This window comes from Halopseudomonas oceani (assembly GCF_002903165.1).
Lineage (GTDB): Bacteria > Pseudomonadota > Gammaproteobacteria > Pseudomonadales > Pseudomonadaceae > Halopseudomonas > Halopseudomonas oceani.
The window spans coordinates 284,183-331,482 of the sequence record NZ_PPSK01000004.1 but is presented as its reverse complement, the minus strand read 5'-3'; the positions used below and the strand labels follow the sequence as shown (position 1 = coordinate 331,482).

The 47,300-nt window shown below is 60.0% G+C and carries 40 protein-coding genes (1 of these 40 cut by a window edge); 16 read left to right on the top strand and 24 right to left on the bottom strand.

Going from position 1 to position 47,300, the window contains the following annotated elements; all coding sequences use genetic code 11:
• Both C1949_RS19400 and C1949_RS07110 read left to right on the top strand, forming a co-directional pair.
• On the top strand, window positions 1-326 hold a 326-nt coding region (locus C1949_RS19400), incomplete at its 5' end, for a hypothetical protein (protein ID WP_170063017.1).
• Window positions 327-401: 75 nt separating this feature from the next.
• A complete protein-coding gene (locus tag C1949_RS07110; protein WP_104737771.1) occupies window positions 402-677 on the top strand; it encodes a hypothetical protein in 276 nt (91 codons plus the stop codon).
• A gap of 255 nt (window positions 678-932) precedes the next feature.
• Here the strand turns inward: C1949_RS07110 and C1949_RS07105 are convergent, their stop codons facing one another.
• Window positions 933-1,841, bottom strand: coding sequence for a LysR family transcriptional regulator (locus C1949_RS07105; protein WP_104737770.1), 909 nt, complete (start codon window positions 1,839-1,841; stop codon window positions 933-935).
• A gap of 116 nt (window positions 1,842-1,957) precedes the next feature.
• Between C1949_RS07105 and C1949_RS07100 the strand changes: the two genes are divergently transcribed.
• Both C1949_RS07100 and dapA read left to right on the top strand, forming a co-directional pair.
• Entirely contained in the window at window positions 1,958-2,287 is a 330-nt protein-coding gene (locus C1949_RS07100; protein ID WP_104737769.1) for a nuclear transport factor 2 family protein, read from the top strand.
• 322 nt (window positions 2,288-2,609) lie between these two features.
• Entirely contained in the window at window positions 2,610-3,518 is a 909-nt protein-coding gene (gene dapA, locus C1949_RS07095) for a 4-hydroxy-tetrahydrodipicolinate synthase (protein WP_104737768.1), read from the top strand.
• A 22-nt stretch (window positions 3,519-3,540) separates the two neighbouring features.
• Here the strand turns inward: dapA and alkB are convergent, their stop codons facing one another.
• The 12 genes from alkB to arsS form a co-directional block, all read right to left on the bottom strand.
• Window positions 3,541-4,194, bottom strand: a complete 654-nt coding sequence (gene alkB / locus C1949_RS07090) for a DNA oxidative demethylase AlkB (RefSeq protein ID WP_211287096.1) — start codon at window positions 4,192-4,194, stop codon at window positions 3,541-3,543.
• Between the two features lie 143 nt (window positions 4,195-4,337).
• Window positions 4,338-5,126 carry an SDR family NAD(P)-dependent oxidoreductase gene (locus C1949_RS07085; protein ID WP_104737767.1) on the bottom strand — a complete coding sequence of 263 codons (789 nt, stop codon included), beginning with the start codon at window positions 5,124-5,126 and terminating at the stop codon, window positions 4,338-4,340.
• A 171-nt stretch (window positions 5,127-5,297) separates the two neighbouring features.
• Window positions 5,298-6,134, bottom strand: coding sequence for a 5'/3'-nucleotidase SurE (surE, locus tag C1949_RS07080; protein WP_104737766.1), 837 nt, complete (start codon window positions 6,132-6,134; stop codon window positions 5,298-5,300).
• Between the two features lie 73 nt (window positions 6,135-6,207).
• Window positions 6,208-7,254 carry a phosphotransferase gene (locus tag C1949_RS07075; protein ID WP_088273703.1) on the bottom strand — a complete coding sequence of 349 codons (1,047 nt, stop codon included), beginning with the start codon at window positions 7,252-7,254 and terminating at the stop codon, window positions 6,208-6,210.
• A 94-nt stretch (window positions 7,255-7,348) separates the two neighbouring features.
• A complete protein-coding gene (locus C1949_RS07070) occupies window positions 7,349-8,113 on the bottom strand; it encodes an SDR family NAD(P)-dependent oxidoreductase (protein WP_104737765.1) in 765 nt (254 codons plus the stop codon).
• Between the two features lie 96 nt (window positions 8,114-8,209).
• Window positions 8,210-9,406, bottom strand: coding sequence for an acyl-CoA dehydrogenase family protein (locus C1949_RS07065; RefSeq protein WP_104737764.1), 1,197 nt, complete (start codon window positions 9,404-9,406; stop codon window positions 8,210-8,212).
• Window positions 9,407-9,567: 161 nt separating this feature from the next.
• The gene (locus C1949_RS07060; RefSeq protein WP_104737763.1) at window positions 9,568-10,197 is read right to left on the bottom strand and encodes a TIGR04282 family arsenosugar biosynthesis glycosyltransferase; all 630 of its coding nucleotides are present in this window, start codon (window positions 10,195-10,197) and stop codon (window positions 9,568-9,570) included.
• Window positions 10,198-10,374: 177 nt separating this feature from the next.
• Window positions 10,375-11,085 carry a TIGR04283 family arsenosugar biosynthesis glycosyltransferase gene (locus C1949_RS07055; RefSeq protein WP_104737762.1) on the bottom strand — a complete coding sequence of 237 codons (711 nt, stop codon included), beginning with the start codon at window positions 11,083-11,085 and terminating at the stop codon, window positions 10,375-10,377.
• Entirely contained in the window at window positions 11,049-13,190 is a 2,142-nt protein-coding gene (locus C1949_RS07050; protein WP_104737761.1) for an FAD-dependent oxidoreductase, read from the bottom strand. The genes C1949_RS07055 and C1949_RS07050 overlap by 37 nt, the downstream gene beginning before the upstream one ends.
• Window positions 13,187-14,146: a metallophosphoesterase family protein gene (locus tag C1949_RS07045; RefSeq protein ID WP_104737760.1), complete on the bottom strand. Its 960-nt coding sequence runs from the start codon at window positions 14,144-14,146 to the stop codon at window positions 13,187-13,189. The genes C1949_RS07050 and C1949_RS07045 overlap by 4 nt, the downstream gene beginning before the upstream one ends.
• On the bottom strand, window positions 14,143-15,525 hold the full coding sequence (locus tag C1949_RS07040; protein WP_104737759.1) for an SLC5/6 family protein: 1,383 nt from the start codon (window positions 15,523-15,525) through the stop codon (window positions 14,143-14,145). Before C1949_RS07040 ends, C1949_RS07045 begins: the two co-directional genes overlap by 4 nt.
• Window positions 15,526-15,546: 21 nt before the next feature.
• Window positions 15,547-16,515 (bottom strand): arsenosugar biosynthesis radical SAM (seleno)protein ArsS, encoded by a 969-nt coding sequence (gene arsS / locus C1949_RS07035; RefSeq protein ID WP_104737758.1) that lies wholly within the window; start codon window positions 16,513-16,515, stop codon window positions 15,547-15,549.
• A 144-nt stretch (window positions 16,516-16,659) separates the two neighbouring features.
• Here arsS and C1949_RS07030 point away from each other — a divergent pair, with 144 nt between their 5' ends.
• Window positions 16,660-17,505: a class I SAM-dependent methyltransferase gene (locus C1949_RS07030; protein WP_104737757.1), complete on the top strand. Its 846-nt coding sequence runs from the start codon at window positions 16,660-16,662 to the stop codon at window positions 17,503-17,505.
• On the opposite strand, the gene C1949_RS07025 is transcribed toward C1949_RS07030, so the two are convergent.
• On the bottom strand, window positions 17,506-18,531 hold the full coding sequence (locus C1949_RS07025) for a helix-turn-helix transcriptional regulator (protein ID WP_104737756.1): 1,026 nt from the start codon (window positions 18,529-18,531) through the stop codon (window positions 17,506-17,508). It abuts the gene before it with no gap.
• 476 nt (window positions 18,532-19,007) lie between these two features.
• Here C1949_RS07025 and C1949_RS07020 point away from each other — a divergent pair, with 476 nt between their 5' ends.
• On the top strand, window positions 19,008-20,831 hold the full coding sequence (locus tag C1949_RS07020) for a DUF1302 domain-containing protein (protein ID WP_104737755.1): 1,824 nt from the start codon (window positions 19,008-19,010) through the stop codon (window positions 20,829-20,831).
• 25 nt (window positions 20,832-20,856) lie between these two features.
• The gene (locus C1949_RS07015) at window positions 20,857-22,227 is read left to right on the top strand and encodes a DUF1329 domain-containing protein (RefSeq protein WP_104737754.1); all 1,371 of its coding nucleotides are present in this window, start codon (window positions 20,857-20,859) and stop codon (window positions 22,225-22,227) included.
• Between the two features lie 248 nt (window positions 22,228-22,475).
• On the opposite strand, the gene C1949_RS07010 is transcribed toward C1949_RS07015, so the two are convergent.
• Window positions 22,476-23,519: an AraC family transcriptional regulator gene (locus C1949_RS07010; protein ID WP_104737753.1), complete on the bottom strand. Its 1,044-nt coding sequence runs from the start codon at window positions 23,517-23,519 to the stop codon at window positions 22,476-22,478.
• Between the two features lie 262 nt (window positions 23,520-23,781).
• On the opposite strand from C1949_RS07010, the gene C1949_RS07005 reads away from it, so the two are divergent.
• From C1949_RS07005 to C1949_RS06990, 4 genes are all read left to right on the top strand, one after another.
• Complete coding sequence (locus C1949_RS07005) at window positions 23,782-25,611, top strand: DUF1302 domain-containing protein (protein ID WP_104737752.1); 1,830 nt, start codon at window positions 23,782-23,784, stop codon at window positions 25,609-25,611.
• 35 nt (window positions 25,612-25,646) lie between these two features.
• Window positions 25,647-27,011, top strand: a complete 1,365-nt coding sequence (locus C1949_RS07000; protein WP_104737792.1) for a DUF1329 domain-containing protein — start codon at window positions 25,647-25,649, stop codon at window positions 27,009-27,011.
• Between the two features lie 148 nt (window positions 27,012-27,159).
• Window positions 27,160-28,482: a DEAD/DEAH box helicase gene (locus tag C1949_RS06995; protein WP_229744355.1), complete on the top strand. Its 1,323-nt coding sequence runs from the start codon at window positions 27,160-27,162 to the stop codon at window positions 28,480-28,482.
• Between the two features lie 431 nt (window positions 28,483-28,913).
• Window positions 28,914-29,981 (top strand): 3-deoxy-7-phosphoheptulonate synthase, encoded by a 1,068-nt coding sequence (locus C1949_RS06990; RefSeq protein WP_104737750.1) that lies wholly within the window; start codon window positions 28,914-28,916, stop codon window positions 29,979-29,981.
• A gap of 93 nt (window positions 29,982-30,074) precedes the next feature.
• Here C1949_RS06990 and C1949_RS06985 read toward each other — a convergent pair whose 3' ends face one another.
• The 3 genes from C1949_RS06985 to C1949_RS06975 form a co-directional block, all read right to left on the bottom strand.
• On the bottom strand, window positions 30,075-31,259 hold the full coding sequence (locus C1949_RS06985; protein ID WP_104737749.1) for a multidrug effflux MFS transporter: 1,185 nt from the start codon (window positions 31,257-31,259) through the stop codon (window positions 30,075-30,077).
• A complete protein-coding gene (locus tag C1949_RS06980) occupies window positions 31,256-32,074 on the bottom strand; it encodes an alpha/beta hydrolase (protein ID WP_104737748.1) in 819 nt (272 codons plus the stop codon). The genes C1949_RS06985 and C1949_RS06980 overlap by 4 nt, the downstream gene beginning before the upstream one ends.
• A 93-nt stretch (window positions 32,075-32,167) precedes the next feature.
• Entirely contained in the window at window positions 32,168-33,097 is a 930-nt protein-coding gene (locus C1949_RS06975; protein WP_104737747.1) for a LysR family transcriptional regulator, read from the bottom strand.
• Window positions 33,098-33,225: 128 nt separating this feature from the next.
• On the opposite strand from C1949_RS06975, the gene aptA reads away from it, so the two are divergent.
• The 3 genes from aptA to C1949_RS06960 all read left to right on the top strand — a co-directional run bounded on the left by aptA (window position 33,226) and on the right by C1949_RS06960 (window position 37,405).
• Window positions 33,226-34,566, top strand: a complete 1,341-nt coding sequence (gene aptA / locus C1949_RS06970; protein ID WP_104737746.1) for an omega-aminotransferase AptA — start codon at window positions 33,226-33,228, stop codon at window positions 34,564-34,566.
• A 54-nt stretch (window positions 34,567-34,620) separates the two neighbouring features.
• Window positions 34,621-36,117: a CoA-acylating methylmalonate-semialdehyde dehydrogenase gene (locus tag C1949_RS06965; RefSeq protein ID WP_104737745.1), complete on the top strand. Its 1,497-nt coding sequence runs from the start codon at window positions 34,621-34,623 to the stop codon at window positions 36,115-36,117.
• 199 nt (window positions 36,118-36,316) lie between these two features.
• Complete coding sequence (locus C1949_RS06960) at window positions 36,317-37,405, top strand: GGDEF domain-containing protein (protein WP_104737744.1); 1,089 nt, start codon at window positions 36,317-36,319, stop codon at window positions 37,403-37,405.
• Window positions 37,406-37,409: 4 nt separating this feature from the next.
• Here the strand turns inward: C1949_RS06960 and C1949_RS06955 are convergent, their stop codons facing one another.
• Together C1949_RS06955 and C1949_RS06950 are read right to left on the bottom strand one after the other, a co-directional pair.
• A complete protein-coding gene (locus tag C1949_RS06955) occupies window positions 37,410-38,225 on the bottom strand; it encodes an inositol monophosphatase family protein (RefSeq protein WP_104737743.1) in 816 nt (271 codons plus the stop codon).
• 36 nt (window positions 38,226-38,261) lie between these two features.
• Entirely contained in the window at window positions 38,262-38,471 is a 210-nt protein-coding gene (locus C1949_RS06950) for a YjiS-like domain-containing protein (protein ID WP_104737742.1), read from the bottom strand.
• 165 nt (window positions 38,472-38,636) lie between these two features.
• On the opposite strand from C1949_RS06950, the gene C1949_RS06945 reads away from it, so the two are divergent.
• Complete coding sequence (locus C1949_RS06945) at window positions 38,637-40,061, top strand: aminotransferase-like domain-containing protein (protein ID WP_104737741.1); 1,425 nt, start codon at window positions 38,637-38,639, stop codon at window positions 40,059-40,061.
• Window positions 40,062-40,078: 17 nt separating this feature from the next.
• On the opposite strand, the gene rloA3 is transcribed toward C1949_RS06945, so the two are convergent.
• The 4 genes from rloA3 to C1949_RS06925 all read right to left on the bottom strand — a co-directional run bounded on the left by rloA3 (window position 40,079) and on the right by C1949_RS06925 (window position 45,196).
• Complete coding sequence (gene rloA3 / locus C1949_RS06940; RefSeq protein WP_104737740.1) at window positions 40,079-40,603, bottom strand: retropepsin-like aspartic peptidase RloA3; 525 nt, start codon at window positions 40,601-40,603, stop codon at window positions 40,079-40,081.
• Window positions 40,604-40,750: 147 nt separating this feature from the next.
• Window positions 40,751-42,367, bottom strand: coding sequence for an NHL repeat-containing protein (locus C1949_RS06935; protein ID WP_104737739.1), 1,617 nt, complete (start codon window positions 42,365-42,367; stop codon window positions 40,751-40,753).
• 148 nt (window positions 42,368-42,515) lie between these two features.
• Window positions 42,516-44,369, bottom strand: coding sequence for an ABC transporter ATP-binding protein (locus C1949_RS06930; protein ID WP_104737738.1), 1,854 nt, complete (start codon window positions 44,367-44,369; stop codon window positions 42,516-42,518).
• Window positions 44,370-44,530: 161 nt separating this feature from the next.
• The gene (locus tag C1949_RS06925; RefSeq protein ID WP_170063016.1) at window positions 44,531-45,196 is read right to left on the bottom strand and encodes an SGNH/GDSL hydrolase family protein; all 666 of its coding nucleotides are present in this window, start codon (window positions 45,194-45,196) and stop codon (window positions 44,531-44,533) included.
• Window positions 45,197-45,692: 496 nt separating this feature from the next.
• Here C1949_RS06925 and nirB point away from each other — a divergent pair, with 496 nt between their 5' ends.
• On the top strand, window positions 45,693-47,300 hold the 5' portion of the coding sequence (gene nirB, locus C1949_RS06920) for a nitrite reductase large subunit NirB (RefSeq protein WP_104737736.1). It continues 954 nt past the right edge of the window; the window shows 1,608 of its 2,562 coding nt (coding positions 1-1,608); its start codon is at window positions 45,693-45,695; the stop codon falls past the right edge of the window.

Here is a 47,300-nt window from a genome sequence, read left to right as displayed (position 1 = left end):
ACAGCACCGGACGCCACTGGCGTGGCGCCGGTGTGCTCAGTGTTATCCATATAGGAGAAATTATGAGAGAAATCGGCGAAGTTTTAGGTGTTTTGGGGATGATTTTGATCGGTGTGTCCTATATTTGGTCGTTTATCATCGGTTATCGGAAAAGTGTTGGTTGGCTTATTGGGTTATTGGTCATTTGGGTGTTTTTTTATCCCCCTCTTGTATTCGTCAATTGGGAGAGGACTAAGAATAATTTCTTTGTGTTTTTAATCGGAGTGGTTATTACGGTAATAAGTTTTTTTATGCTGGTTGCTACAAATCCAAATAAAATGGCATAAATAGTTAACAAGCAAAATCAGCTGGCCGCATAAGTGCGCCGCCGCTTTGGTTGTTAGCACTAATGGGGATCATATATGAAAGCTTGGATCTTGGTTGGTTTGGCTTTATTTAGTGCTCCAGTATTGGCTGGGAAAGAAGCAGGGAAGCCATTTTTGGAGCAGATTTTTGTTGCCGCTTTTCCGCTTGTTATATTTCTAGTTGTCTTTTGGTTGATTATGCGGGCAATGACTTTTAAAAATGGAAAAAATATCAACACCCAATTGCTGGAAAGCAACTTGGAGATTGCGAAAGAGTTAAAAAGAATTGCAGATTACGTGGAGACTTTAAAAACCAAAGACAAAGATGATTAGCGCTATTCGTGTCACGGCGCTAACAAGTGACTGTGGTGTAAACGCCCAACATCAAGCTGTTTTTTCACGCCACGGTTTCTGGTTCTTGAGCGCAGTATTAAGCATCTCAATCGTTTTGCGTATGCAGGCAATCAGGGTGACTTTGGGTGGTTTTCCTTGGGCTTTCAGGCGTTCATATAGCTGCTTGAATACCGTATCAGCACACTCTGAGGCTGGTTTGCAGTTGGTGCCGGGACGGGCGACCTTCCGCGCCTGTTACTGCTCACCGCGCGCGTGCTCCCGTGCCAAGTCGATAAATGCCTTCAGCGTCGCTGAAGGGTTGCGGCGGTTGGGGTAGTAGAGGCAGAGCTCTTGGCGGGGTGGTGTCCAGTCTTGCAACACGCGTTCTAGCTGTCTGGCGTCCAGCTCCTCCTGGACGTCCTGTTCCATCAGTAGTCCGAGGCCTGCGCCTGCCTTGAGGGCTGCTTTGACCACGCTGGCGTCGTCCAGGGTGAGTTGTCCGTTGACCTCCAGCTTGATGTGCTCACCGTCCTTTTCCAAGTGCCAGGGGTAGATGCCTCCGTTGGGCAGGCGGATGCGGATGCACGGGTGATTTAGCAGGTCTGCTGGCGAGGCTGGACGGCCATGGGTGTTCAGGTACGCGGGGCTGGCGACGATGGCGTAGCGCTGGGCCTGCCCCAGTGGTAGCACGATCATGTCGGCGGGCACGAGATTGCGCGCGCGCAGGCCGAGGTCGAAGCCGTCGGCGACGATGTCGACTAGGCGGCCTTCGGTCACCAGATCAATGTGTACCTTGGGGTAGCGCTGCAGGAAGTCGAGCATCAGCGGCAGCAGGGCCGAACGCGCGGCGCTGGCGAAGGCATTGATACGCAGCACGCCGGCTGGCTCGGCGTGACGGGTGCGCACCTCGCCCAGTGCGGCGCGCATGTTTTCCAGTGCCGGGCCCACCTGTTGCAGGTACAGGATGCCGGCCTCGGTCAGCGATACGCTGCGGGTAGTGCGGTTGAACAGGCGTGTGTCGATGGCGGCTTCCAGCTTGGCGATGGTGGTGCTCAGGGCGCTGGTCGAGACGTTGAGCTCAATAGCGGCCTGGCGGAAGGAGCCGCGCCGGGCGACTGCTAGGGCGGCTTCCAGTTCATTGAGTCCGATACGCGAAATCGCCATTGGATTATCCTGCTTTTTGGGATAGGTCGTTATTTTAATCCCAGTTGAGCAAATTAAGAATGGCCCGGCAAGATGACTGCTGTTCCCGCACTGTTTGCGGAAGAGGAGAGCACATCATGAGTATTGCATTGCCGGATGTCGTACAGACCTATTTTGAAGTCAGCAATGGGCAGGGCATGACGCGGCTTGCCGAGTGTTTTTGCGACGACGCTACGGTACGCGATGAAAACCAGACCCATCAGGGTTTGGCGGCCATTGTCGAGTGGCAGTTTGCTGCCCGACAGGCGTACAGCTATGTAGCGGTGCCGCTACAATCCTGGCAGGACGGTGAGGCGCTGGTGGTCATCGCGCGGCTGACGGGCAACTTCCCGGGTAGCCCGGTGGAGCTGCAGCACCACTTTGCCTTTGACGGCGGGCGCATCAAGTTGCTTGAGATTGGCAGCTGAGCCGGGGCGGGCGAGCCGTTAGCTGGCACTGCGGCGTTGACAGCTCCGCCTGCTGCTTCGTACTATCGGGCTGGATTTTACGCAACGGGCATTACATGTTCCCTTCCTTTGACCATTCGCTGCTATCACCTGGGCTTCTCGCCTCGGTCGGCGTGTGCGTCTCCGTTGCCAAGAAATCCAAGAAACAGTCGCTCATTTGACCGGGGCGTGCTGTCCCGTCAGATGGGCTGACAGGACAACATGCGCTAGGTTACACCTCCCTCACGTTTGATCCCCACGCCTCCTGACGGTGACTTGACGGTCTGCCACAAGGAGTTTTTGCATGTCTGATTTTCGTGGGATCTGGGTGGCGCTGGTTACACCATTCCGTGAGGGAGAGGTGGATTTTATTGCGCTGCAGGGGCTGGTGGAGCGCTTGCTGTCCGATGGCGTGTCGGGGCTGGTGGTCTGCGGCTCGACCGGCGAGGCGGCGGCGTTGAGTCAGGGCGAGCAGCTTGCGGTGCTGGATGCGGTGCTGCAGTGGGCGCCTCCGCAGCAGGTGGTTATGGGGTTGAGCGGCAACAACCTGCGTGAACTGCTGGCGTTTCAGCATGAGGTCCAGCAGCGTTCTCTGGCCGGGCTGCTGGTGCCTGCGCCTTGCTATATTCGCCCTTCTCAGCAGGGGTTGGAACGCTTCTTTCAAACGGTTGCCGATGCGGCGACGGTGCCGGTGGTGCTCTATGACATTCCCTATCGCACCGGGGTGCGGATTGAGCGCGAGACCCTGAGACGCATCGTGCGTCACCCGCGCATCGTCGCGGTCAAAGATTGCGGTGGGGATGCGGAGACGACCATGGCGCTGGTTGTCGACGGCAATGTCAACGTGCTCGCTGGTGAGGATGTGCAGATGTTTGCCAGTCAGTGCCTGGGCGCTGTCGGTGCCATATCGGCGGCCGCGCATATCCGTACCGACCTGTTTGTGCAGATGCACCGGCTGCTGGAGCGGGGCGACCTGCTTGCCGCGCGCCGCACTTTCTTTCGTTTGCAGCCCTGGATACAGATCGCCTTCGCTGAGCCCAACCCTGCTGTCATCAAATACGCGCTGGCGCTGCAGGGGATGGTGGCCAATGAACTACGGGAGCCGATGCAGCCGACCGCGGCTGCGACAGCTCAGTTGCTTCATCGGGTGCTGCAGATGCTGGGGGAGGAGCCCTGCGCGCCGCTGCCTGGCGAGCTGCAGTGCGTTGGATGACCGGGCGGAGTACCCGCTGCGTTCAGCGTACTTTCCTGAAGGTCAGGTTGTAACGCACCGCGCCGGTAGTGGGATGGCTGGCCTTTTTGCCCAGCGGGCTGACACCATGAAAATACAGCCGGCTGACGCCGCCCCAGACCACCACGTCGCCATGTTCCAGCAGCCAGCGGCTGGTTGGGTCGCTGCGGTTGGGACCACCAAACAGGAAGGTGATGGGTGCGCCGAGGGAGATCGAGACGATGGGGGCGGTGAAGTCCTGCTCGTCCTTGTCTTGATGCAGGCCCATGCGCGCGCCGGTGGTGTAGCGGTTGATCAGGCAGGCTTCCGGCGCAAAGTGCGCAAAACCGGCGCTATGCGCGGCGCGCTCGGCCAGCTCTGCGAACAGCGCGGGGATGGCGGGCCAGGGCTGGTTGCTTTGCGGGTCTTGCGGGCTGTAGCGATAGCCGTGTCGATCCGTCACCCAGCCGTAGGCGCCGCAGCTGCTCATGGCCGCGGACATCGTGTAGCCGCCGGGGGTGACCTGATGACGAAAGGGCGCCTGCGCGGCGATCTGCTCGATGGCGGCCAGCAGGGCGTCGGCATCGCTCAGGGCAAAGCCTTTCAGCAGCCAGGCGTCCGGGCCGATCTGCTGCTTTGTCGCTGGCTCGGGCGCGCCAAGGTCAAGCAGGCCTTGCATGGCGGGTATCCGGGATCAGGTGTGGCAGGGTGAGGTACAGCATGGGGCGGCCGGTGGTTGAGTGCGTCCGGCCATGATGGCGCAAGGGAAGGGCAGGCTCAAGCCGCCCCCGTTGGGTGACGGGGGCGACAGACCTCTGGGCATTAGAACTTCATGCCGGGCAGGTTGAGTGACGCGGTGTTGCCGCCGTCAACCGCCAGGGCCTGGCCGGTAACGTAGCTGGCATCTTCACTGGCGAGGAAGGCAATGGCACCGGCGATCTCTTCAGGACGGCCATAGCGGCGCAGCTCGCAGCGGGTGCCGAGCTTCTCTTCCTTGTTGTTCTCGCGGGCGTACTTGAACACTGGGGCGGTCATGCCGGTTTCGATCAGGCCGGGGCAGACGGCGTTGACGCGAATGTTGAACTGGCCTAGGTCGCAGGCGGCGGTCATGGTGAAGTTGATCACGCCAGCCTTGGAGGCGCTGTAGGCGTTACCGCCAGCGCCGGAGCGAATACCTGCCACCGAGGCGGTGTTGACGATAGCGCCGCCGTTCTGGTCGCGCATCTGACGCGAGGCGTACTTGGTGAACAGCATGACGCCGAACAGGTTGACGTTGATGATCTTCTGCCAGGTTTCCAGGCTCTGATCGGTGGCGATGCTGTAGTCACCACCGGCGATACCGGCGTTGTTGCAGAGCACGTCCAGGCGGCCGTAGTGGGCCACGGTGTCGGCGACGCATTGCTCAACGGCTGCTTCGTCACTGACGTCCAGTGCGCGGTGCAGCACCTCGGCGCCGGCCGGTAGTTCCTTGATGGTCTGTTCCAGACCTTCGGCGTTGCGGTCCACCAGCATCAGGCGCGCGCCTTCGCTGGCCAGACGTTTGGCGGTGGCACGGCCGATGCCGCTGCCGGCACCGGTGATCAGGGCGATTCTGTTCTCGAAGCGTTGCATTTCAAACTCCTTTGGGGCGAAAGCGGCAAGCCACAAGCGACAAGCTGCAAGCAAAGCTGGCGCGGTGTTGACCTGCGCGGGTTGTCTCAAAGTCCAGCAGGGGCGTTACAGGCCGTGAAAACAATTGACTGGCCTGTCGCACTGCGCACCCTGTTGCAGCTTGCAGCTGCGTTAATGACTAATACTCGGATCATCCGCTACAGCGACGTTGTCGCCGTTCGGATCAATACCCAACTGGTTGGCCATGTCGCTGGTGTCGACTTTCCAGCTGCTGGCGATGTCGCGTTCGAAGCGTACCGGGGACAGGGCGATCAGGCCGTCGCGCAGGGCGCCGACGTCGGTCTGGCGGCCGGTGATGCGGTCGGTCTGGCGCTGGAAGCCGAGCCAGTAGTAGGGCACGCCGCGGGTGTCTTCCCGGCGCTCGATGTTCACGCCGCCGATGCTGCCGCGTTGCGGGCGGCAGATGGCGACGCCACGGACGTCTTCTGGTGCACGTGCCGGGAAGTTGATGTTCATGGCACAGTCTTCCGGCCAGCCGGCGTCCAGCAGTTGGCGAACCAGGTTGGCACCGTACTGGCGGGAGGTTTCCCAATGTACGTCGTTGCCGGGGATGTAGGCCTGGCTGAGGGCGATGGACGGAATGCCAAGCAGGGTGCCGGTAAGGGCGCCGCCGATGGTGCCGGAGTAGGCGACCGAGTCGCTGATGTTGGCGCCGTTGTTGACGCCGGATAGCACCAGATCGGGTTTGACCGGCAGCAGTTCGGCAACGCCGAGCAGGACGCAGTCACTGGGAGTGCCACTGACGCTGAACCGGTGTTCTTCAAACTGGTGAACGCGCAGCGGGTGGTGGACGGAGATGGACATGGACACGCCGCTTTGGTCCAGATCGGGCGAGACGATCCACACTTCCTCGGCGATCTCGTTGGCAATCTCTTCGAGCACTTGCAGGCCCGGGCCGCGCCAGCCGTCGTCGTTGGTCAGCAGTACGCGCTTGACGGGTTTGCTCATTGGCAATCCTCATTGTTGGAAACGGGTGGGGCTTGAATGTGCAACGGGGCAGCTGACGCGGCCCCGTTTGGTCTTACTTCTGGGCGATTTCCCAGCCGCGCTCAGCCAGCAGGCTGGCGCGTTTGCCGACTTCCAGGGCGTCGGCGTTGCTGGCGTTGCCTTGCAGTGCGCGGTGGTAAACACCTTGCACAATGGCGGCCAGACGGAACAACGAGAAGGCGATGTAGTAGTTCCAGTTCGGCACACCGCTGCGGCCGGTGTATTCGCAGTACCAATCCAGCAGTTGTTGCTCTTCCGGCAGACCGAGGGATTTCAGATCGGCACCGACCATGCCCTTGGCGCCGTCGACGTTGACCGGCATGTGGTACGGCAGGCAGCAGTAGGCCAGATCCGACAGCGGGTGGCCGAGGGTTGCCAGCTCCCAGTCGAGGATGGATACGACCTTGGACTCGGTCGGGTGCAGCATCAGGTTGCCGATTCGGAAGTCGCCATGGGCGATGGTGGTGCTTTCATCAGCCGGGATGTTCTCCGGCAGCCACTTCATCAGGGCGTCCATAGCGGGCATGTCGTGGGTGCGGCTGGCTTCAAACTGGCCACCCCAGCGTTTGACCTGACGGGCGATGTAGTTGTCGGGCTTGCCGTAGCCTTCCAGGCCGATGGCCTTCCAGTCGGCGTTGTGCATCTTGGCCATGGTTTCGATCATGGACTGGTAGATCGGCATGCGCTCTTCCTGCGCTACCTCGCTCAGCAGCGGCTGGGAGTAGACGCGGCCTTCGACGTAATCCATAACGTAGAACGCGGTGCCGATGATCTCTGGGTCTTCACACAGCAGGCGTGCGGTTGGTACCGGCACGTCGGTCTTGCCCAGGGCGTTGATGACCTGGAACTCGCGCTCGACCATGTGGGCTGACGGCAGCAGTTTTCCCGGCGGCTTCTTGCGCAGTACGTAGCGCTTGCCGGCGATTTCCAGCAGGAATGTCGGGTTGGACTGGCCACCCTGAAATTGCTGCACCTTGATGCCCTGGTTGGCTCCCGGAAGGTAGTCCTGCAGGTAGTTGGCGAGCTTTGCCTCGTCGAACTTGTGGGCAGGCAATACGTCAATCAGGGTCGCTCCGCTCATCTTTGAAGATCCTGTTGTTGATGGGTCAAGTAGGCAAAAATAACACGCCAGGGCGAACCCTGGCGCGTTGAACAGCGAGGTGAATCAGGCGTTATCAGGCAATGGTATCGCCGCCGTCGGCGACGATGGTCTGCCCGGTAACGTACGCCGAAGCGCTGGAAGCCAGGAACAGCGCCACCCCGGCGATGTCCACCGGCTCGCCTACGCGGCGCAGTGGCAGCTTCTCTTCCACCTTGCGCAGGCGGTCCGGATCTTCCAGCAGGGCCTGGGCAAAATCGGTACGGATCAGGCCGGGGGCGATGCTGTTGACGCGGATGCCCTGCGGGCCCCACTCCAGCGACAGGTTGCGGGCCAGGCCGGCTTCAGCCGCCTTGGACATGCCGTAGACGCCGATATTGGCGCTGGCACGCAGCCCCGCAATGCTTGACAGCAGGACGATGGAACCACCACCTTGCTCGACCATGTGCGGGATGACCATGTTGCACAGCCAGAAGGTGCCCTTGACGTTGGTGCCCATGATCTTGTCGAAGGCCTCGTCGCTGACTTTGTGGGTCGGGCCATAGACCGGGTTGGTGGCAGCGTTACAGACCAGCACGTCGATGCGGCCAAAGGCTTCGAGGGTGCGATCAACCAGGTTCTGTAGCTGGGCCTTGTCGCCCACATGGCAGGCAACCGGCAGCGCATCGAAGCCCTGACTGCGCAGCTCGTCCGCAACCTGCTGACAAACGTCGGCCTTGCGGCTGGAAATCACAACCTTGGCGCCAGCCTTGGCGTATTCCTCGGCAATCGACTTGCCGATGCCCTTGGTCGAACCGGTGATGATGGCGACCTTGCCGGTCAGATCAAACAGCTTGCTCATAGAACCTCGCTTTGCTCGAGCCACAAGCTTCAAACCTCAGGCTAAAACCAGTGCACGGTCAGCTTTAGGCTTGGAGCTTGCGGCTTGACGCTGCCCTTACAGGTATTGGCTCATTTCCATTTTGGCGATGGCGTTCAGATGCACCTCGTCCGGGCCGTCGGCCAGACGCAGGGTACGGGCCTTGGCGTAGGCGGAGGCGAGGAAGGTGTCCTGGCACACGCCCTTGGCGCCGAAGATCTGAATGGCGCGGTCGATGACGTTGCAGGCCATGGTCGGGGCAACAGCTTTGATCATGGCGATCTGCTGACGGGCAACCTTGTTGCCGAACTTGTCCATGCTGCGGGCGGCATGCAGGGTCAGCAGGCGGGCCTGGTCGATCTCGCAACGGGAGCGGGCGATCATTTCTGGCACGCTGCCCAGCTTGTACATCGGCTTGCCAAAGGCAACGCGCTCGCCAGCACGGCGGCACATGGCTTCCAGTGCGCGTTCGGCGATGCCGATGCTGCGCATGCAGTGATGGATGCGGCCCGGGCCAAGGCGACCTTGGGCGATCTCGAAGCCGCGACCCTCACCCAGCAGGATGTTGGAAACCGGGACGCGCACATTGTTGTATTCGATTTCGGCATGGCCGTGCGGGGCGTGGTCGTAACCGAATACATGCAGGTCACGAACGATCTTCACGCCGGGGGTGTCCAGCGGCACCAGAATCATGCTCTGTTGCAGGTGCTTCGGCGCGTTGGCGTCGGTCTTGCCCATGACGATGGCGATCTTGCAGTGCTCGTTCATCGCCCCGGAGGACCACCACTTGGTGCCGTTGATGACGTACTCGTCACCTTCGCGGCGGATTTCGCACTGGATGTTGGTGGCATCGGAGGAGGCTACGTCCGGTTCGGTCATGGAGAAGCAGGAGCGGATTTCACCCGCCAGCAGCGGCTTGAGCCATTGCTCTTTTTGCTCTTCATTGCCGTAGCGCTCGATGGTTTCCATGTTGCCGGTGTCCGGCGCGTTGCAGTTGAAGACTTCACCGGCGAAGGAAACGCGGCCCATGATTTCACACAGGTGGGCGTACTCTTCGTTGGTGAGGCCGGCGCCACGCTCGGATTCGGGCAGGAACAGGTTCCACAGACCCTGCGCACGGGCCTTTTCCTTGAGTTCTTCAAGGATTGCCGGGTGGCCCCACTTATTCTGTTTTACCTGCTCGTAGAACACGGCTTCGTTGGGGTAGATGTGCTCATCCATAAAACCCTGAAGCTTGGTTTTCAGGTCCTGTACGCGGGGGCTGAGGTCAAACATGTTGAATCCTTTGGCAATGGTTCGTTGGGGGGCGTGCGATGCTGCTGACCATATAGTCACCCGCGCCAAAGGAGAACGATGTAGCGTCAGTGGCAATAGGTATGCATAAGTCAACCTAATAACATGGGGTATGCATTATTAGTGCGGGCGAGACAAATTCCTCACACTGCATTCTGCAGCGTTGTGTCTCGCAGCTCGCCGTGCAAACGGGCTAGGTCCTCGGGCGTGTCCAGATCCCAGAGCGCTGGGCCTACCCACAGGCTTAGGCCAGCGGCTTCAAGGCGCTGGCGGGTATCGCTCAGGACCTGCTCGTGGCTCCAGTCCATATTTTGAAAGGGGGCCGGGTTGGCTTCACGCTGGCCGATCAGCACGTAGCCGCCGTCTTCACTGGGAATGATCGCGGTGTCGTGCCGATTTAGTGCACGGCAGGCGGCGAGCACGTGTGTGCTGTCCATGTTGGGGCAGTCGCTGCCAATCAGCAGGGCGCCATCGGGATGCTCGGCAATGGCATTGGCCATGCGTTCGCCGAGGTCCTCACCGCACTGTTGCCGCAGCTTAAGACCATGTTCGCTGGCCAATGCGCGCAGTACTGGGTGCTCTGGATTGGTGGCGTACAGGAAGCGTTGCCCCGGCCAGTCGAAGGTCTGGGTCAGGGTGCGTTGCAGCAGTTTGAGGTAGAGATCGCGGGCGCCGCCGGCGCCGAGAGCGGGAATCAGTCTGGTTTTCACCTGGCCCGGCTCCGGTGCCTTGGCGAAGATCAGTAGGGGCAGGAAGGCGGATTCAAATTGCATGGCTGTTTCTCGCTTGCGGGGCACTTAGGTGCTGTGACCTAGACTCCTGCAAAATGTTCGCCAGCCCGGCGGGTATGCTCGGGCAATGGCGCTTTTTTGTGACGCAGGTCGTCGTTCCGTGTTTCAGCATAGATTCTTCGCTGGCAGGCTGCTGCGTCCGCCGGCTGCTGGTCATGTTTAATTGCGTCGACCACTGTATTGCCGGGCCAGTTCGCTTGGATCTGCCCCTAGCCAGTAGCGCAGCCGCAGCTGCCACATCAGCGCGATGGTGCGCAGGGTGCCGTTCTGCTGCCAGCGTCGGCTGGAGGTGGTGAGGCGCTCGGACAGGCACAGCGGCCTGCTTTGGCGGCGCAGCCGTTTGCTCAGCTCGATGTCTTCCATCAGGGCGATAGGCGCATAGCCGCCAAACTGGTCGAACAGGCGGCGCTCGACAAAGATGGCCTGATCGCCAGTGCAGACCGCAGTCAGCCGTGAGCGCAGGTTCATCATCCACGCGACCACCGCCAGCAGCGGCGAGGAGGGGCTGAGCCGGACGTCAAAACGGCCCCAGCGATGCGGGCTGCCTGGCTCCGGCAGCAGGCCGATGAAGCCGTTGGGCAGGCAGGTGTCGGCGTGCAGAAACAGCAGCCAATCGCCGTGGGCCAGCGCCGCTCCAGCGTTCATCTGGGTTGCCCGGCCCGGCTCTGATTGAATCAGTTGATCGACCAGCGGCGCAGCGAGGGCGAGGGTCTCGTCGATGCTGCCGCCATCGACCAGAATGAGTTCCAGCTCGCCGCGCAGTGGTTGCAGCGGCGTAAGGGCGGCAACGATGCCGGCAGCTTCGTTGCGCACCGGCATGATGATCGACAGCTTCAACCGCGCCTCCAGGCGTGAAAGCGTGCTACCCATTGCAGCAGGCGTTCCGGCTGATGGGCACGTTTCCATTGGCCAGCGGCGTACTTGTTGGCTTCGCTCAGGGTTGGGTAGCTGTGTACGGTGCCGAGGATCTTGTTCAGGCCGAGGTTGTGCTTCATCGCCAGCACGTATTCGGCGATCAGCTCACCGGCGTGGGCGCCGACGATGGTGACGCCGAGAATGCGGTCGCGGCCGGGCTCGGTCAGGACTTTGACGAAGCCTTCTGCGGCTTCGTCGGCAATAGCACGGTCCAGGTCGTCGATACCGTAGCGGGTTACCTCATATTTCACCCCTTGCTCCTGCGCTTCGGTTTCCGACAGCCCGACGCGGGCGACCTCCGGGTCGGTAAAGGTGCAGTGCGGAAGTACCCGGTAATCCACTTTGAAGCGGCGGAAGCTGCCGAACAGCGCGTTGACGGCGGCATACCAGGCCTGATGTGATGCCGCGTGGGTAAACTGGTACGGGCCGGTTACATCCCCCACGGCGAAAACGTTGGGGAAGCGGGTGGCGAGATACTCGTTGGTCTCCAGCGTGCCGTTGTCGCGCACTGTCAGGCCCAGCGTTTCGATGCCATAGCCCTGGGTGTTGGCTACCCGGCCGAGGGCAACCAGCACGCAGTCAAACTCGATTTCTACTGACTGGTCACTGTCCTGCGAGCGGCAGATAACGGTCGGTGTGCCATTGCGCAGTTCAAAGCGCTCGGCCTGGTGGTTGAGGCGCAGATCGACCCCTGCGCTGCCCAGACTGACCGTCACCAGTTCGCTGGCGTCGGCGTCTTCACGGGGCAGCAGGCGGTTGCCGCGCTCAACCTGGATGACCTGCGAGCCGAGCTGCTGGAAGGCCAGTGCCAGCTCGCAGCCGATCGGGCCGCCGCCGAGTACCAGCAACCGGCGCGGTTGCTGGCGCAGCTTCCATACGGTGTCCGAGGTGACCATCGGCACGCTGTCGAGCCCCGGCAACTCCGGTACCAGGGGGCGCGCACCGGCAGCGATGATGATATTGCGCGTGCTGATGCTGCGCCCGTTTACCTCGACGTGCCAGGGTGAGGTGATGCGCGCCTCACCGGTGATCACGTCGACGCCGAGGTCGGTGTAGCGCTCGACCGAATCATGTGGCTCGATCTGCTTGATTACCCGCTGGACGCGTTCCATTACCGCGGCAAAGTCGACGGTTGCTTCGGCGTGGCTGTAGCCCAACGCGGGCGCCTTGCGGACCTCGGCGGCCAGTTTTGCCGAGCGGATCAACGCCTTTGAGGGCACGCAGCCGGTGTTGAGGCAATCGCCGCCCATGGCGTGTTTCTCGATCAGGCTGACGTCGGCCTTGACCGCTGCGGCAATGTACGCGCTGACCAGTCCGCCGCTGCCAGCACCAATTACCACCAGATTGCGGTCGAACTGTTTGGGCTTCTGCCAGCCTTTGTAGACGCGACGGGCCTTGATCACGTCCAGCAGGCGCCGGGCAATCAGTGGGAACAGTCCCAGCAGCACGAAGGCGCCGAGCAGGCCCGGCGAGAGGATGCCGGCCAGTGAGTCCAGCTGCCCGAGTTCGCGGCCGGCGTTTACGTAAACCAGGGTGCCGGGCAACATGCCGAGTTGGCTGACCCACCAGAAGGTGCGGGCGGGCAGGCGGGTGAGGCCCATCGCCAGATTGATCAGAAAGAACGGAAACGCCGGCACCAGCCGCAGGGCAAACAGGTAGAACGCGCCTTCGCGGTCGATGCCCTGGTTGATGCGTTCCAGTCGTGAGCCAAAGCGCTGCTGAACCCAGTCCTGCAACAGAAAGCGGCTGATCAGCATCGCCAATGTGGCGCCGGCGGTGGAAGCAAAGGACACCAGCAGCAGACCCCAGCCAAGGCCAAACAGGGCGCCGCCGATCAGGGTCAGCAGCGCGGCGCCGGGCAGCGACAGCGCCGTCACCAGCACATAGAGCCCCACATACAGGGCGCTGGCGAGCATTGGCTGGTTGGTCACCTGCTGTTCAAGGACCTGTTGCTGGGTTTTCAGCGCGTCCAGACTCAGGTGCTGCTGCAGACCCGAGGCAAAGAACCCCGCGACCAGCGCCACGACCACGGCCAGCAGCAACAGACGACGCAGGTTCATGACAGCATCTCCAGCGCACAAAGCGTGTTGGCGAGGGTAAAGCCCTTGATGCAGGCCTGTTCGGGCGTCATGTCGGTTCCTTGGTTGATGCGCTGCCAATACGACAGCGCAGCGGATGAGTTGTCAGGCCACTGGCGTTTGAACTCAGCGGCAAAGGCGCGCTGATCGTAAGTGACGGGCAGTGCTTCGACCACCAGCGGCCCGACCTGCGCGCGATAGATAGCTGCTGCAGAGGGTCGCGGTGCGATGCGGGTGATCAGGCCATAGCGGCCGTTGTTGAAGTTGGGCATGCCGGCGGCACCGTTGTTGATCACCGCCCACTCGCCGTTGCTCAGCGCGGCCGGGCTGCAGGTGTGGCTGCAGGCCAGCACACGGATGCGGTTTTCTGCGAACCAGTGGTCCAGTTGCTGCTGGCGTTCGGGGCTTTGCAGTCGGGCATGATCGCACTGCCAGCCGGCCAGTGACTGCTCATCGCCGTGGGTGATGGCGATGCGCTCGCCGGCGACCTCGGCTATCAGGGTGGCGGGGCGGTTGCCGAGCTGTTCCGCCATGCCGGGCATACCGTCCACTGTCTGTTGCAGTTGCTGATGAATGCGGTTGGAGCGCTCGACCGTGACGGCATCGGTCTGCTCCGGGTAGGCGCAGCCGCAGCCAAAGTCGTCGCCCGCGCGGGCCAGTTCGGTTTCTACATTGCCGCGCAGCGGGGAGTGCCGTTGCAGGCGTTGCTCGATGTCGCTGAACACCGCCGGGTCGTGGTCGAACCAGTGGGCGTCACCGTTGAACACGGCTGTTGCGCCGGGTTCGCCTGCGACGCGCCGCTCGATGGCGTCCAGCGCCTGACGATTACCATAGAGCCCGCCGATCACGTACAGCACGTCGCACGCAAGGTTTGCGCGGGCGCTGAAGGTCTCGGCGGGCAGACGATAGTCTGCCGGGCAACTGTGTCCCTTGCTCATGCGGCTCTCCGGATCATCATGCCGGGCAACAGGTAGCCGGCGGTACACAGAATCAGCCCGTACAGGTTGGTGCCGAGCAGCAGCGCGTAGCGACCGTCACCAATAGCCCAGCTCTGCGGAATCCAGCCGAGGGTGAGGGCAACGCCCAGCCCGATACCGGTCCAGAAACTCAGGTGAAAGCCGAGACGGGTGGGCCGCACGAAGCCGTGCAACAGGAACACCGGGGCCAACCCGATGACCATGGTGCCGCTGATGGTGGTGGCCTTGAGAATGTCGGTGCCGGCGAGCATCGGCAGGTTGCCGAGCAGGGCGAACACCAGCATGGTGGCCATGCCGACACCAATCGCCTTCTGGCCCAGATCACGCTGCAGCAGGGCGGGCAACTCGCGGCCGCTGAGGCGGGCGAGGCTGGAGAAGGTCGAGTCCAGGGTGGAGCCAGCGGCGGAGATCATCACCAGCGTCATCACAATCAGCGCGCCAACGCCGAGGCTTTTCGCCAGCGCCGCTGGTACGTTACCACCGGCCTCGATGCCACCGAGGGTGGCGTGCACGCCGATCAGGCTGAAGGCCAGAATGGCAACGAACCCGAGCACGCCAGCCAGGGTGAAGGCACGCAGCATGGATTTCTCTTCGCTGATAAAGCCTCGGTCGGTCAGTACCGGGTCGTGGAAGGGGTAGCTAAGCAGCTGCAGGCAGGCGACCAGAAACAGATCCACACCGGCGTTGAGCGCCCAGTGTCTGGTGCTGGTCAGCTCGGCGGTGCTGTGATTCGGCAATACCAATCCCAGCACCCAGACCAGTGCGATGACGAAGATCGCCGCCTGCGCCGCGTCGGTCAGGATTGAGCTGCGCAGCCCGCCACGCAGGCTGTAGGCCAGCGTCACAGCGGTAAACAGCAGTGCTGCGCCAATAAACGCCGGGCTGCCGCTGTCGCCGTAGTAGCCGCCGACCACGGCGGTGTTGCTCCAGACCTCGTTGAACAGGCGAATCAGAATGGCCGCGGAGAACGCCAGCGCAGCGCCGCGGCCGTAGTTACTGGTCAGAAAGCTGACCAGACTGGTTGCCTGAAAACGTCGGCGCAGGCGGTAGATCACCAGCCCGCAGAGCGGGATAGACAGCCAGTAGGTGGCGTAGGCCAGGCCGCCGACCAGACCAAATTCGGCACCGAGATTGGCGGCATTGGTGACCGATTTGGCGAAGATCCAGCTGATGAAGATGCTGGTGGTCAGCAGCAGTGGCGAGGCCTGGCGACCCTGGCTGTCTTCACCATTGAAGAAGCCGCCAATGGTCACAGTGCGCGGCGAGAGCCAGTACATCAAGCCGCCGTAGGCGATCAGAAAGCCCCAGAAAAACAGGCCGGTAAGGCTGGTTGCGGTCATTTGGTGCAATCCTGTCCCTGATCAGTTTGTGTTGAGAACGCCGCCGCAGCTGGAGCCCTGTCCTGCGGTGCAGGCGAAGCAGTGGTCGCGGGTGGCGATGGGGTGGTCGGGCAGATCGGCGTTGAGCAGATCACGCAGGTGCGGACGGTCCGACGCCAGTACCGGCATGGGCAGCTCCAGCATCTGGTTGAAATCGCAGTCGTATAAATAGCCGCGCCAGTCGACGCTGACAGTACTGCGGCACATCAGGCCGGGCAGGTTGTCCGCGCTGAAGTTGTCGCGCAGCAGCTGCATGTACTGGTTGAACTGGCCGCGACTTACCAGGGTACTGCCGAAGCGGGCAATCGGCTGGTTGGTGATGGTGTGCAGGTGGTTGAACTGGATGCCGAAGTCTTCCTGCAGGTGCTGTTTATAGTCTGCTTCCAGCGCTTGCTGCGGTGGCGGCAGGCTTGGGCCTTGCGGGTTGTAGACCAGATTCAGTTCCAGATCGCTGCCTGGCTGGCCGTAGCCCAACGCGTTCAGCTGCCTGAGCCCGGCGATGCTGCGCTCGAACACGCCGTCGCCGCGCTGGCTGTCGACGTTGTCGCGCGAATAGCAGGGCAGGGAGGCGGAAATCGCCACGCCCGAATCGGCAAGGAATTGCGCCAGATCCTCATGGTCGGGTTCGGACAAAATGGTCAGATTGCAGCGGTCGATCACCTTCAGCCCCGCTGCGCGGGCGCGGGTGACCAAAGTGCGAAACTGCGGATGCATCTCCGGCGCCCCGCCGGTCAGATCCAGCGTGCTGACCGGGTGAGCGTCAATGACGTCACACAGCAGCTCGATCAGCTCGTCCGACATGGCCTCGGTGCGGGTTGGGCCGGCGTTGACGTGGCAGTGCAGGCAACGCTGGTTGCAGCGGTAGGTCAGGTTTACCTGCAGCGTTTCCAGCGCGCCACGACGCAGCGGCGGAAAGTCCAGGGTATTGAGCAGGGGCAGGGTATCGCGCACGGTATCTCCTCGTTGGTTATGTAACAGACGCAGTTAAAGCGCATCTGTTACATGACTGAACTCTGATGCATGACTGAACTATGCCGGCTGATCTCAGTCTCGTATTCACACTGCCATAAAGCACGTTTGCACAGAGGGAAGACCATGCGAAAACTAGCTTATGCCCTGCTGCTCAGCGCCGCCACTGTCCAGGCTCAGGAGCCAGCAGCGACAACTCCGCCACAGCTTGACCAGACGCAGGTGGCAGCGATTCGCGCCGCCGTTGGCAACAGTGGTCGTACCATCACTAATGTTACTCGCGACGCCTACCGTAACCCCGAGCAAACTCTGACCTTTTTCGGCGTGACTCCCGAGCAGACTGTAGTGGAAGTCTGGCCCGGTGGCGGCTGGTACACCGAAGTGTTGGCGCCGCTTCTGCGTGACAAGGGTACGCTGATTGCCGCGCATTTTGACCCGGAGAGTGACGTCGGCTTTTTCCGGCGCTCCCGTGCTCAGTTCGAGGCGAAGCTGGCAGAGCATCTGGAGCGTTACGACCGGGTGCAACTCGCCACCCTGAATTACGACCCTGATCTGGCCATTTCCGAGCCGGGCAGTGCGGATCGGGTGCTGACCTTTCGCAACGTGCATAACTGGCTTGCTGCGGGAGAAGGCGAGGCCCAGGTGATGTTTGACAAGTTCTTTGCGGTGCTCAAACCGGGCGGCATGCTGGGTGTGGTGGAGCACCGTGCGAAAGCAGGTGCCTCGCTGGAGCAGATGATCGAGTCAGGCTATGTCACTGAAGAGAAGGTGCGCGAGCTGGCGGCCAGCGCTGGTTTTGAGTTGCTGTCGGTCAGCCCGGTCAACCAGAACCCGCGCGACACAACTGAGCACCCGGAGGGCGTCTGGACATTGCCGCCGACCCTGCGGTTGGGCGACGAACAGCGTGCGCACTACCTTGCGGTGGGTGAAAGTGACCGGATGACGCTGCTGTTTATTAAGCCGGAGGCCTGATCAGCGCTTGCTTAGCTCGCGCCGATAGGCCGTTGGGCTCATGTTGGTCCAACGGCGGAACGCGCGGGTGAAGCTGCTGGGGTCGAGAAAACCGAGTTCGTAGGCAATGCTGGTCAGGGATAGGTCGCCGTCGCTGATCATGCGGATAGCGGCTTCTCTGCGCACATCGTCGGCCAGTTGCTCGTAGCTGGTGCCTTCTTGGCTAAGCTTGCGGCGTAGGTGGCGTGGGCTGATGTTGAGCGGCGCGGCTACACGCTCGGCACTGATGTCACCTGAGCCGAGCAATAAGTGGATTCGTCTTTTTACCTGTTCGCTCAAATCGTTACTGGGCAGCACTGCCAGCATGGCTTCAAGAATCTCAACCAGCTTGGGTAATGTGAACGGGCTGGAGGTTGCCAGCGGCTTGTGCATCAGGCGGCGATCCAGTACGAGAGCGTAGCTGTCGCCAAACACCACGTTGTTGCGAGCGAACAGGCGGCGTTGGCCGTCCGGGTCCTCTTCGCTGCGCACCAGCTGAAGTTTGCGAACCAGGCCTTGATCGTCCAGGTCCAGCCGGTTGAAGTAGCGGGCTAGGTAGCCGATGACGGCTTCCAGGTGTTGCTGATGCGGCGTGCCGATCGGACGCAGCGTCAGTGCAACGCCGTCCTCGTCCGGTTCACAAACAAGTTTCAACTGGATGCTGAAAATGCTGAAGAAGCGGCTTAATAGCGACAGCGTGGCGTCGATATTTTCGCTGGCAGCGGCGGCCAAGGCCAGCGTGGCAAAGGGGGTGGGGACGAAAACCCGGTGCATGCGCAGAGCGAAATGAGGGTCTTCCGACACCCGCAGAGCTTCACTCCAGCCGTGAGAACACAGCTCTTGATCTACAAATTGAGGTTGGCCGACCGGTAATGAGATCCAGGGTGACAGGCGTTGTGACTCACCAAGGGAAACGCCGTACTGCTTGAGTGCCTGTTCCATGGCGCGCAGCCAGAAAGCACTTTCGCGTACGCGTGCGAAGGAATCTGAGCTTGAGTGTTCTAGCATCGACACACTGATCCATTATTGTTGTGACAAAATCGAGTTTTGTCTTTTTCCGTCGGCAGTATAGCGATAATCGGGCCGTAGAAAAGCCCGTTAATAATTCCGCAGAGCAAAATTATGTTGCAACGAATGTACTGCGACAGAATCGGCGCCATAGAGCTGTTCTGGTGTATGTCTGCGAGCTGTTCGGTACTCGTGGCAGGAGGCTGCGACGTGCTTGATGGCTGAGAGTTTCCGACATTAACCGCTCTAAATCGCTGTTTTCCCGATGCTTGGCTCCTTTATACCGGTTTTTGCGATTCCTGTGAGGTTGCTTGGTGTTTTGTTTTTACCGTCAATTCACTGGGTGAATGTCCTCTGCGGTCAATTATGTTGGCCGTTCGGGGCAAGTCTTTCGTGCTGGCCTCGTGACAGACTGCGTGGGTCTTGAACACGCACTTGTGGTGCGTGCGTTCATTTCACCCAAACGGAGCAGCACAATGACAAAAAAAATGCATGGCTGGTCTCTTGCCGCATTGCCTCTGGCGATTGGCATGGCCACTTTCTCTGGCTCTGCAAACGCAGTAGCTTTCAATATCGGTGAAGTCGAAGCTCAACTGGACTCTCAGCTGTCCGTTGGCGTGAGCATGTCGACGCAGAATGCTGATAGTCGTTTTATCTCTGTGGAAAATGGCGGCTACGCTGTGGCTCGTACCTCTGATGATGGTCGCCAGAACTATGGTTCCGGTGATGTCTTCTCCAAAATCTTCCGTGGTGTACACGATCTGGAACTGCGCTACGGCGACTCCGGTGCCTTCTTCCGTGGCAAGTACTGGTATGATTTTGAAACCAAAGACGGTCACCAAAGCTTCTATGATATCGACGATTCCGGTCGTGATCCGCTGCAGAAGGGCGCTGGTGTAGCGTTGCTCGACGCGTTCGTCTATCACAACTATTTTATCGGCAACAACCCAGGTAACGTTCGTCTTGGTCGCCAGGTTGTCAGCTGGGGTGAGTCTACCTTCATTCAGAACTCCATCAACTCCATCAATCCGATTGACGTGGCTGCTCTGCGGCGCCCGGGTGCTGAGCTGAAAGAAGGTCTGCTGCCCGTTGAAATGCTTTACCTCTCTCAGGGCCTGACCGAAAATCTGAGCGTGGAAGCCTTCTATCAGCTTAAGTGGGCTCCGACCGTTCTGGACAACTGCGGTACATTTTTTGGTTCAGATACCCTGGCAAAAGGCTGTGTAGACCGCTTGGTTGTTAATGGCGTTGACTGGGAGCAGGGTAATCCTAACCTGAGCACTGGTTGGCCATATAACCCGGGGCTTAGCCGCTACATCGTGCGCGCTAAAAAGGACCAGGAAGCAAAAGACGAAGGGCAGTTTGGTGTGGCATTCCGCTGGTTTGTGCCGGAGCTGAACGATTCGGAGTTTGGCTTCTATGCAATGAACTACCATAGCCGCACTCCCATCTATTCGAACATCGCTGGTGGCGGTGCTGTGCCAGGGGCCAGCGGTGTCCCCGGTATCGATGGTGTGGTTGGTCCTGCTGGCTACTTTTTCGAGTACCCAGAAGATATCCGTCTGTATGGCGTGAGCTTCCAGACTTCCGTTGCTGGAGCCTCCGTCGGTGGTGAAATCAGTTACCGCCCGAACATGCCGATGCAGATCAATACCGGTGACATGAGCCGTACTGCACTGCAGCTTGGCGCTGATAACACCCACCGCGACTACAACGGCGCTGCCCTCGGATCCTACATTCAGGGTTATGAGCGCAAGGAATTCTGGCAGGCACAAGTTAGTGTCATTCAGTTCTTTGATCGCGTGCTGGGTGCTAGCCGTCTTTCACTGGTTGGTGAGGCCGGCGTGAACTACATCGGTGGTCTCGGAGATGTTAAGTTTGGTCGTGACTCGCTGTTCGGACAAAGTCCTTACAACGGAGATGAAGGTTCTCTTCCTGCTGGTGTGGTTGCGGGGCAGTGTGCTTCTGCTCAAACTTCGACCTCGAAGTATCGGAATAGTTGGTGTGAGAACGACGGTTTCTACACTTCCTGGTCTTCTGGCTACCGCATCCGTGCGACGCTGGATTACAGCAACGTCATTGCCGGTATCAACCTGAGCCCGAACCTGTCCTGGTCGCACGACGTGGAAGGCTACGGCCCGAACTTCACTGAAGACGCCAAGGCAATCAGCGTTGGTCTGAATGCTGACTACGGCAACAAGTACAACGCCAGCATCAGCTACACCGACTTCTTCGACGGCAAGTACAACACCGCCGTTGACCGTGACTTTGCGTCAGTCAGCTTCAGCGTAAGCTTCTAAGACTGACCACAGGAGAACAACAATTATGCGTATGCAACAAACTCTGATGGGTACTGGTGGTCTGGCTCTGAGCCTGATGGCATCCTCTGTAATGGCGCAAACTCTGACCCAGGCTGAAATCGATCAGCTGGGTACTTCTCTAACGCCGATCGGCGCAGAGAAGGCTGGCAATGCGTCTGGCACCATTCCGGCCTGGACCGGTGGCTTGCCGACCGACGCGGGCCAGTCCCTGCCGAACAACTTCTTGGAAAGTCCTTATAAGGACGACCAGCCGGAGTTCGTGATCACTGCTCAGAACCTGGAGCAGTACAAGGCTAACCTGACTCCGGGCCAAATCGCTTTGTTCGAGCGTTATCCGGAAACCTTCCGCATGCCGATCTACCAGACCCAGCGTTCTGTGGGCTTCCCGCAGTCTGTCTATGATCAGGTCAAGGCAACTGCCGGTCAGGCCAAGCTGGTCAATGGCGGCGACGGTATTTCCAACTTCGCACACGGCTCATTTGCTTTCCCGATTCCGAAGTCCGGTGCTGAGGTAGTGTGGAACCACAACACCCGTTATCGCCTGAACGTCCACCGTTGGTACATGCAGGCCATGCCGCAGACCAACGGTTCGTTCACTCTGATCAAGATGGAAGAAGAAGTGGGTTACCCCGAGCAGATGTCGGATGTGGACGCCTCCTCCATGCCGAACACCCTGCTGTTCTTCAAGCAGCGCGTAAGTGCGCCTGCGCGTTTGGCGGGTAACGTCCTGCTGGTACACGATAGTCTCGATCAGCTGAAAGAGCCGCGTATGGCTTGGGTCTACAACGCCGGTCAGCGTCGCGTTCGTCGTGCACCTCAGGTTGCCTACGACGGTCCAGGTACCGCTTCTGACGGGATGCGTACTTCTGACAACTTCTCCATGTATAACGGTGCGCCTGACCGTTACAACTGGACGCTGGTTGGCAAGAAAGAGATCTACATTCCGTACAACAGCGGCAAGCTGACCGTACCGGGCGTTCAATACGCTGATGTGCTGCAAGCTGGTCACATCAACCCCGACTACACCCGCTTTGAGCTGCATCGCGTTTGGGAAGTTCAGGGCAACGTGAAGGAAGGTCAACGTCACATTTACGCCCAGCGTAATTTCTTCGTTGACGAAGACTCCTGGATGATCAGCCTGGCTGACCATTACGACGGTCGCGGCACCCTGTGGCGTGTAGGTGAAGGTCACCTTGGCTTCAACTATCAGCAGAAGATCCCGGGTTACGCCATCGAGACACTGTATGACCTGCTGGCAGGTCGTTACATTGCTCTGGGTATGTACACCGAAGAAAACTCTGCGCCGCAGTATGACTTCGACCCGAGCTATACCCAGTTCACTCCGGCCGCACTACGTGCTTCCGGTGTTCGCTGAGTCAAGCTGGTCGCAGTAGAAAGAAGGGAGCCGAAAGGCTCCCTTTTTTTGTCTTCGGGCCCTGTACTTTGCTGGCGGCCATCCTGCCATTCGCAAAGGGGCACGTTGCTGAGGAACACTGATCGTGCTCATGGGCCGCATTGGGCCTTGTCTCTGGTGTGGGTGCTCAAGGATTTGCTTTGGGCGGTTGCGCCAACGGCGGCGTCGGAAGGATGGGGCGCTGACATGATGTCTTTGCCCCGGGTCGCTCAGGAGGGTATCGCGGTCTGATTGGCCTGACTGCGGAAGCTGGTTGGGCTCATGCCAGTCCAGCGGCGGAATGCGCGGGTGAAGCTGCTTGGGTCGAGAAAGCCCAGCTCGAAGGCAATGCGTCCGAGATTGAGCTTCCCTTCCTTTATAAGGCGGATCGCCAGCTCCATGCGCACTTCATCCAGCAGCTTTTCATAGGTGGTACGGGTTTCACTCAGCTTGCGGCGCAGGTGTCGCGGGCTCATGTTAAAAGGAGTGGCAACCAGCTCTTCGGACACTTCACGCTCGGATACCAGTACGCGGATGCGCTGCTTGACCTGTTCGGCGAAGTCCAGATTGGGCAGGTCGCTGAGCATGTCTTCCAGAGAGGCGTCCAGGCGTTTGCGCAGAAAGGCATCGGCGCTGGGCAAGGAAGTGCGTAGCAGGCCCCGATTGAGGCGGAACGACATTCGCTTGGCCCCCAGGCGCACTCGACTGCCAAGCAGGGTTTCACATAGATCGCGATTGCGCTCGTGTTCGCTTGTCAGTCGGCTTTCAAGCATCAGAGAGGCTTTGCCAATGCCCAGTCCTTCCCAGATCTTGTTGCACTGGCTCATTACCGCTTCCATGTGCAATGGGTGCGGGTTTCCACGGGGCTGAAAGTAGAGGGTCAGGTATTGGTCGTCTTCAACTGAATACAGCTGGACCTGGCTGCTGAAAACAGGCATGAATCGAATCAGGCGCTGTATCGCGTCACCCAGCGTTTCGCTCGATGCGGCCGCGAGGCCGAGCAGTGACAGTGTGTTGGATTGATAATGGCGGCCCATACGCAATCCGAAGCACTCATCCTGAGAGAGCTTGGCTGCGGCGTTCCAGAGGCGATTCATGTCGCTCTGACTGACGTGGGTCTGACTAAGGTCTGTCAGCTTGCAATGCTGGCGCAGGTCCGACGGTAAATCGCGGACGCTCTTGCCGTATAGCTCAAGTCCCTGGGCTATCCCCTGCGCCCAGAAGCAGCGCTCGTGCACGCGCTCTGAAGAAAGAGCATGGTTCTGTGAAGTCATTGGCTTAAGACGCCTTTGTTTTATTATTTTGATCGACTGCAAGTGGCGTTAACAATAAAACACAAACACCCATTGTGCAAAATTATGCAACGGATAATTGCGGGCTTTGGATCAAGGGTATTCAGAGCGTGAATGTCCCTTTCGGCCAAAAAACTCGTCCGAATCGGCCAAATCGCGCTCTGATCTCGTGACAGACTTGGTTCCGGTGCTAGACGGCTTGCGTCGTCTCGAACCCATGATTCAAATCTAACGGAGCAGCACAATGACAAAAAAAATGCATGCTTGGTCTCTTGCCGCGTTGCCGCTGGCAATCGGCTTGGCCAGTTTCTCTGGATCGGCTGGGGCAGTTAACTTCAATATTGGTGACGTTCAGGGCCAACTGGACTCGCAGATCTCCATTGGTATGAGCGTTTCTACGGCTGATGCTGACAAGCGCTTTATTCATAACGCCACTTCTGTTGATGGCAAGCCCCAAGGTGGCAAAGCTGTTGCTCGCACCTCCGACGATGGTCGACTGAACTATGAGAAGGGCGATATTTTCTCCAAGATCTTCCGTGGCGTGCATGATCTCGAGCTGCGCTATGGAGACTCTGGCGCCTTTGTTCGCGGCAAGTACTGGTACGACTTTGAGACCAAAGACGGTAGTCAGGAATTTTATGACATCGACGACTCCGGCCGTCCGCCGCTGGTTAAGGGCGCTGGTGTAGCGCTGCTCGACGCCTTCGTGTATCACAACTACTTTATTGGCAACAATCCAGGTAACGTCCGTCTGGGCCGCCAGGTAGTTAGCTGGGGTGAGTCCACCTTTATCGGTAACTCCATCAACTCCATCAACCCGATCGACGTGGCTGCTTTCCGTCGTCCGGGTGCCGAGATCAAGGAAGGTCTGCTGCCGGTCGAGATGCTGTATATCTCCCAGGGCTTGACCGAAAACTTGAGTCTGGAAGCCTTTTATCAGTTGAAGTGGCACCCTTACGCAATTGATAACTGCGGTACCTTCTTCGGTGCTGATACTTTGGCGACCGGGTGTACAGACCGTTTGGTTGCCTCTGGTCCAGACCTTCCTCAAGGCGACCCTGCACTCGGTACCGGTGGTTTTGGGCAGGCAGCTCTTGCTGACTATATCGTGCGATCAGAAAAGGACCGCGAAGCCAAGGATGAAGGGCAATTTGGTGTCGCTCTGCGCTGGTTCGTGCCTGAGCTGAATGATTCCGAGTTTGGCTTTTACGCCATGAACTACCATAGTCGTACCCCGATTTACAGTAACACCTTTGGCGGGGTTCTTTCAGGGGAAGGTCCGGCCGGTATTGTCCAAGGTTTGGACGGGGCTCTGGGCGGTGCTGGGTATTTCTTTGAGTATCCCGAGGATATTCGTCTGTACGGGGTAAGTTTCCAGACCTCTGTTGCAGGCACATCCCTTGGTGGTGAGTTTAGCTACCGTCCGAATATGCCGATGCAGATCAACACCGGTGACATGAGCCGTACTGCCCTGTTGAACTCTGACAACATCCATCGCGGCGTTGTATATGGTGCGCAGGACTACATTCAAGGTTACGACCGGAAAGAGTTTTATCAAGCGCAGGTTACTGCGATTAGGTTCATTGAGCGTGTCTTGGGCGCTAGCCGCCTGGCGCTGGTAGGTGAGGCTGGTGTCAACTACATCGGTGGAATCGGCAATGATGCTGGTGACACCAGATACGGTCGTGACTCACTGTTTGGGCAGAGCCCGTACGCCGATGGCACCTGCTCCTCCCAAGCGGGTAACGATGCATCCGAGGGTTATCAGAACAGCTGGTGTGAAAACGACGGTTTCTACACTGATTGGTCTTGGGGTTACCGTGTTCGTGCGAAGCTGGATTACAGCAACGTGATTGCCGGCATTAACTTGAGCCCGACTCTGGCCTGGTCGCATGACGTTGACGGTTACGGCCCCAACTTCACTGAAGGTGCCAAGTCTGTGAGCATCGGTCTCGATGCAGACTACGCGAACAAGTACAACGCCAGCATTAGCTACACCAACTTCTTCGACGGCAAGTACAACACCGCCGTTGACCGCGACTTTGCGGCCGTCAGCTTCAGCGTAAGCTTCTGATCAGACAGGCCATAAGGAGAAATAACAATATGCGTATGCAACAAACTCTGATGGGTGTCGGTGGTCTGGCTCTGAGCCTGATGGCATCCTCTGTAATGGCGCAAACTCTGACCCAGGCTGAAATCGATCAGCTGGGTGCTTCCCTGACACCAATCGGTGCGGAGAAGGCCGGTAACGCCGCCGGTACCATTCCGGAATGGACTGGTGGCCTGCCGAGAGATGCTGGTAAGCGCCTCGAAGATAACTTTTATGAAAGCCCCTATGAGGGTGAGCAGCCGGAGTTCGTGATCACTGCTCAGAACTATCAGCAGTACCGTGACAATCTGACTCCTGGTCAGATCGCCATGTTCGAGCGTTATCCGGAAACCTTCCGCATGCCGGTTTATGTAACCCACCGTTCGGTAGGCTACCCGCAGGACGTTTACGATCAGGTCAAGGCTTCGGCCGGTCAGGCCAAGCTGGTTAACGGCGGTGACGGTATCTCCAACTTCAGTCACGGTACCTTCGCGTTCCCGATTCCGAAGTCCGGTGCAGAGGTTATCTGGAACCACAACACCCGCTATCGTCTGAACGCCCACCGCTGGTACATGCAGGCCATGCCGCAGACCAACGGGTCGTTCACCCTGATCAAGCTGGAAGAAGAAGTAGGCTACCCGCAGCAAATGGCTGACGTCGACGAGTCGACCATGCCGAACACCCTGCTGTTCTTCAAGCAGCGTGTAAACGCTCCGGCGCGTCTGGCAGGTAACGTACTGCTGGTACACGATAGCCTGGATCAGCTGAAAGAGCCCCGTATGGCATGGGTATACAACGCTGGTCAGCGCCGTGTACGTCGTGCTCCGCAGGTTGCCTACGACGGCCCGGGTACCGCCTCCGACGGTATGCGTACTTCCGACAACTTCGCGATGTATAACGGTGCACCTGACCGTTATAACTGGAAGCTGGTTGGCAAGAAGGAAGTCTTCATTCCGTACAACAGTGGCAAGCTGACCCAGCGTGGTGTTCAGTACGCCGACGTTCTGCAGGCTGGTCACGTCAACCCGGACTACACCCGTTTCGAGCTGCACCGCGTGTGGGAAGTACAGGGCAACGTCAAGGAAGGTCAGCGTCACATCTACGCTCAGCGTAACTTCTTTGTGGACGAAGACTCCTGGATGATCACGCTGGCGGATCATTACGACGGTCGTGGCACGCTGTGGCGCGTGGGTGAAGGTCACATGTCCTTCAACTACGACTACCAGATTCCGGGTTATGCGCTGGAAACGCTGTATGACCTGCTGGCAGGTCGTTACATCGCACTGGGTATGTACACCGAAGAGGTTTCTGCTCCGGACCTTGACTATGTGCCGACCTACAATCAGTTCACACCGGCTGCCCTGCGTGCTTCGGGTATCCGCTAAGTTCTGATGCTGCTTTAGATGTTTGGGTTTGAGGGGATATCTTCGGATATCCCCTTTTTTTATGCGTTGCGCGGCCCCGACGGCGAGGAGACGGCTCCACTCTGCTAAACTTGCGCTTTGTTTCCTTCCGAACTCCAGAGTGACTTCATTGTTCAGCCAATTTGATCTGCACGAGCGCGTACTCAAGGCGCTCGCCGAGCTTTCCTTCCAGCAACCCACCGATGTACAGGCGGCAGCTATCCCGCCCGCGATCGAAGGTAAGGACCTTTACGTTATCGCTCAGACGGGCAGCGGCAAGACTGCTGCGTTCGTACTGCCGATGCTGCAGCGACTGCTCGCCGACGACAGCAAGCCGCTGGCCCCGCGGGGGCTGATTCTGGTTCCGACCCGCGAACTGGCTCGTCAGGTGTCGAAGGATATTGCCGCATTGGCAAAGTTCACGTTCATCAAGGCTGAGCAGGTCACTGGTGGTGAGGATTTCCGCGTGCAGGCTGCGCGCCTGCGCAAGAATCCGGATATCGTCGTGGCAACACCGGGCCGGGCGCTGGAGCAGTTGACTGCCGGCAATCTTGAATTGAGCAGTGTGCAGACATTGGTGCTTGATGAGGCGGACCGGATGCTCGACATGGGCTTCGCCGAGGATGTTGGCAAGCTCGCTGCAGCCTGCCCGGACCAGCGGCAGACCATGCTGTTCTCGGCGACCAAAGGCAATCGAGGGCTGCAGCGGATGATCGATTCGGTTCTGACCGAGCCGCAGATTCTTGCGCTGAATTCGGTTCGTGATGACACCCCAAGCATTACCCAGCAAGTCATTCCCGCGGATGACAATCCCCATAAGGAAGCCATGCTCAAATGGCTGATGCTGAACCAGGGGGAGGGCAAAACCATTGTCTTCACCAACACCCGGGTGATGGCGGATCGCATCAATGGTGTGCTGCGTGCGCTGGATCTGCGCGTGTACGTGCTGCATGGCGAGAAGGATCAGAAAGATCGCTACATGGCTGTCGAGCGCTTCAAACAGGGTGCCAACGGTATTCTGGTCGCGACTGATGTTGCTGCTCGCGGTCTGGATATCGTTGAGCTGGATCGGGTGGTCAACTTTGACATGCCGCGCAGCGGCGACGACTACCTGCACCGAGTTGGTCGTACCGGTCGTGCGGGTGCCGAAGGCCTGGCGATTTCGCTGGTTTGCCCGCACGAGTGGAATTTGATGTCGAGCATCGAACGTTACCTGCGCCGTCAGTTCGAGCGTCGCTTGCTGGCTGAAGTGCCTGGCAGTTTCAAGGGACCGAAGAAGGTCAAGGCATCCGGCAAGCCGGTCGGCAGCAAGAAAAAGAAAGACGGCAAAAAGGATGGCAAGAAGGCAGCACCAAAGTCGAAGAAGCCTAGGGCTGGCAAGCGTCCGTCGCGACCGCCAGTGGGCCAGGTGGTCACGTCGTCGGATGGTCTGGCCCCGCCGAAGCGCCGCTGAGGGGGTTGCGCGCAGCGCAACTGATCCGTTAGAGTCGACTCAATGTTTAAAGGTAACCATGCCATGACACTTTGTTCTGCACCGCTCCCTATCGCCAGCGCCTCGCGTGCTGTCGTTGCTGCGCGTGCGGCGGTTGGTTACTTTTATTTTGGGTATTGGTTTAGCCAAAGGCGCGCCTGATACCCACAGGCGCCCTGAATTGACGGGTCGCCACCAGAGAATCAAGAAACCCCGGTCGGCTCCCCGATCGGGGTTTTTTTATTGGGTTTTGCATATTTGAGGAATCGGCATGTACGCACAACGCACTTACAACCCGCGCTCTTACCGCAGCTGGCGATTTTGCACTGGCTCACTGACTGCACGACATTTAATCGATCGAACACCCAGATAGCGCCGCGGCGGCAAGACCGCCCCGGCTAAGGAAGCAAAAGATGACCGCCACCGTAACTGCACTTGCCAGCGCAGCCCCGACCACGCAAAGCGCCAACCGCCGTACCCACACTCTGCCGACGCCAGCGCAGCTACGCGAGCGCCTGCCGTTGAGCCAGGGTCAGGCTGACGCCATTGAGGCGCACCGCCAGGCCATCCGAGACATTCTCGAAGGCAAGGATGACCGCCTGCTGGTGATCACCGGCCCCTGTTCCCTGCACGACCCTGATGCGGCAATCGAATACGCTGAGCGGCTCGCCGAGTTGCAGGCCCGTGTTGCGGATCGGCTGTTGCTGGTAATGCGAGCCTACGTCGAAAAACCGCGCACCACGGTCGGCTGGAAGGGCATGCTGTACGATCCGCAGCTGGATGGCAGCAGCGACCTGGCCGCCGGTCTGGCGCTGTCGCGCCGCACCATGCTGGCGATCAGTGAATTGGGTTTGCCGATTGCGACCGAGCTGCTGCAACCGTTGGCGGCGAGTTACCTTGACGATCTGTTGAGCTGGGGCTGCATCGGAGCGCGTACCAGTGAATCGCAGATCCACCGTGAGCTGGTCAGCGGCTTGCACCTGCCAGTCGGCTTCAAGAACGGCACAGATGGCAGTATGACGGTCGCTTGCGACGCCATGCGTTCGGCTCGGCATCGGCACCAGCATTTCGGCATGGATATGCACGGTCGTCCGGCGCTGGTCGAAACCGTCGGCAATCCCGATACTCACATCGTGCTGCGTGGTGGTCGCAGCGGCCCGAACTACCAGGCCGATGCCGTTGCCAAGGTGCGCGCAGAGCTTGAGCGACTGGGCATGCCGGCGGCACTGGTGGTGGATTGCAGTCACGCCAATAGCGGTAAAGACCCGTTGCGTCAGCCTGAGGTGCTGGCCGATGTGGTTGCTCAGCGCGTCGCGGGCGACACCAGCCTGCGTGGTGTGATGCTGGAAAGTCACCTGTTCGATGGCTGTCAGGCGCTGTCTGGCGAGCTGCGTTACGGTGTTTCCATCACGGATGGCTGCCTGGGTTGGGAGGCCACTGCGCAGGCGCTGCTTGCCGCCGCAGATCAGCTTCGCAACTAATTCTAGCGTTGCTGGCGGCCCGGAGGTGGTCGTACTGTGTGCTAAAAGCCGCCGTCGAATGATGGCGGCGTCTCCTGTGTGGCGTGTCGCCTTTCAGGCGGGCTGTCGTAGGGTATTTGATGGGTACAAAAAGAACCCTGCCAGTGAGCAGAAAGCTGTAGCGCTGAGCAGCAGTCCGAGTGTCAGTGCCGGTGGCAGGGCGATGGCGCTGACCAGTCCGGTGCCTATCGCTGCGATTGCCATCTGCAGGAAGCCGAGTAGCGAGGATGCCAGGCCGGCCTGTTCGCCAAAGGGCTGTAAGGTAACGGCGGTGCCCAGCGGGTTGATGACGCCCATGCCTGCCAGAAACAGGCAGATTGCAAGGCTGAACAGGATTAGATCCTGATTCTGGTAGAACAGCACTTGCAGGATGCCACCGACCAGCGCCACTGCGCCGCCGGCCAGTGCCACCTGAACGGCACCCCAGCGCTGTGCCAGTTTCGGCGCAAGCATCCCCGCGCTGAACACGACGAACACCGTTGCAGCAAAGAACAGACCGAGCTGAATGCCGCTGTAGCCCATGCCGCGGATCATGATAACTGGTGCCGAGGCGAAGAAGGCATAGAGCCCGCCAATCACCAGGCTGACGGCCAGGGCTGGAAGTGCAAAGCGGCGGTCACCCAACAGCTGCAGGTAGCCTTTGCTGATCACGCCCACGGAGAGCTTCAAGCGGGCAGAAGGCGCGTGGGACTCAGCCATAGCTAGAAGGTAACCTGCCGCCAGCGCGGCACCGACGCCGGCGACCAGCAGAAAACTGGCTCGCCAACCGAGCTGACTGTCGATCAGGCTGCCCAGCAGCGGTGAGAATCCTGGCGCGGCTGCCATGGCTACCATGATGAAGGCCAGTGCTTTGGCCAGCGCCTGGCCGTCATACAGATCGCGGGCAATGGCGCGGGCCAGCACCGAGGCAGCACAAACACCGGCGGCCTGGATGACCCTGGCAGCAACCATGCTGTTCAGATCGGATGCGCCGGCGCCAAGCAGACTGCCAAGTACAAACAGCGTCAGACCACCGAGAATCAACGGCCGACGACCGTAGCGGTCGGAAAGCGGCCCTACCAGCAGTTGTCCGACAGCAAACACCAGAAAAAAGCTGCTCAACGTAAGCGCCATGTCGGCCGGGGCGGCATTCAGCGAGACAGCCATGGCCGGGAGCGACGGCAGAATGATCGTTGTTGACAGCGTGCCGACGGCCGCCAGCCCGGATAACAGCAGGAGCGTCCGAGTAGAGGTGCTCATGGCTGTATTCCGGCTTTGTGGGTGCCGCTCAACAGCGCGCAGCTGCGCGCAATCACCTGAGGGTCGGTCAGGATTCGGCGGTGGCCTAGACCATCCAGTTCGATCAGTTCGGAGCCTGTCCAGTGGCGGTGCAGGTCTGCGGAAGCCGCGAATGGCACAACCCGGTCAGACGGATCGTGCATGATCAGTGCCGGGTGCTGCAGCCCGTGCTTGAGTGCTGGCAGATCCATCTCTGCTGGCGGGATGCCGATATGCTGCTCGACCCAACGGCTGAATTCGCCCTGTTCTTCAAGGGTGAGGCCATGCCCCAGTGCCTGTAGTTGAAGCATCGGGCTGAGCGAGGAGGGGCCGGAGAGGTGAACGCTGGCGCTGACCTTCAGTCCATGAGCGAAGGCCCAGAGGCTTGCGGCAGACCCCAGCGAGTGGGCGATCACGCTGTGAATAGCGCCAAGGTGTTCCGCTAGTGCGGCCAGTGCGCGGCCAGCGTGCACCGGGCTGCTCAGGTTGCCGCCTGAGTCGCCATGCGCGGGTAGATCAAACAGTGTGACAGCAAATCCAGCGCGCAGCAGCGGCTCGACGAAGGCTGCCAGATGCGAGCCGCGACTGTCCCAGCCATGCACCAGCAGTACGCGGGGGCCGAGGCCAAGACTCCAGACCGAGATGTCACCGTCGACATAGGGGAAGGTGCTGTGTTGTGCCTGTGCAAGAACCGAGCGTTCCAGACTGCTCGGCTGAATGCGTTGCGGCACGCTGAACGCGCGGCAGGCGCTATCAAGCGCAGAGGAGGGGGCGGCGCTAACGTGTGGACTGCTCATGGCGGTGCTCCTTTTATATGACGGTATTAATTTAAATTAAATGTCGTTTATCATCTAAAAAGAGTCAAGCCTTTTTTCCCGTCGGCGGAGAGGTCAGGTAGGGATAGCTTCGCCGGCGAGCGCCTCGAGGAAGCTCTCCAGCACCAGGTGAGGGCGTCTGCCTTTGCGCGTAACCGCGGACAGCACCAGATCGTAGTGATAGCGAGCGGGATCAAGTGCGCGCATGCGGCCGCTTGCAACCCATTGGGCTGCATAGTGGTCCGGCAGGTAGCCGATGTAATGCCCGGTCAGCAGCAGGAACGCGATGCCCTCGCGATCCGAAGCGGTGGCGGTGCAGCGCAGCGCCTGGAACTGCTCCTGAACCTCCGCTGGTACACGAAAGCTGGGCGAAATGGCGTCGTGCTGGCGCAGTGCTTCCAGTGTCAGCTGGCTGTCTTCCAGCTCGAACAGGGGGTGGCCAACGGCGCAGTAGAGTTCGGCGCGTTCGCTGTAGAGCGGTTGATACTCAAGCCCGGACAGCGCCCCGACCTGCGGAATCACGCCAACGTGGAGACGACCATCCAGTACGCCCTGTTCGACCTGACCGGGCGCAGACATACTGATTTGTATGCGCACGTCCGGGCCGCGCGTCTTCAGGCGTGCGAGCGCGTCAGTAACCCGCATGTGCGGCATGGTGACCAGATTGTCGGTGAGGCCAATGTTCAGTTCGCCGCGCAGGTGCTGGTGCAGACCGTTGACCTCGGTACGGAAATTTTCCACTGCCGAGAACAATTGCAGTGCAGCCTGATAGACCTCGCGGCCGTCCTCGGTCATGGCAAAGCCGGCGCGCCCGCGCTGGCACAGGCGCAGGCCCAGGCGTTGCTCCAGGTCGCTCATCTGCTGGCTGATCGCCGAGCGACCGATGCCCAGCACACTTTCGGCGACCGAAAAGCCGCCACATTCGACAACGGTGCGGAACACCCGCAGCAGGCGCAGATCAATATCTGATAGTTGGGCAAGCGGGGCAGGGCGACGGGATTTCATTGTTTAGTCATTCCGAAACTGAAGGTATGAAAAGTCATGTTTTATCATACCTTTTGCTGTGGCAACGTATGTCCATTGAAAACACCGGCGCAGACGCGCCCTTCGCCGATTTCCCGTGAGGCAACTGCATGCAGGATCACAGCACACAACAGCTCGCCAGCCAGCTCAAGCTGGATGCGCACTGGATGCCATTTTCAGCTAACCGCAACTTCCATCGTGACCCGCGCCTGATCGTTGCGGCGAAGGGCAGTTGGTTGACCGACGCAGATGGACGGCAGGTATACGACAGCTTGTCGGGGCTCTGGACCTGCGGTGCCGGACACTCGCGCAGCGAGATCCAGCAGGCGGTAGCCCAGCAGTTGGGGACGATGGATTACTCGCCCGGCTTCCAGTTCGGCCACCCGATGTCGTTCCAGCTGGCCGAGCAGATCGCTGCCAAGCTGCCGGGTGATCTGAACCACGTGTTCTTTACCAACTCCGGCTCCGAGTGTGCCGACACGGCGGTGAAGATGGCGCGTGCCTACTGGCGCCTGAAAGGTCAGCCGAACAAGGCGCGGATGATTGGTCGCGCCCGTGGCTATCATGGCGTCAACATCGCCGGCACCAGCCTTGGCGGTATTGGCGGCAACCGCAAGATGTTCGGCCAGTTGATGGAAGCCGATCATCTGCCGCACACCCTGCAACCGGGCATGGCGTTTACCCGCGGAATGGCCGAGACCGGCGGTGTCGAGCTGGCAAACGAGATGCTCAAGCTGATCGAGCTGCATGACGCCTCCAATATCGCGGCGGTCATCGTCGAGCCGATGTCAGGCTCGGCAGGTGCCATCGTACCGCCCAAGGGCTACCTGCAGCGTCTGCGCGAAATTTGCGATCAGCATGACATTCTGCTGATTTTTGACGAGGTCATCACCGGTTTTGGTCGCCTTGGCTGCTGGACCGGCGCCGAGTACTTTGGCGTCACCCCGGACATCATGAACCTGGCCAAGCAGATCACCAACGGTGCCATTCCAATGGGGGCGGTGGTTGCAACCAGCGAGATCTACAACACCTTCATGCAGCAGAATGCCCCGGAGCACGCGGTCGAGTTCGGTCACGGCTACACCTATTCGGCGCATCCGGTGGCCTGCGCTGCCGGGCTGGCGACGCTGAAGCTGCTCGAAGACGACGCTCTGGTGCAACAGGCTGCCGAGCTGGCACCACACTTCGAGCGTACATTGCATGGCCTGCAGGGCGCGAGTCACGTATTGGACATTCGTAACTGCGGTCTGGCGGGCGCGATTCAGCTGGCGCCGCGCGGCACCGATCCGACCATTCGCCCCTTCGAAGCTGGCATGGCGCTGTGGAAAGCAGGCTTTTATGTGCGCTTTGGGGGCGATACTCTGCAGTTCGGGCCAACCTTCAATGCGCGGCCAGAGGATCTGGATCGTCTGTTTGATGCCGTGGGCAGTGTGTTGAACACGCTGGACTGATCATTTTACGGCTGCCTGCGCCGTGGGCAGCGCCATGTTTCTCAGGAGCAAATTATGACCAACGTTACCCACTTGATTGACGGCCATCCGGTGGCTGGTACTGGCCGCAGCGCCGATGTGTTCAACCCGTCCACCGGCGCGGTCAGTGGTCAGGTACCGCTGGCAGATGATGCCGTCATCCAGCAGGCCATCGACTCGGCCAAAACTGCATTCCCTGCCTGGCGCCGTACTCCGGCGGCCAAGCGTGCGCAGATCATGTTCCGCTTCAAGCAGTTGCTGGAAGAGAATGAAAACGCCATCGCCGAGATGATCAGTGCCGAGCATGGCAAAACCATTGAGGATGCCATCGGCGAACTCAAGCGCGGTATTGAAAACGTTGAATACGCCTGCGCCGCCCCGGAAGTTCTCAAGGGCGAATACAGCCGCAACGTCGGTCCGGATATCGATGCCTGGAGCGACTTTCAGCCGGTTGGCGTGGTTGCCGGCATCACCCCGTTCAACTTCCCGGCCATGGTGCCGCTGTGGATGTACCCGCTGGCCATCGTCTGCGGCAACTGCTTCATCCTCAAGCCGTCCGAGCGTGATCCGAGCTCAACGCTGTTCATCGCTGAACTGTTGCATCAGGCCGGTCTGCCCAAGGGCGTGCTGAACGTCGTTCATGGCGACAAGCAGGCAGTCGATGCGCTGATTGCCGCGCCCGAGGTCAAGGCGCTGAGCTTTGTTGGCTCGACTCCGATTGCCGAATATATCTACGCTGAAGGCACCAAGCGCGGTAAGCGCGTGCAGGCGCTCGGCGGTGCCAAGAATCACGCCGTACTGATGCCCGACGCTGACTTGGACAACGCCGTCAATGCACTGATGGGCGCGGCCTACGGTTCGTGTGGCGAGCGCTGCATGGCGATTTCAGTGGCGGTTTGTGTGGGTGATCAGATTGCCGATGCACTGGTCGAGAAACTGGTACCGCAGATCAAGGCACTGAAGGTCGGTCCAGGCACCACCTGCGGTCTGGATATGGGACCGCTGGTTACCGGTCAGCATCTGGACAAGGTCACCGGCTATGTTGAAGATGGCCTTAAAGCCGGTGCCGAGCTGGTGGTTGATGGTCGCGGGCTGAGCATCGACGGCCACGAGCAGGGCTTCTTCCTTGGTGGCTGCCTGTTTGACCGCGTGACTCCGGAGATGCGCATCTATCAGGAAGAGATCTTTGGCCCGGTGCTGTGTGTGGTGCGGGTGAACAGCCTGGAAGAGGCCATGCAACTGATCAATGAGCACGAATACGGTAACGGTACCTGCATCTTTACCCGTGACGGAGAATCCGCGCGGCTGTTCTGCGACGAGATCGAAGTCGGCATGGTTGGCGTCAACGTGCCGCTGCCGGTGCCGGTTGCCTACCACAGCTTTGGCGGCTGGAAGCGATCGCTGTTTGGTGACCTGCATGCCTATGGCCCTGACGGAGTACGTTTTTACACCCGCCGTAAGGCCGTTACCCAGCGCTGGCCCAAGCGCGCGAGCCATGAGGCTGCGCAGTTTGCCTTCCCCAGTAATGGCTGATTGACCGTTCGTCCACAGGCCGCCTTCGGGCGGCCTGTTTCGTTTTTGGAGCAAATGCTAATCTTATTCGCATGGTTGCCGATATAGGGGGCCTGATCGCACGATGAGAGCTTGGTGTTAGCCAGGGCCCAGGGAGCAGCGCCCTTGCGTCAGTTGTCATTTCCATCACGTCAGCGGGTTCAGGAGAGAACAACCAGGCATGCCAGATAAGAATAAGGCGGATATTCACCGCAGTGAGCAGCGTCCCGAGTTCTGGGATCTGTCTATGCGCTGTTGCCAGTTGGCCGGAGCGGTCGACATTTGCTTTTTCCTGATTTTTCTCTGGCTCGGATCACCGATTCTTGCCTGGGTTAACGTCATCAGCGTAGCCATGTATGTCTACGCCTATCAGGCATTCCGCCGACGTCGTAACTACCTGGCCGTCATGCTGATTCGGATTGAGGTACTGGTGCATGCTGCGCTGGGTACCCTGCTGATTGGCTGGGACAGCGGCTTCCATTACTTCCTGTTGATGTTCATCCCCGCGTTGTTTGCCAGCATGCACCGACGCAGCGCCTGGATTTTCGCAATCTGCCTGTGGGCCTATTACGTCGGCATGTATGTGTTGATGTGGTTTGTAGAGCCGCTGCAACCGATAGCGCCCAAAGCGTTGCTGTACGTGAACATCTTCAATTTCACTGTCGTCTTCCTGATGTTCGCCTACCTGACCATGTACTACGTGGTAACGGTCACCCGCGCGCACCGCCGGCTGGCGCGCATGGCGACCACCGACCCGCTGACGGGCCTGTTCAACCGTCGCCATATGGTCGCGCTGACCGAAAAGTTGCTGGCCCGTGAGCATCGCGAACCCGGCAATCTGAGCCTGATGCTCATGGATCTTGATCATTTCAAGGAGATCAACGATCAGCACGGTCATGAGTTGGGTGATCGGGTTCTGGAGCGGGTGGCTGAGCTGCTGCATACCCAGGGGAGAGAACAGGATTTCGTCGGTCGCTGGGGCGGGGAAGAGTTTCTGTTGGTCATGCCGGAAACCGACCCAATCCAGGCTGTTGCAGCCGCAGAGCGCATTCGTGCTGCGGTACAAGCGCTTGACTGGAGTGATCTGCAGCCTGGTTTGCAGGTCACCCTGTGTGTCGGCATCAGCCAGTTGGATGAGCAGGAGAGCTTCAGTAGCGCGATTGCTCGTGCCGATCGGGCGCTTTATCGTGGCAAGGCGCAAGGCCGTAACCGGGTGGAGCAAGCGGTGTCGGGAGAGGTTGACCCTGCACAGGCTGACCTGCTCACTTGACGGTCTAGTCTGCGTCCAGCGACGGCCCGATCATCGCGGCAACCTGATCATAGACACCGGGGCAGGCGACCAGGTAGGGGTTGCCGTTGAGCAGCCCATCACCGCGCAGGAAGTTGTTACTGCGTCCGCCGGACTCGGCCAGCAGCGCCAGGCCGGCGACGCAGTCCCAGCTTTTCAGGCAGGTCTCGTAGTAGCCGAGTAGTCGTCCCGCTGCCACATAGGCCGTCATCAGCGCACCAGAGCCGTTGCGCAGGAACATCCCGCCCGCATCCAGTAGTCTGCCCAGAAACGGCATGAAATGCTGCTTGCCCTCGGCGTAGAAGGTACCGACGCCAAGTAGGCCTGCGCGCAGGTCCTGCGCTTCACTCACCCTCAGCGGTTGATCGTTGACCCAGGCGCCGAAGCCGCGACCGCCATGGAACAGTTCGTCGTGGTTGGGATCGGCGACCGCCCCTATGCAGGGCACGCCATCGACCAGCAGGCCAATGGAGACACACCAGTTGTGCAGGCCATGCAGGAAGCAGGCGGTGCCGTCGATTGGGTCGATGACCCAGACGCAGCGCGCATCCAGTCGCTCTGCGCCAGTCTCCTCGCCGACAAACCCATCGGCGGGGAACGCCTTCATCAGTTCGGCACGGATGAACATTTCCAGCTCGCGGTCGGCAGCACTGACGACATCCTGGCTGAAGCCGCCCTTGTGCTCGACTGCCAGCAAATCGCGCTGACGGTATAGCCGAAGCCCTCGCTGTGCTGCCTCACGCGCCAGTTGGCAGGCTAGTTCATAGCGACTGCTGAGATCGGAGTTGGGAGTGTCTTGCATATCGGCGGCCCGGCTTGGTGAAAGCGTGGAGCCTACTCAATTCAACCGTTTATGGTAAGGGGCAGTACGGCATTTTGCGCTGCGGTTGCGTCGCAATGTCAGCAGCGGGCGCGTTAACTCGTGCTCGAGTTCGGCGCGGCTCTGACCGACATCCGCCAGCATGCGATCGTCCAGCCGCAACAGCTGGCGGCAGGTGCGCCGGCGGCGCAGTGCAGTCCGCAGTTGCTGAAGCAATCCTGTGGTCATGGTCAACTCTCCGAAAGGTGCGATGACCTATATTGGCGCTGGCAGTAAAATCGATACAGATGTAGATTTAATCTTTTTGTCGATACAGATGTGGCGCCTGCGCGCGCTGTATTGCCTTTTTCAAGTTTATCTGTATTGGTTTTGTCGAGTTTTGGAGGGGCTGTAGTGAAGCGCTATGAACAGGTTGCCCAAGCGCTGCGTCGGCGGCTTGAGCACGGGTTTTATCAGCCGGGTGACCGTCTGCCGTCGATTCGTGATCTGTGTACGGAGTTTGCGGTCAGTGTATCGACAGTACAGACCGCCTACGCGGAGCTTGAGGCGGCGGGGTGGGTAGCTGCTCGTCCAAAATCTGGGTATTTTGCGTTGGCGCGCAACCGCCCCGGTACGCTACCGGCAGTGAGCCGCCCGGCGCAGCAGCCGCTGGAAGTATCGCAGTGGGATCAGGTGCTGGCCCTGGTCAATGAGGCGCAGGAGCAGGGTTGCCTGCTGCTCGGTGGCGGCTCGCCGGATACGACCGCTGACACGCTCAAGGCCCTGCGCAGGGGGCTGTCACGACTGTACCAGCGGCCCAGCTCCGAGCAGGACAATTACGACTCGCTGCTGGGCAGTCCGCTGTTGCGCCGGCAGCTGGCCCGCTTGGCTGGCGCTTCGGGCACGGTGCTGCACGAGGATGACATCGTGATCACCTCTGGCTGCCAGGAGGCCCTGTCGATAGCCATCCGCACGCTCACCAGGCCCGGTGATGTAGTTGCCGTTGACTCCCCCAGCTTCTACGGCAGTATGCAGACGCTTAAGGCATGCGGACTCAAAGCGCTGGAGTTGCCGACCGACCCGCAAACCGGTATCAGCCTGGAGGCGCTTGAACTGGCGCTCGAGCAGTGGCCAATCAAGGCGATCCAGGTGACACCTACGCACAACAATCCGCTCGGCTACACCATGCCTGATGCCCGCAAGCGGGCGTTGGTGGCATTGGCTCAGCGCTTTGATGTGGCCATCGTTGAAGACGATGTCTACGGTGACCTGGCCTATACTGCGCCGCGGCCGAGAACGATCAAGTCGTGGGATGACGATGGCCGAGTGCTGCTCTGCAGCGGCTTCTCAAAGACCCTGATACCGTCGTTGCGACTGGGCTGGATTGCCCCCGGTCGCCACCGGGACCAGGCCCTGCACATGAAATATGTCTCGACGGGGGCAACGGCCACGGTGCCGCAGCTGGCCGTCGCCGAGTTTGTCGAACAAGGCTATTACGAACGCCATCTGCGCCAGGTCGTACGCACTTACCAGCGCAACCTTGACCGGATTCTGGGCTGGATTCATGCACTGTTGCCGGCTGACTGTGCCGTCAGCCGCCCGCAAGGCGGCTTCGTGTTGTGGATAGAGCTGAAGGGGTTGGATTGCGTGCGCTTGAACGAAAGGTTGCGTCTGCGCGGCGTTCAGGTTGCACCCGGTGTGCTGTTTTCGGCCTCAGGTAAGTATCGTGACTGTCTGCGGATTAATATCACCCGAGCCGATGCCGAACTCTACGCCGGGCTGGAGCGGATGGCCGATGAAATTGTTGCGATGCGAGGAGAACAGCAGGCCTCGGAGTGAGGCCCGCTGCTTTTCGGTCAGGCGTTGCTGGAGACGCAATTGGGTTCGGCGGTAAACGTGCGTGAGCTGTCGACGTTACCCAGACGGTCCAGTGTGCGACGGCCGAGCAGCACCGGATAGTGCATGTTGCTGCGGTCGCGCAGCGAAAACTCTTCATTCAATCGCTCGCCGGCGATGCAGACATCCATCCGCACCACCGGGCGTTCTTCCGAGCCGCCGGCGCCGCGAACGCGCAGGTCCCGCTCCAGCGGACGTTCGAAGATTTCACTGACGACGTCCTCCGACTTCACGTCTTCCAGCGCCACCTTGAAGCGAACCCACTGCTCACCATCGCGCTCGAAGCGTTCGATGTCTTCGGCGTGCATGGACGAGGTGAGGGCGCCGGTGTCGAGTTTGAACTTGACGGTCATGTCTGCCGGTTCGATCACCCCCTGCTCGATCCAGCCGAGATTACGGGGGGTGTCAGCCAGCGCGGCCGGTGTTGTGGTTGCGGCGGCGGTGATAAGGGTTGATACGAACAGCGTCTTGATCGTTGAAGGCATCGGGATGTCTCCTGTTTGCAGCCATTTCAATATGCACTAATCGAATGACCACAAGATGCGATAGAAAATTCCATTGCATCAAACAGGAACTGGCTCGTTTGGGTTGTTGGTGCGGGTCGGCTCAAGGGCAGAACCGACCCGCAGCGGCTATTGCGGGGTGAGCCGGTAGAGGCCATTGTCGATGTCAGAGGCGAAGTACACGTGGCCCTCCGCATCGACTGCCAACGCTGTGGGGATACCGGTTGGCGGCATACCCGGGCCCGGCTTGAGGCCAAACGGCAGGTGCTCGGCCGCCACCTCGGATTGGCCGGTCTCTGGGTCGATAATCAGCAGGCGCTGGGCGCTCGGCTCAGCCACCAGCAGGCGGCCGTCGGGCAGCTGGGCAAGTCCTTCCGGCAGGCGCAAGCCTTCGGCAATACTGCTCAGTTCGCTAGTGGCTGGATTGAAGCGGCTCAGGGTGCCGCTCATTTGCGTCAGGTAGACCATGCCGTCGCCGGCGCGAATCATTTGTACAGGCCCCTGCAGGCCGGTCAGGACGTCGTTGCGATCGCTCAGGTCCGTGCCAGAGAGGCGCAGCAGCTTGCCGGTTCCCATCTCGCTGACCAGGATGCTGCCGTCATCCAGCTCAACGGCCGCCGACGGGGCGTTGAGATGATGCACCATCGCCAGCGTGCTGTTGTCGCTGCGGCTGATCAGTTGCAGGGTACCGGTCGAGAAGCTGGTAACCAGCAGCCGCTCACGGCCGAGGCCGACGTTGATTGGGTACTCGGCGTCTGAACCGTGGGCGCGGCGCAGGTCAGTCACCTTGCCGCTGGCGGTGTCGACGGCGCGTAGCGAGAAGACGTCTGCGATATACAGGGTCTTGCCGTCTTCACTCAGAGTCAGCCCCGCCGGGACGGCCAGCTCGCCGCCGACAATCTGCCGGGCTTCGCCGGTCTGCGGGTTGACCCGGGTGATGCGGTTGTTGGCCATATTGGAGACGTAGATGTTGTCCTGCGCGTCCAGTGCCAGATTGTCCAAAGCGCTGTCCAGCTGGGCGACGACTCGGGCTTGCCCGTTGCTCTGATCAATGAGCTTGAGTTGGCCGCTGAAGGTGTCGATGGCGTAAAGGTTCCCCTTGGAATCGAAGTTGGCGGCAGCCGGCGTCTTGAACTCGCTGGAGATGACCTTGATTTCGCCATCGGCGGGGTTGATGCGCACCACCTGCCCCTTGAACCAGAGCGGGCCATACAGCCAGCCATCGGCACCGACCTCAAAGCCGTTGAAGCCGCCCATTTCCTTGGCGATCAGCCGTGGCGGTTGCTGGCCGTTGCGGTCGATCTCCCAAAGCGCATCGCCGAGAAATACCTGGCTGGCATAGAGCGCACCGGTTTTATCGTTGAAGTCCAGTGAGTTGATGCCGGGCAGATCGGTCGCCAGCACCTGAATCGGGGCGTCATCGTTTTCCCTATACAGCACGCGGCCGGAGTAGAAGCCGGTCCAGGCCATTTCACCGTTCGGGCCAATGGCTATGTCGTCGGCCTGGCCGTCGTCTGGACCGATCAGGGTACTGACGCTGCCGTTGTCGATGTCTACCTGGTAGATGCTGTTACCAACCACGCTGCCGGCGAGCAGGCGTCCCTGCTTGTCGACGGCTAGGCCGTGAACGCCCTTGAACGGCGAGGAGGCGACGATAACTTCAGGGTTGGAATAACTGGTGGCGAGGGCCAGGGGAGCCAAGCTGAACAGCCCGGCGAGGGCAAGTGCCCGCATGGGAAACGTCATCTGCGATCTTCCTTGTTGTTGTTTTGCTCCGATTCTAGACCCAGATTGCCGCCCGTGCGGGCGGCATCAACTGGTTTGATGACGGCGGATAAGCAAGCTCTGAAGCGGTGAGCGGACTTCAGACGGACTGTTTTTAATCAAACGGCGGTTAGACCGGCTCGCTAGCTTCCTCCAGCTCCTCACCAATAAACCCACCAGACTGCCGTGCCCAGAGGCGGGCGTAGACACCGTCGTGAGCGATCAGCTCGGCGTGGGAGCCCTGCTCGATGATCTTGCCCTGCTCCATGACCACCAGCCGATCCATCTGCGCGATGGTCGACAGGCGGTGGGCGATGGCGATGACGGTCTTGCCGTCCATCAGCCGGTTCAGGTTTTCCTGGATGGCCGCTTCGACGTCCGAGTCTAGCGCCGAGGTAGCCTCATCGAGAATCAGGATCGGCGCATCCTTGAGCATGACCCGGGCAATGGCGATGCGCTGGCGCTGGCCACCGGACAGCTTGACGCCGCGCTCACCGACGTGGGCGTCGAAGCCGAAGCGACCTTTGGCGTCCTCCAGGCCGGCGATGAACTGATCTGCCTCGGCGTTACGAGCGGCGTTAAGCATCATTTGCTCATCCGCATCAGGGCGACCGTAGAGGATGTTGTCGCGCACCGAACGGTGCAGCAGCGAGGTATCCTGGGTGACCATACCGATGTGTTCACGCAGGCTGTCCTGCTGGACCTCGGCGATGTTCTGACCATCGATCATGATGCGCCCGGCCTCAACGTCATAGAAGCGCAGCAGCAGGTTGACCAGGGTCGATTTACCGGCACCGGAGCGGCCGACCAGGCCGATCTTCTCGCCGGGTCGGATATGCAGGTTGAGGTGATCCATCACGCCGCCACCCTTGCCGTAGTGAAACTCCACGGCCTCAAAGCGGATGTCACCCTGCGTTACGCGCAGCGGCTGGGCAGCCGATAGGTCGTTGACCACCTGGGGCCGCGAAATCGAGTTGATGCCGTCCTGCACGGTGCCGATGTTTTCGAACAGCGCCGATAACTCCCACATGATCCACTGCGACATGCCCCATAGACGCAGTACCAAGCCCACCGCGACAGCGACAGCGCCGACGCTGATGGTGCCCTGCACCCATAGCCACAGTGCCGTTCCGGCCACACCCAGCAGCAACAGCGCGTTGAGGATGTACAGCAGGGTGTAGAGGGTCGTGACCAGCCGCATCTGCTTGTACACGGTGACCATGAATTCGTTCATGCCCTCGCGCGCATAATCGGACTCGCGCCGGGCGTGGGAGAACAGCTTGACGGTCTGAATATTAGTGTAGCTGTCGACAATCCGCCCGGTCATTACCGAGCGGGCGTCGGCCTGTACGCTGGCGACCTGACCCAATATCGGAATGTAGTGGCGCATCAACAGGATGTAGCCGGCCAGCCAGGCCAGCATCGGCAGGGTCAGACGCCAGTCGGCCATGCCGACCAGTACCAGCGTGCCGATGAAGTAGACGGCGATGTAATTCAGGACATCGATCAGCTTGATCACGCACTCACGCACGGCCAGTGCTGTTTGCATCAGCTTGGTGGCAATTCGGCCGGCGAACTCATCCTGATAGAACGCCATCGATTGTTTGAGCAGGTAGCGGTGCACCAGCCAGCGAATGCGCATCGGGTAGTTACCCATCAGCGTTTGATGGGTGGTCAGGCTGTTGAAGAAGATCAGCGTCGGCAGTGCGACCAGCACAATGAACGCCATGCCGGCCAGCTTCCAGCCCTCGTTCTGCAGAAAGGTTTCGCGTGTCTGCGCCGACAGCCAGTCAACGATATTGCCGAGAAAACCGAACAGCCACACTTCGGTGATGGCGATACCGGCCATCAGGACCGAGGCGATGATGATGTAGGGCCAGGCGCCGCGGGTGAAGTGCAGGCAGAAAGGCAGCAGCTTGCGCGGGGGCTCGCTCAGCTCTTCAAGGGGAAACGGATCAAGACGGTTTTCGAACCAGCGGAACATGCGAAGGCCTGCAGATTAACAAGGAGGGCGGGCCGAGCATTATGAGCGCCAAGGCGGCGGGTCTCAAGCGGACACGGCATGCCGTGTCCGCGTTTGAAAGGAGACCCAGGCGCAGTAGGAACACGACAGGTCGTGTCCGGCGCCCCGGCCCTCCCGAAACATCAATCCAGCGCTTGCAGGATCTTGTCGGCCAGCACGCGCGAGCCTGCAGCGGTCGGGTGGATGCCATCGCGGGTGATGTAATACGCCTCGCGGCCGGCAAAGTCAGCGCGTACATCAACAAATTTCACGCCCATGCCGGGGTAGGCGGCGGCTTTGTAGTTCATGCTGTAGTTGTTGATATCGTGCAGGTCTTCGGCACTGCCAACGGCGTTGTAGTACCCCAGAAAGATGATCTCTTCGATGCCGTCATTACGCATCTTCTGCACCAGCGCAGCGATGCGGTTTTCCAGATCGTTGAGCAACGGCATGCAGGCGCTCAGCGAGGGACGGCAGCTGTTGAGCTGAATGTCGTTACCGCCGCCGTTGAAGATCACCGTGCGAATGCCACTCTTGTCGGCCCGCGCATACTGGTTTTCAACCGAGTAGAGGCGTGAACAGAGGATGTTACCGCCGGTCAGCTGGCAGCCGGAGCGGGCGTAGGTATCGATGTTTTCGTCCAGCTCGGCTTCCAGGTTCTCGTGAATGTCTCCAGACAGGGCAAAGATCGAATCGCCGAGAATCATAGTGTCCGGTTGGCTGATGCCGGGATTGCTGGCCATTGCGGGAATGTTGAACAGGGCGCTAAGGGCGAGTGCGGCCAGGCCGCGTTTGAACAGAGTGTGCATGTACGTTCCTTCTTGTTGTTGTGCTGAGCCGTCTCCAGTAAGGCGTAATTCCGTATTGAAACAAAAGGAGACATTTTGTTGTTGTGCCTCGTGCATGTTAGGCACCGCTGTGCGCTGAACAAGCACCCAAACGGGCGAGAAGAGAGGAGCGTTGAGTGCACCATTGCGGACGCTGTGGCAGTGGACTGCACCGCACTGGTTCGTGCAGAGGCAACGGATATAGTTCAAGACGACGCTAGATGTTCGTTTAAATATTAAAAATATCAGTGCGTTACATAGGTGCTTGGCGCGGATTCAGGATGTGGCACGGCGGTTGCTTGCGGGGTTTTACAGCCAGCTATGACAGCCAGGCTTATTGCTCGGGCAGGCGTTAAACAGCGTCAGATCCGAGCAGCACAATCTGAGAATCAAAGGCAAAGGCGCCTGCAACTGGAGACAGTTGCAGGCGCCTTTTTTGTTGTCTGCGTAACCGCGGACCCGTGACTGAGGACAGGCCATGAATGCGTTCGTTGCCCCAATCAAGAAAGAAACGCTGATCATCATCGGCAATGGCATGGTGGGACACCATTGCATCGAGCAGCTCGTCGAGCAGGGTGCACTTGCCCATTATCAGGTGCACGTGTTCGGCGAAGAGCGCCAGCGGGCGTATGACCGTGTCCATCTGTCGGAGTACTTCGGTGGGCGTGATGCCGAGTCGCTGGCGCTCTGCGCTGCGGACTATTACAGCGAGCACGGCGTGCAGGCACATTTGCATGAAGCGGTGCTCGAGATCGACCGCGCGCAGCAAGAGGTGGTCACCGCCAACGGCCGCATCGCCTATGACAAACTGATTCTGGCCACCGGCTCCTACCCCTTTGTGCCGCCGATTCCGGGCGCTGAGGGTAACTCACGACTGGTTTACCGCACGTTGGATGATCTGGATGCGATTCGTGCGGCGGCGAGCGGTGCGCGCCGGGGCGTTGTGGTCGGTGGCGGCCTGCTCGGGCTGGAAGCCGCCAACGCGCTCACGTCGCTGGGGCTGGAAGCGCATGTGGTCGAGTTCGCGCCACGGCTGATGCCGGTGCAGCTGGATGACGACGGCGGTGCCGCGTTGAAAGCACGGATTGAAGCGCTTGGCGTTGGCGTGCATTTGTCTCGCGCGACCAGCGAGATCGTCGCTGGTGACGACTATGCCTACCGCATGAACTTCGCTGACGGCGAGTCACTGGAAACCGACCTGATCGTGTTTTCTGCCGGTATTCGTCCGCAGGACACCCTGGCGCGCTCTGCCGGGTTGGCCGTTGCCGAGCGGGGCGGGGTGGTGATCGACGACGGCTTCTGCACCAATGACCGGGCCATCTTCGCCATCGGCGAATGTGCGTCCTGGCAAGGCCGGGTATTCGGTCTGGTTGCGCCGGGGTACAGCATGGCGCGCAATCTGGCAGCCAGTCTGGTGGGGCGTCCGCACGAGGCGTTTTCCGGCGCGGACATGTCGACCAAGCTGAAACTGCTGGGCGTCGACGTCGGCTCCATCGGCGACGCCCACGGCGCTACCGAAGGGGCGCGCAGTTACCGCTATATCGACGATGTGACCAACAGCTATCGCCGTCTGGTGGTTTCGGCCGATGGCAAGCGGGTGATCGGTGCGGTGCTGGTTGGCGACAACAGCTACTACGACACTCTGCTGCAGTACGCCCTGAACGGCATCAAACTACCGGCCGATCCGGCCAGCTTGATTCTGCCGGTGGGCGAGGGCGTTCCGACGCTGGGTGCCGATGCGCTGCCCGATACCGCGACCATCTGTTCCTGCCACAACGTCAGCAAGGGCGCGGTGTGCTGTCAGGTCGATGCCGGCTGTACCGATCTGGGTGAACTCAAGGCCAACACCAAGGCGGCGACCGGTTGCGGTGGTTGCGCGGCACTGCTCAAGCAGGTGTTTGAGCACGAACTGTCGGCTCGCGGCGTCGAAGTCGACAAGAGCCTGTGCGAGCACTTCGCGCACACCCGTCAGGAGCTCTACGGCATCGTTCGTGTAGAGAGCATCGAGAGTTTTGAAGAACTGCTGAGCAAGCACGGTCGTGGTCATCACGGCTGCGATATCTGCAAGCCGGCAGTGGGGTCGATT

Bases quoted from the DNA above. Each gene is read 5' to 3' on its own strand.
- C1949_RS07110 (WP_104737771.1), top strand. From the start codon at position 402: ATGAAAGCTTGGATCTTGGTTGGTTTGGCTTTATTTAGTGCTCCAGTA.
- C1949_RS07105 (WP_104737770.1), bottom strand. From the start codon at position 1,841: ATGGCGATTTCGCGTATCGGACTCAATGAACTGGAAGCCGCCCTAGCA.
- C1949_RS07100 (WP_104737769.1), top strand. From the start codon at position 1,958: ATGAGTATTGCATTGCCGGATGTCGTACAGACCTATTTTGAAGTCAGC.
- dapA (WP_104737768.1), top strand. From the start codon at position 2,610: ATGTCTGATTTTCGTGGGATCTGGGTGGCGCTGGTTACACCATTCCGT.
- alkB (WP_211287096.1), bottom strand. From the start codon at position 4,194: ATGCAAGGCCTGCTTGACCTTGGCGCGCCCGAGCCAGCGACAAAGCAG.
- C1949_RS07085 (WP_104737767.1), bottom strand. From the start codon at position 5,126: ATGCAACGCTTCGAGAACAGAATCGCCCTGATCACCGGTGCCGGCAGC.
- surE (WP_104737766.1), bottom strand. From the start codon at position 6,134: ATGAGCAAACCCGTCAAGCGCGTACTGCTGACCAACGACGACGGCTGG.
- C1949_RS07075 (WP_088273703.1), bottom strand. From the start codon at position 7,254: ATGAGCGGAGCGACCCTGATTGACGTATTGCCTGCCCACAAGTTCGAC.
- C1949_RS07070 (WP_104737765.1), bottom strand. From the start codon at position 8,113: ATGAGCAAGCTGTTTGATCTGACCGGCAAGGTCGCCATCATCACCGGT.
- C1949_RS07065 (WP_104737764.1), bottom strand. From the start codon at position 9,406: ATGTTTGACCTCAGCCCCCGCGTACAGGACCTGAAAACCAAGCTTCAG.
- C1949_RS07060 (WP_104737763.1), bottom strand. From the start codon at position 10,197: ATGCAATTTGAATCCGCCTTCCTGCCCCTACTGATCTTCGCCAAGGCA.
- C1949_RS07055 (WP_104737762.1), bottom strand. From the start codon at position 11,085: ATGGGTAGCACGCTTTCACGCCTGGAGGCGCGGTTGAAGCTGTCGATC.
- C1949_RS07050 (WP_104737761.1), bottom strand. From the start codon at position 13,190: ATGAACCTGCGTCGTCTGTTGCTGCTGGCCGTGGTCGTGGCGCTGGTC.
- C1949_RS07045 (WP_104737760.1), bottom strand. From the start codon at position 14,146: ATGAGCAAGGGACACAGTTGCCCGGCAGACTATCGTCTGCCCGCCGAG.
- C1949_RS07040 (WP_104737759.1), bottom strand. From the start codon at position 15,525: ATGACCGCAACCAGCCTTACCGGCCTGTTTTTCTGGGGCTTTCTGATC.
- C1949_RS07030 (WP_104737757.1), top strand. From the start codon at position 16,660: ATGCGAAAACTAGCTTATGCCCTGCTGCTCAGCGCCGCCACTGTCCAG.
- C1949_RS07025 (WP_104737756.1), bottom strand. From the start codon at position 18,531: ATGCTAGAACACTCAAGCTCAGATTCCTTCGCACGCGTACGCGAAAGT.
- C1949_RS07020 (WP_104737755.1), top strand. From the start codon at position 19,008: ATGACAAAAAAAATGCATGGCTGGTCTCTTGCCGCATTGCCTCTGGCG.
- C1949_RS07015 (WP_104737754.1), top strand. From the start codon at position 20,857: ATGCGTATGCAACAAACTCTGATGGGTACTGGTGGTCTGGCTCTGAGC.
- C1949_RS07010 (WP_104737753.1), bottom strand. From the start codon at position 23,519: ATGACTTCACAGAACCATGCTCTTTCTTCAGAGCGCGTGCACGAGCGC.
- C1949_RS07005 (WP_104737752.1), top strand. From the start codon at position 23,782: ATGACAAAAAAAATGCATGCTTGGTCTCTTGCCGCGTTGCCGCTGGCA.
- C1949_RS07000 (WP_104737792.1), top strand. From the start codon at position 25,647: ATGCAACAAACTCTGATGGGTGTCGGTGGTCTGGCTCTGAGCCTGATG.
- C1949_RS06990 (WP_104737750.1), top strand. From the start codon at position 28,914: ATGACCGCCACCGTAACTGCACTTGCCAGCGCAGCCCCGACCACGCAA.
- C1949_RS06985 (WP_104737749.1), bottom strand. From the start codon at position 31,259: ATGAGCACCTCTACTCGGACGCTCCTGCTGTTATCCGGGCTGGCGGCC.
- C1949_RS06980 (WP_104737748.1), bottom strand. From the start codon at position 32,074: ATGAGCAGTCCACACGTTAGCGCCGCCCCCTCCTCTGCGCTTGATAGC.
- C1949_RS06975 (WP_104737747.1), bottom strand. From the start codon at position 33,097: ATGAAATCCCGTCGCCCTGCCCCGCTTGCCCAACTATCAGATATTGAT.
- aptA (WP_104737746.1), top strand. From the start codon at position 33,226: ATGCAGGATCACAGCACACAACAGCTCGCCAGCCAGCTCAAGCTGGAT.
- C1949_RS06965 (WP_104737745.1), top strand. From the start codon at position 34,621: ATGACCAACGTTACCCACTTGATTGACGGCCATCCGGTGGCTGGTACT.
- C1949_RS06960 (WP_104737744.1), top strand. From the start codon at position 36,317: ATGCCAGATAAGAATAAGGCGGATATTCACCGCAGTGAGCAGCGTCCC.
- C1949_RS06955 (WP_104737743.1), bottom strand. From the start codon at position 38,225: ATGCAAGACACTCCCAACTCCGATCTCAGCAGTCGCTATGAACTAGCC.
- C1949_RS06950 (WP_104737742.1), bottom strand. From the start codon at position 38,471: ATGACCACAGGATTGCTTCAGCAACTGCGGACTGCACTGCGCCGCCGG.
- rloA3 (WP_104737740.1), bottom strand. From the start codon at position 40,603: ATGCCTTCAACGATCAAGACGCTGTTCGTATCAACCCTTATCACCGCC.
- C1949_RS06935 (WP_104737739.1), bottom strand. From the start codon at position 42,367: ATGACGTTTCCCATGCGGGCACTTGCCCTCGCCGGGCTGTTCAGCTTG.
- C1949_RS06930 (WP_104737738.1), bottom strand. From the start codon at position 44,369: ATGTTCCGCTGGTTCGAAAACCGTCTTGATCCGTTTCCCCTTGAAGAG.
- C1949_RS06925 (WP_170063016.1), bottom strand. From the start codon at position 45,196: ATGCACACTCTGTTCAAACGCGGCCTGGCCGCACTCGCCCTTAGCGCC.